The sequence below is a fragment of the Halorubrum tebenquichense DSM 14210 genome (assembly GCF_000337415.1).
Lineage (GTDB): Archaea > Halobacteriota > Halobacteria > Halobacteriales > Haloferacaceae > Halorubrum > Halorubrum tebenquichense.
On the sequence record NZ_AOJD01000002.1, the window covers coordinates 1 to 56,533 of the forward strand.

General features: G+C 68.5%; 50 protein-coding genes, 3 tRNA genes and 2 rRNA genes (1 of these 55 cut by a window edge). 26 read left to right on the plus strand and 29 right to left on the minus strand.

Going from position 1 to position 56,533, the window contains the following annotated elements; all coding sequences use genetic code 11:
• The 3 genes from C472_RS17615 to C472_RS00015 all read right to left on the minus strand — a co-directional run.
• A 23S ribosomal RNA gene (locus C472_RS17615) occupies positions 1-269 on the minus strand; the annotation flags it as partial.
• 368 nt (positions 270-637) lie between these two features.
• Positions 638-709, minus strand: a tRNA-Ala gene (locus C472_RS00010).
• 165 nt (positions 710-874) lie between these two features.
• Positions 875-2,344 (minus strand): 16S ribosomal RNA (locus tag C472_RS00015).
• Between the two features lie 763 nt (positions 2,345-3,107).
• On the opposite strand from C472_RS00015, the gene C472_RS00020 reads away from it, so the two are divergent.
• On the plus strand, positions 3,108-3,668 hold the full coding sequence (locus tag C472_RS00020; protein ID WP_004046033.1) for a TATA-box-binding protein: 561 nt from the start codon (positions 3,108-3,110) through the stop codon (positions 3,666-3,668).
• A 96-nt stretch (positions 3,669-3,764) separates the two neighbouring features.
• On the opposite strand, the gene C472_RS00025 is transcribed toward C472_RS00020, so the two are convergent.
• The 3 genes from C472_RS00025 to C472_RS00035 form a co-directional block, all read right to left on the minus strand.
• A complete protein-coding gene (locus C472_RS00025; RefSeq protein WP_004598511.1) occupies positions 3,765-4,970 on the minus strand; it encodes a Cdc6/Cdc18 family protein in 1,206 nt (401 codons plus the stop codon).
• An 807-nt stretch (positions 4,971-5,777) separates the two neighbouring features.
• Entirely contained in the window at positions 5,778-8,030 is a 2,253-nt protein-coding gene (locus C472_RS00030; protein WP_006627715.1) for an NADP-dependent malic enzyme, read from the minus strand.
• A gap of 75 nt (positions 8,031-8,105) precedes the next feature.
• The gene (locus C472_RS00035) at positions 8,106-9,287 is read right to left on the minus strand and encodes a DUF7544 domain-containing protein (protein WP_006627716.1); all 1,182 of its coding nucleotides are present in this window, start codon (positions 9,285-9,287) and stop codon (positions 8,106-8,108) included.
• Between the two features lie 127 nt (positions 9,288-9,414).
• Here C472_RS00035 and C472_RS00040 point away from each other — a divergent pair, with 127 nt between their 5' ends.
• A complete protein-coding gene (locus C472_RS00040) occupies positions 9,415-10,284 on the plus strand; it encodes a DUF7117 family protein (RefSeq protein ID WP_006627717.1) in 870 nt (289 codons plus the stop codon).
• A 39-nt stretch (positions 10,285-10,323) separates the two neighbouring features.
• Here C472_RS00040 and C472_RS00045 read toward each other — a convergent pair whose 3' ends face one another.
• The 11 genes from C472_RS00045 to C472_RS00095 form a co-directional block, all read right to left on the minus strand.
• The gene (locus tag C472_RS00045; protein ID WP_006627718.1) at positions 10,324-11,049 is read right to left on the minus strand and encodes a fumarylacetoacetate hydrolase family protein; all 726 of its coding nucleotides are present in this window, start codon (positions 11,047-11,049) and stop codon (positions 10,324-10,326) included.
• A 70-nt stretch (positions 11,050-11,119) separates the two neighbouring features.
• The gene (locus C472_RS00050; protein ID WP_006627719.1) at positions 11,120-11,605 is read right to left on the minus strand and encodes a hypothetical protein; all 486 of its coding nucleotides are present in this window, start codon (positions 11,603-11,605) and stop codon (positions 11,120-11,122) included.
• Positions 11,605-11,961, minus strand: a complete 357-nt coding sequence (locus C472_RS00055) for a hypothetical protein (RefSeq protein WP_006627720.1) — start codon at positions 11,959-11,961, stop codon at positions 11,605-11,607. Before C472_RS00055 ends, C472_RS00050 begins: the two co-directional genes overlap by 1 nt.
• Complete coding sequence (locus C472_RS00060; protein ID WP_006627721.1) at positions 11,958-12,239, minus strand: ubiquitin-like small modifier protein 1; 282 nt, start codon at positions 12,237-12,239, stop codon at positions 11,958-11,960. Before C472_RS00060 ends, C472_RS00055 begins: the two co-directional genes overlap by 4 nt.
• Before the next feature lie 94 nt (positions 12,240-12,333).
• A complete protein-coding gene (locus C472_RS00065) occupies positions 12,334-12,717 on the minus strand; it encodes a hypothetical protein (protein ID WP_006627722.1) in 384 nt (127 codons plus the stop codon).
• 67 nt (positions 12,718-12,784) lie between these two features.
• Positions 12,785-13,783, minus strand: a complete 999-nt coding sequence (locus C472_RS00070) for a phosphate signaling complex PhoU family protein (RefSeq protein WP_006627723.1) — start codon at positions 13,781-13,783, stop codon at positions 12,785-12,787.
• Positions 13,784-13,991: 208 nt separating this feature from the next.
• Positions 13,992-14,939 (minus strand): D-2-hydroxyacid dehydrogenase, encoded by a 948-nt coding sequence (locus C472_RS00075; RefSeq protein WP_006627724.1) that lies wholly within the window; start codon positions 14,937-14,939, stop codon positions 13,992-13,994.
• Between the two features lie 125 nt (positions 14,940-15,064).
• Entirely contained in the window at positions 15,065-16,945 is a 1,881-nt protein-coding gene (locus tag C472_RS00080) for a cation:proton antiporter domain-containing protein (protein ID WP_006627725.1), read from the minus strand.
• A 131-nt stretch (positions 16,946-17,076) separates the two neighbouring features.
• A complete protein-coding gene (locus C472_RS00085) occupies positions 17,077-18,282 on the minus strand; it encodes a cystathionine gamma-synthase (protein WP_006627726.1) in 1,206 nt (401 codons plus the stop codon).
• Positions 18,283-18,388: 106 nt separating this feature from the next.
• Positions 18,389-18,497: transfer RNA gene (locus C472_RS00090), tRNA-Glu, on the minus strand.
• 142 nt (positions 18,498-18,639) lie between these two features.
• Positions 18,640-19,206, minus strand: a complete 567-nt coding sequence (locus C472_RS00095) for a peptidylprolyl isomerase (RefSeq protein ID WP_006627727.1) — start codon at positions 19,204-19,206, stop codon at positions 18,640-18,642.
• A 115-nt stretch (positions 19,207-19,321) separates the two neighbouring features.
• Here C472_RS00095 and C472_RS00100 point away from each other — a divergent pair, with 115 nt between their 5' ends.
• The 3 genes from C472_RS00100 (at position 19,322) to C472_RS00110 (ending at position 21,072) form a co-directional block, all read left to right on the plus strand.
• Positions 19,322-19,522 (plus strand): XapX domain-containing protein, encoded by a 201-nt coding sequence (locus C472_RS00100; RefSeq protein ID WP_049906101.1) that lies wholly within the window; start codon positions 19,322-19,324, stop codon positions 19,520-19,522.
• Positions 19,523-19,612: 90 nt separating this feature from the next.
• Positions 19,613-20,107, plus strand: coding sequence for a universal stress protein (locus C472_RS00105; RefSeq protein ID WP_006627729.1), 495 nt, complete (start codon positions 19,613-19,615; stop codon positions 20,105-20,107).
• Positions 20,104-21,072, plus strand: a complete 969-nt coding sequence (locus C472_RS00110; protein WP_006627730.1) for a hypothetical protein — start codon at positions 20,104-20,106, stop codon at positions 21,070-21,072. The genes C472_RS00105 and C472_RS00110 overlap by 4 nt, the downstream gene beginning before the upstream one ends.
• Before the next feature lies 1 nt (position 21,073).
• Here C472_RS00110 and C472_RS00115 read toward each other — a convergent pair whose 3' ends face one another.
• Positions 21,074-21,607, minus strand: a complete 534-nt coding sequence (locus tag C472_RS00115; RefSeq protein WP_006627731.1) for an Rrf2 family transcriptional regulator — start codon at positions 21,605-21,607, stop codon at positions 21,074-21,076.
• A 406-nt stretch (positions 21,608-22,013) separates the two neighbouring features.
• Here C472_RS00115 and nadE point away from each other — a divergent pair, with 406 nt between their 5' ends.
• On the plus strand, positions 22,014-22,997 hold the full coding sequence (nadE, locus tag C472_RS00120; RefSeq protein ID WP_006627732.1) for an NAD(+) synthase: 984 nt from the start codon (positions 22,014-22,016) through the stop codon (positions 22,995-22,997).
• A 45-nt stretch (positions 22,998-23,042) separates the two neighbouring features.
• Here nadE and C472_RS00125 read toward each other — a convergent pair whose 3' ends face one another.
• On the minus strand, positions 23,043-24,506 hold the full coding sequence (locus tag C472_RS00125; RefSeq protein ID WP_006627733.1) for a M28 family metallopeptidase: 1,464 nt from the start codon (positions 24,504-24,506) through the stop codon (positions 23,043-23,045).
• A gap of 119 nt (positions 24,507-24,625) precedes the next feature.
• On the opposite strand from C472_RS00125, the gene C472_RS00130 reads away from it, so the two are divergent.
• Positions 24,626-24,696 (plus strand) — tRNA-Gly (locus C472_RS00130).
• A gap of 478 nt (positions 24,697-25,174) precedes the next feature.
• Here the strand turns inward: C472_RS00130 and C472_RS00135 are convergent.
• On the minus strand, positions 25,175-26,698 hold the full coding sequence (locus C472_RS00135) for a KaiC domain-containing protein (RefSeq protein ID WP_006627734.1): 1,524 nt from the start codon (positions 26,696-26,698) through the stop codon (positions 25,175-25,177).
• A gap of 273 nt (positions 26,699-26,971) precedes the next feature.
• Here C472_RS00135 and C472_RS00140 point away from each other — a divergent pair, with 273 nt between their 5' ends.
• The 3 genes from C472_RS00140 to C472_RS00150 are packed head-to-tail and all read left to right on the plus strand — an operon-like array spanning position 26,972 to position 29,099.
• A complete protein-coding gene (locus C472_RS00140; RefSeq protein WP_006627735.1) occupies positions 26,972-27,784 on the plus strand; it encodes an NAD(+)/NADH kinase in 813 nt (270 codons plus the stop codon).
• A gap of 46 nt (positions 27,785-27,830) precedes the next feature.
• Complete coding sequence (locus C472_RS00145; RefSeq protein ID WP_006627736.1) at positions 27,831-28,358, plus strand: hypothetical protein; 528 nt, start codon at positions 27,831-27,833, stop codon at positions 28,356-28,358.
• A 45-nt stretch (positions 28,359-28,403) separates the two neighbouring features.
• Positions 28,404-29,099: a VTT domain-containing protein gene (locus C472_RS00150; RefSeq protein ID WP_006627737.1), complete on the plus strand. Its 696-nt coding sequence runs from the start codon at positions 28,404-28,406 to the stop codon at positions 29,097-29,099.
• Between the two features lie 293 nt (positions 29,100-29,392).
• On the opposite strand, the gene C472_RS00155 is transcribed toward C472_RS00150, so the two are convergent.
• The 3 genes from C472_RS00155 to aspS form a co-directional block, all read right to left on the minus strand.
• On the minus strand, positions 29,393-30,121 hold the full coding sequence (locus C472_RS00155) for a DUF4382 domain-containing protein (protein ID WP_006627738.1): 729 nt from the start codon (positions 30,119-30,121) through the stop codon (positions 29,393-29,395).
• Between the two features lies 1 nt (position 30,122).
• The gene (locus tag C472_RS00160) at positions 30,123-30,425 is read right to left on the minus strand and encodes a hypothetical protein (protein WP_006627739.1); all 303 of its coding nucleotides are present in this window, start codon (positions 30,423-30,425) and stop codon (positions 30,123-30,125) included.
• Positions 30,426-30,700: 275 nt separating this feature from the next.
• Entirely contained in the window at positions 30,701-32,005 is a 1,305-nt protein-coding gene (aspS, locus tag C472_RS00165) for an aspartate--tRNA(Asn) ligase (protein WP_006627740.1), read from the minus strand.
• 562 nt (positions 32,006-32,567) lie between these two features.
• Here aspS and C472_RS00170 point away from each other — a divergent pair.
• The gene (locus C472_RS00170; RefSeq protein ID WP_006627741.1) at positions 32,568-32,900 is read left to right on the plus strand and encodes a hypothetical protein; all 333 of its coding nucleotides are present in this window, start codon (positions 32,568-32,570) and stop codon (positions 32,898-32,900) included.
• A gap of 41 nt (positions 32,901-32,941) precedes the next feature.
• On the opposite strand, the gene larC is transcribed toward C472_RS00170, so the two are convergent.
• On the minus strand, positions 32,942-34,348 hold the full coding sequence (gene larC, locus C472_RS00175; protein WP_006627742.1) for a nickel pincer cofactor biosynthesis protein LarC: 1,407 nt from the start codon (positions 34,346-34,348) through the stop codon (positions 32,942-32,944).
• Positions 34,349-34,505: 157 nt separating this feature from the next.
• On the opposite strand from larC, the gene C472_RS00180 reads away from it, so the two are divergent.
• The 5 genes from C472_RS00180 (at position 34,506) to C472_RS00200 (ending at position 39,084) form a co-directional block, all read left to right on the plus strand.
• Positions 34,506-35,189, plus strand: a complete 684-nt coding sequence (locus tag C472_RS00180) for a histidine kinase N-terminal 7TM domain-containing protein (protein ID WP_006627743.1) — start codon at positions 34,506-34,508, stop codon at positions 35,187-35,189.
• Positions 35,190-35,461: 272 nt separating this feature from the next.
• Entirely contained in the window at positions 35,462-37,684 is a 2,223-nt protein-coding gene (locus C472_RS00185; protein WP_006627744.1) for a CDC48 family AAA ATPase, read from the plus strand.
• A gap of 141 nt (positions 37,685-37,825) precedes the next feature.
• Entirely contained in the window at positions 37,826-38,101 is a 276-nt protein-coding gene (locus C472_RS00190) for a hypothetical protein (protein WP_006627745.1), read from the plus strand.
• A gap of 85 nt (positions 38,102-38,186) precedes the next feature.
• Complete coding sequence (locus C472_RS00195; protein WP_006627746.1) at positions 38,187-38,720, plus strand: DUF5815 family protein; 534 nt, start codon at positions 38,187-38,189, stop codon at positions 38,718-38,720.
• 139 nt (positions 38,721-38,859) lie between these two features.
• Positions 38,860-39,084, plus strand: a complete 225-nt coding sequence (locus C472_RS00200) for a hypothetical protein (protein WP_006627747.1) — start codon at positions 38,860-38,862, stop codon at positions 39,082-39,084.
• 56 nt (positions 39,085-39,140) lie between these two features.
• Here the strand turns inward: C472_RS00200 and C472_RS00205 are convergent, their stop codons facing one another.
• Positions 39,141-40,151 carry a hypothetical protein gene (locus C472_RS00205; protein ID WP_006627748.1) on the minus strand — a complete coding sequence of 337 codons (1,011 nt, stop codon included), beginning with the start codon at positions 40,149-40,151 and terminating at the stop codon, positions 39,141-39,143.
• 282 nt (positions 40,152-40,433) lie between these two features.
• Here C472_RS00205 and carB point away from each other — a divergent pair, with 282 nt between their 5' ends.
• The 3 genes from carB (at position 40,434) to C472_RS00220 (ending at position 46,538) form a co-directional block, all read left to right on the plus strand.
• Entirely contained in the window at positions 40,434-43,664 is a 3,231-nt protein-coding gene (gene carB / locus C472_RS00210; RefSeq protein ID WP_006627749.1) for a carbamoyl-phosphate synthase large subunit, read from the plus strand.
• Positions 43,665-43,882: 218 nt separating this feature from the next.
• Entirely contained in the window at positions 43,883-45,031 is a 1,149-nt protein-coding gene (locus tag C472_RS00215; RefSeq protein WP_006627750.1) for a signal peptidase I, read from the plus strand.
• Positions 45,032-45,473: 442 nt separating this feature from the next.
• Complete coding sequence (locus C472_RS00220; protein ID WP_006627751.1) at positions 45,474-46,538, plus strand: LamG domain-containing protein; 1,065 nt, start codon at positions 45,474-45,476, stop codon at positions 46,536-46,538.
• 242 nt (positions 46,539-46,780) lie between these two features.
• Here C472_RS00220 and C472_RS00225 read toward each other — a convergent pair whose 3' ends face one another.
• Positions 46,781-47,341 (minus strand): DUF7344 domain-containing protein, encoded by a 561-nt coding sequence (locus tag C472_RS00225; RefSeq protein ID WP_006627752.1) that lies wholly within the window; start codon positions 47,339-47,341, stop codon positions 46,781-46,783.
• Between the two features lie 203 nt (positions 47,342-47,544).
• Complete coding sequence (locus tag C472_RS16060; RefSeq protein WP_082238212.1) at positions 47,545-48,237, minus strand: hypothetical protein; 693 nt, start codon at positions 48,235-48,237, stop codon at positions 47,545-47,547.
• A gap of 176 nt (positions 48,238-48,413) precedes the next feature.
• On the opposite strand from C472_RS16060, the gene C472_RS00235 reads away from it, so the two are divergent.
• Together C472_RS00235 and C472_RS00240 are read left to right on the plus strand one after the other, a co-directional pair.
• A complete protein-coding gene (locus C472_RS00235; RefSeq protein ID WP_241432935.1) occupies positions 48,414-49,007 on the plus strand; it encodes a hypothetical protein in 594 nt (197 codons plus the stop codon).
• A gap of 93 nt (positions 49,008-49,100) precedes the next feature.
• Positions 49,101-50,270 (plus strand): hypothetical protein, encoded by a 1,170-nt coding sequence (locus tag C472_RS00240; protein WP_006627754.1) that lies wholly within the window; start codon positions 49,101-49,103, stop codon positions 50,268-50,270.
• A gap of 31 nt (positions 50,271-50,301) precedes the next feature.
• Here C472_RS00240 and C472_RS00245 read toward each other — a convergent pair whose 3' ends face one another.
• Entirely contained in the window at positions 50,302-50,895 is a 594-nt protein-coding gene (locus tag C472_RS00245) for a nitrous oxide reductase accessory protein NosL (RefSeq protein WP_006627755.1), read from the minus strand.
• 104 nt (positions 50,896-50,999) lie between these two features.
• Here C472_RS00245 and C472_RS00250 point away from each other — a divergent pair, with 104 nt between their 5' ends.
• From C472_RS00250 to C472_RS00260, 3 genes are read left to right on the plus strand one after another with little or no spacing between them, the layout of a single operon-like run.
• The gene (locus C472_RS00250; RefSeq protein WP_006627756.1) at positions 51,000-53,033 is read left to right on the plus strand and encodes a NosD domain-containing protein; all 2,034 of its coding nucleotides are present in this window, start codon (positions 51,000-51,002) and stop codon (positions 53,031-53,033) included.
• Positions 53,030-53,857 (plus strand): ABC transporter ATP-binding protein, encoded by an 828-nt coding sequence (locus C472_RS00255; protein WP_049906106.1) that lies wholly within the window; start codon positions 53,030-53,032, stop codon positions 53,855-53,857. The genes C472_RS00250 and C472_RS00255 overlap by 4 nt, the downstream gene beginning before the upstream one ends.
• The gene (locus C472_RS00260) at positions 53,854-54,717 is read left to right on the plus strand and encodes a hypothetical protein (RefSeq protein WP_006627758.1); all 864 of its coding nucleotides are present in this window, start codon (positions 53,854-53,856) and stop codon (positions 54,715-54,717) included. Before C472_RS00255 ends, C472_RS00260 begins: the two co-directional genes overlap by 4 nt.
• Before the next feature lie 17 nt (positions 54,718-54,734).
• Here the strand turns inward: C472_RS00260 and C472_RS00265 are convergent, their stop codons facing one another.
• Positions 54,735-55,088 (minus strand): DUF7471 family protein, encoded by a 354-nt coding sequence (locus C472_RS00265; RefSeq protein WP_006627759.1) that lies wholly within the window; start codon positions 55,086-55,088, stop codon positions 54,735-54,737.
• 112 nt (positions 55,089-55,200) lie between these two features.
• On the opposite strand from C472_RS00265, the gene C472_RS00270 reads away from it, so the two are divergent.
• Positions 55,201-55,713 carry a winged helix-turn-helix transcriptional regulator gene (locus tag C472_RS00270; RefSeq protein WP_006627760.1) on the plus strand — a complete coding sequence of 171 codons (513 nt, stop codon included), beginning with the start codon at positions 55,201-55,203 and terminating at the stop codon, positions 55,711-55,713.
• A 59-nt stretch (positions 55,714-55,772) separates the two neighbouring features.
• Positions 55,773-56,533: the 5' portion of a sulfite exporter TauE/SafE family protein gene (locus C472_RS00275; protein WP_006627761.1), read on the plus strand. The gene runs 94 nt beyond the window's last position; the window shows 761 of its 855 coding nt (coding positions 1-761); it begins with the start codon at positions 55,773-55,775; the stop codon falls past the right edge of the window.

The window sequence follows — 56,533 nt, forward strand, 5'->3', positions numbered from 1 at the left end:
CACATTGGTCCGAAGACCTTCGGTTTGGGCTGTGTCGCGTTTACTCGCGGTTACTGACGACATCGCGTTTGCGTTCTTTTCCTGCCCTTACTGAGATGTTTCAATTCAGGGCGTTCCCTATTGCGCGTGGCAATTGTTGAACGGATTCCGATTGGGAGATCTCATGTTCTTTCCCTCCATGCGGGTCCCATGAGCTTTTCGCAGCTTGGCACGTCCGTCGTCGGCTCTCGAGCCGAGCCATTCACCAGCTGGCACAGTAGCCAGTAGTGTGTCAGCCAACTCTCANGCTTTTCGCAGCTTGGCACGTCCGTCGTCGGCTCTCGAGCCGAGCCATTCACCAGCTGGCACAGTAGCCAGTAGTGTGTCAGCCAACTCTCAGAAGAGAGTGCTGACGGTGTCAGAAATACTCGTCAGAGTATTCCGACTGTATATGGTTCACTGACGTTCCACGAACTCGGATGAGTTCAGTGGACGTCTGGATCGCACGTATACACGGTTGTCATTGAATCGCCCCGGGGGTGACGGGGCGTTCGTCGAACCCTTCCCATCCGCGGTTTCCCGGGATGGTGCATCGGTCGTCGTGTTCAGTCCGAATCACGCCTCCCGTATAAGGGGACGGATTCGGTCCGAACGGACATGGACTCACTGGGATTCGAACCCAGGGCATCCTCCTTGCAAGGGAGGCACTCTACCGCTGAGCTATGAGCCCACCTTCCCTGTGGGGAAGGTTCTCGCGTGTTGTGTGGGCCGTGGTCGTTCTAAGGTGTCCAAGCCGGTGGGTGGGCGGACGTACACAGACCAGTGCGAATGAGTAGTGACCGTCTGAAGAGACGGTCGTAAGGTGAGCTCGCCCAGAGGGCGAGTCTCGGGTCGGTGGAGGTGATCCAGCCGCAGATTCCCCTACGGCTACCTTGTTACGACTTAAGCCCCCTTGCGAAGCCCAGATTCGACGCGCGTGGCGCGCCTCATCCGGACCTCACTCGGGTGCTTTGACGGGCGGTGTGTGCAAGGAGCAGGGACGTATTCACCGCGCGCTTGTGACACGCGATTACTACCGAATCCAGCTTCATGTGGGCGAGTTGCAGCCCACAATCCGAACTACGATCGAGTTTCTGAGATTACCGTCTCCTTTCGGAGTTGGAACCCTTTGTCTCGACCATTGTAGCCCGCGTGTTGCCCAGCACATTCGGGGCATACTGACCTACCGTTGCCCGTTCCTTCCTCCGTGTTAGCCACGGCGGTCTCCCTACTGTCCCCAGCTATCTCGCGATACTGCTGGCAAGTAAGGATGCGGGTCTCGCTCGTTGCCTGACTTAACAGGACGCCTCACGGTACGAGCTGACGGCGGCCATGCACCTCCTCTCTGAAGCTCGGATAAGGTCATCAACCTGATCGTCATTACTACAGTCGATGCTGGTGAGATGTCCGGCGTTGAGTCCAATTAAACCGCAGGCTCCTCCGGTTGTAGTGCTCCCCCGCCAATTCCTTTAAGTTTCATCCTTGCGGACGTACTTCCCAGGCGGTCTGCTTAGCGGCTTCCCTACGGCACAGCACCCACTCGTAGTGGGAGCCACACCTAGCAGACATTGTTTACGGCCAGGACTACCCGGGTATCTAATCCGGTTCGAGACCCTGGCTTTCGTCCCTCACTGTCGGATCCGTTCTCGCGACGTGCTTTCGCCATCGGCGGTCCGTCCAGGATTACGGGATTTCACTCCTACCCCGGACGTACCCGTCGCGCCTTCCGGTCCCAAGCCACGCAGTTTCTACCGGGCGCCCACCTGTTGGGCAGGTGGATTTCCCGATGGACTTGCGTGGCCAGCTACGGACGCTTTAGGCCCAATAAGATCGGCCATCACTTGGGCTGCCGGTATTACCGCGGCGGCTGGCACCGGTCTTGCCCAGCCCTTATTCTGACACCGCCTTAGGGTGTCGAAAAGCACAGGCGCTATGCCTGTGCACTTGGGATCCCCCTATCGCACTGTCGTGCAGTGTAAAGGTTTCGCGCCTGCTGCGCCCCGTAGGGCCCGGAATCTTGTCTCAGATTCCGTCTCTGGGTTCTCACTCTCATGACCCATACCGATTATTGGCACGGTGGGCCGTTACCCCACCGTCTACCTAATCGGCCGCAGCCACATCCTTCGGCGCCGGAGCGTTTGGCATACCACTCATTCCAGTGGTGGTATGGTATGCGCTATTAGCCTCAGTTTCCCGAGGGTATTGCGCTCCGAAGGGTAGTTTGGCCACGTGTTACTGAGCTATTCGCCACGAGTGTGAACTCGTACGACTAGCATGGCTAAATCGGATCCCAATAGCAATGGCCTCCGGCAGGATCAACCGGAATGAATATCCTTCGAGCCTGATTCCCGGCTCGAAGGGGGTGTTGGCGGGTGTCAATCTCGTTGGAGACGAGAGTTGACACACCATTGCATTGGTCTGTGTGGTGTCCGGGACCAGCCAGCGGCTTGGATGGCACCGAACGACCACGGCTCACATCAGATCGCCGCTTACGCCGGAGCGCAGGGGGCGCGATCCTCATCNGACCAGCCAGCGGCTTGGATGGCACCGAACGACCACGGCTCACATCAGATCGCCGCTTACGCCGGAGCGCAGGGGGCGCGATCCTCATCGGGTGAGTCGGACATGCCGACTCTGCGAAACCGGGCCGAGTTGAACGGCCCGAGTCCGCGGTGCGTTCTTCGCGTATTGACCGAACGGGCTTATACACTTAAGCACGTCGGAACGCTTTCGACCGGCCGCGTCTGCGGCCGGCCGGTGCCCCCACGTCGGGGGCTCCTCGCATTTCTTCAAATGCCCGGGTCGTATTTAACCCCGTCGAACCATCTGCGCCACGTCATGCGGTTTCATGGAACGATCAGCGAGATACCGATCGGTTGAGACGCCATAACACCGAGGTGAAACGAGGACGGTCGAAAGGTCGCGTGAACGAGGGTCACGGACACACTCATCCGTAAGTTGTCATGAGTTCTGAGGTGGAATTCGATCCGTCTCGTGCGCGTGTAATCGGACCACTACCGTTGCGAAGCCGGTCGGTTGTTTATACCACGGGCGTTTATAAGGGAGGGGACCACATATAAAAGCGAACGATGACGAACCCTGCAGACTCGATCGAGATTCAAAACGTTGTTGCATCGACGGGTATCGGCCAGGAGCTCGATTTGGAGGCGCTCGCGGAGGATCTCCCGGGCGCGGACTTCAACCCCGACAACTTCCCCGGACTCGTGTACCGGACCCAAGAGCCGAAGGCGGCCGCGCTTATCTTCCGTTCGGGCAAGATCGTCTGTACGGGCGCGAAGAGCATCGACGATGTCCACGAAGCGCTCGGAATCATCTTCGAGAAGCTCCGGGGTCTCCAGATCCCAGTTGAGGACGATCCGGAAATCACCGTGCAGAACATCGTGTCGAGCGCGGATCTCGGGCACAACCTCAACCTCAACGCCCTCGCGATCGGCCTCGGTCTCGAAGACGTGGAGTACGAGCCGGAGCAGTTCCCGGGACTCGTCTACCGGATGGACGAGCCCGAAGTGGTCATCCTCCTCTTCGGGAGCGGGAAGATCGTCATCACGGGTGGCAAGCGCACCGATGACGCTGAAGAGGCGGTCGAGGAGATTGTCGAGCGCATCGAAGGACTCGGCCTCCTCGGCTGACGCGGTCTCACATCGATCGGTTTGTTCGGACCCCGTGTTTCGGCGGAGGGTGACGGCGCACCGGGGAACTGACGCCGAGTGGCCGGTACGGCCGGATTACGCTTCCGCGTCGTCTTCGGTGAGAACCTCTTTCACGACACTCGGATCCTCCAACAGTTGGTGTTTCGTGTAGCTGCCCTCAGCGCTGCCGCCGCTGTGTTTCGACTGCTCGATGATGTCGAGGAACGCGTGTTCCTTCAGGAGGTCGCGGACGCGTCGGAGCGAGAGGCTGTCAGAACCCTCCTGTCGACAGATATTCTCGTATATCTCGTACACCCGGCTCGTTCGGAACCCGTCCTGTCGCCCGTTCGAGAGCGACAGCAGCGCGAGCGCCTGAAGGACGTACCGCGAATGAGGCGTGGACCCGCGGATGAGTTCTCGGAACCGATCGGTCTCCGCGCGTTCGCGCGCCTGCGTGACGAACTCCTCACGGACCGTGGGTTCGCCGTTCGCCTGAGCGATCTCGCCGGCGTACCGAAGGATGTCGATCGCTTTTCGGGCGTCACCGTGTTCGCGCGCGGCCAGCGCGGCGGCGCGGGGGATCGTCGACGGTTCGAGGACGTCGTCGTGGAACGCGTCCGCGCGCGCCTGCATGATCTCACGCAACTGGTTCGCGTCGTACGGCGGGAAGACGAACTCGCGCTCACAGAGGCTCGATTTGACGCGTTCGTCCATGCGGTCTTTGTACTGGATCTTGTTGCTGATCCCGACGACGCCGAGCTTACAGTCGGTGATCTTTCCGGCCTCGCCGGCGCGGGACAGCTGCATCAGGATGGCGTCGTCGTCGAGTTTGTCGATCTCGTCGAGGAGGATCAGGACGACGTCGTATCGCTGATCGAGGATCCGCCAGAGCCGCTTGTAGTACGTGGACGTCGAGAGTCCCTTGTCGGGAACGTTGATGCCGGTCTCCTCGGGATCGTTGACGCCTTCGGCGATCGTCTGAACCGCCTGCGTCTCGGTGGTGTCCTGCGCGCAGTCGACGTAAGCGAACGTCGCCGTGACGCCTTCCTCGCTGGCCGTCGAGACGAGTCGCTTCGAGACGTACTTCGCACACAGCGACTTTCCGGTACCCGTCTTCCCGTAGATGAGCACGTTGCTCGGGCTCTGTCCGAAGATCGCTGGGTTGACCGCCGTCGCCAGGTCGGCGATCTCGTCGTCTCGACCGACGATACGCCCCTCTCCCGGGAGGTGGCTGATCTCGAGGAGTTCCTTGTTCGCGAAGATGGGGTCCTCTCTCGTGAAGAGGTCGTCCGCTGCGTCCATGAGGGAGACACCGCGTTTCCGGTGAAATGCGTTCCGTTTCGTTACCGCGCGCGGAAGGGATCAGTGAGGTGATCGGCGTTCGAGACACACACCGTGTTTCCGGTGAAACGGGGGTTGGGTAGAGTCGGGTGGGGTAGAGTCGGGTGGGGTAGAGTCGGGTGGGGTAGAGTCGGGTGGGGTAGAGTCGGGTGGGGTAGAGTCGGGTGGGAGATCCTTACGGGGCTGACCGAACGCAGAGTAAGTCCCCGAGGGTGAGAGTCTCTGATCGCCACACCAACGGTCAGGAAACGGCAATCGGAGGGAAAGAATATCCCATCCAGAAACTCTAAAGACGAGGTTCTATGAAGATACGTAGCAGCACAGTAGATCGAAGCAGTAGCAACGCACAACCTATATCAGAGCGACGGCGACGGGCGGTCACCGACACACCACGTTTCACCGGAAATGAGGTGTTCGGCAGGGTCAACCAGTTCCGCCAGAGGGAGACCTCGTTTCCGGTGAAATACCGGACCGGCTCTCAGCGAACCGTAGCTGAATTCACTTGGCGAGCCGTACACCGGATTACGTAATAAAACCTGTTGTTCTATATAGAACATAATGAAGTTCTCAACGCCCCACCCACACCCATCCACACCCCTATTTCACCGGAAACACGGTGTGTCTCTCCGAGCAAGAACGGACGCCACTGTTCCGAGGACGAGCACTATTACGGTAACAAAAGGGACGCGGCTGCGAACGTGACGCGGACGGGAACGTGACGCGGACGCGACGGAGCTACGGACGCTGTCCGGCCCCGCGCGACGCAGTCTACTCTTGTGCGTCCACGACGGCCACGCTGGCGAGGTTGACGATGTCTTTCACCTCGTCGCCGCGCTGGAGAACGTGGACCGGCTCGTCCATGCCGACGAGCATCGGTCCGATGGCCTCGGCACCGCCGAGCCGCTGGAGCAGCTTGTACCCGATGTTCCCGGCTTCGAGGTTCGGGAACACGAGGACGTTCGCCGCGTCGTCGAGTTCGGAGAACTCGTAGGTCCCGTTGAGGATGTCGTCGACGACCGCGGTGTCGGCCTGCATCTCGCCGTCAACCGGGAAATTGACGCCGTCGTCCGACTGGAGGATGTTCACCGCGTCGCGCGGCTTCCGCGTCCCCTCGTTGTCGACGCTGCCGAAGTTGGAGTACGACAGCATCGCCGCGCGCGGTTCGACGTTAAACCGTCGCGCGAGGTCGGCGGTGTGGCGCGTCACCTCCGCCAGCGTTTCCGCGTCCGGATCTTGGTTGACCGTCGTGTCGGCACAGAAGATGACCCGATTCTTGAATGTCAGCATGTACACGCCCGCGACGGTGTCCGTGTCCTCGGCCGACCCGACGATCTGAAGCGGCGGTCGAAGCGCGGACGGGTAGTGGTGCGTGAGTCCGGTGAGCATCGCGTCGACGTCGCCGGTCTCGACCATGACGCTGCCGAGGTAGTTGGTGTCCCGCTTGACGAGGTCGTCCGCCTCGCGTTTCGTAATCCCCTTGCGCTTGCGGAGCTCGTACAGCCGCTCGCCGTACCCGGAGACGTCGCGGTCGTCGGGGTCGACGACCTCGGGACGGAACGAGAGGCCGAGTTCGGCCGCGGTCTGCGAGATGGTGTCGGCGTCACCGAGCAACACCGGCTCCGCGATCCCTTGCTCGGAGAGCTGATAGGCCGCGCGGATCATCTTCTCGTCGGTCCCCTCGGCGAGCGCGATCCGCTTCGGGTCGCTCTTCGCCTTGTTCAACACGACCCGCATCATCTCGCGGGACTTGCCCAGCCGGGCTTCGAGCCGCTCGCGGTACTTGTCTAAGTCGATCTCGGTCCGGGCCGACCCGGACTCCATCGCGGCCTCCGCGACGCGGGGTGCCAACTCGAACAGCACCCGCGGATCGAGCGGCTTCGGGATGACGTAGTCGGGACCGAACTGGAGCGGGTCGTCGCCGTACGCCTTCACGACCGCGTCCGGGACGTCCTTTCGCGCGAGGTCGGCGAGCGCCTCCGCGGCGGCCGCCTTCATCTCCTCGTTGATCTCCGTCGCGCGCACGTCGAGCGCGCCGCGGAACAAGAAGGGGAACCCGAGGACGTTGTTCACCATGTTCGGGTAGTCGGATCGGCCCGTCGCCATGATCACCGTGTCGTCGCGGGCGTCCTTCGCGTCCTCATAGGTGATCTCCGGGTCCGGGTTCGCCATCGCGAAGATGATCGGATCCGACGCCATCGAGCGGACCATCTCCTGCGAGACGATCCCGCCGACGGAGAGGCCGACGAACACGTCCGCGCCCTCCATGGCGTCCGCGAGGTCGCCGCCCTCGCCCTCGCTGGCGAACTGGCTCTTGTACTCGTTGACCTCGCCCGCCGCGACGCGCTCCTCGGTGATAATGCCCGAGGAGTCGCACATCGTGATGTTCTCTTTGCGAGCGCCCAGCGAGACGTAGAACCGGGCCGTCGCGATGGCGGACGCGCCGGCACCGGAGAAGACGATGTCCAGTTCGGAGAGTTCCTTGTCGGAGATGTCGACGGCGTTCATCAGCGCCGCGCCGGAGATGATCGCGGTGCCGTGCTGGTCGTCATGGAACACGGGCACGTCCATCTCCTCGCGGAGCCGCTCCTCGATCTTGAAACACTCCGGGGCCTTGATGTCCTCTAAGTTGATCCCGCCGAACGTCGGCTCCATCGCCTTCACCGCCTCGCAGAACGGGTCGACGGAGTCGATGTCGAGCTCAATGTCGAACACGTCGATGTCGGCGAAGCGCTTGAACAGCACGCCCTTGCCCTCCATGACGGGTTTCGACGCGGACGCGCCGATGTCCCCGAGCCCGAGGACGGCGGACCCGTTGGACACGACGGCCACGAGGTTCCCCTTCGCCGTGTACTCGAAGACCGACTCGGGGTCGGCCGCGATGTCGCGACACGGGGCCGCGACACCCGGCGAGTAGGCTAAAGAGAGGTCTCGCTGGGTGTTCGTGGGCTTCGTCGTCTCGATCTCGATCTTTCCGGGCGGCTCCTGCCGGTGGTACTCCCGCGCGTCGTCGTCCAGTCCCATGTCTCCCTCCATTCATGAACGGAGTAAAAATCTATCCATGGTGTCGAATATGTAATTCGACGTTCGACGATCCGATCAGCTCCCGACGCCCGGCTCTCGCTCGTCGCTCGTGACCGGTTCCGGGGCCGACGGAGACAACCCCAACGGGGCTGACTCCGGGTCGATACCGGCGAGCGTCGAGACCTCGTAGGTGATCAGATACGTCCGAGTCACCACTCGCACCGGAAGCACGAGGGCCGCGGTGGCGGCGACCGCACAGCCTAGCACCGCGACGAGCACGACGCCGCCCGCGGTCGTCCCGACGAGTGCCCCGAGTCCGCCGAGCGGGACCGCTGCGAGCACCAGCGCGACGAGGGCGACCGCGCCGACGACGCCGCCCGCGACAGCGACCGCGACGGCCTGAACGAACCCGACGCCGGCCCCGACGACCGCGTGGACCGCGAGGTAGACGACGACGTCAAGCGGCGATCCGCGGAGCGACGGCCATACCCGACGCCACGCGCCGAGAACGCCCGTCTCCCGGGCGACCATCGTCGGCGAGACGAACTCGAACGTGAGCCGACTCGCGAGAACGCAGACGGCGGCGAACACGGCACAGAACGCACCGAGTACGGCCGTCCCGGCGGTCGACAGGTCGAAGAGACCACCCGCCGGAACGCCGAGCAGGCGGGCCGCCTCGGGGTGGAGGGCGACGACGAACGCGACGGCGGGGACCGCGGCCGCGGTCGCGAGCGCCGCCGTGACCGCGAGGAGCCCCAGCGCCTGTCGGAACCGGGCGCGGAACGGCTGCCAGAGCGCGACCTCGTTCGTCGCGAGCGCGTCGTAGAAGACGAGCCGAAAGGCGACCGAACACGCGGCGAGAGCGACCGCGACCGCCAGCGCGCCGCCGGCGATTACGACCACCAGCGCATCGTCGAGGGCCGCGACGCGCTCGGCGACCCGGGCGACGACGCGCTCGGCGACCCGGGCGACGACGCGCTCGATTTCGGCCGACATCGGTCCCACACCTGCCTGTGTCGCCTCCGTCACGGTCGCGGCCGACTCGCCTCCGGTGGAGGAAAGCTCAGTCCACAAACCGACTCCGGCGGTCGAAACCCCGACGCCCGACGGACCGACCCGAAATGCGCCGGCCGTTCCGCCGGCCATGACGAGGACGAGGAACGCGAGCTTCGCCCACCGCACAGCGTCGAAGGGGAAGAGGAAGCGCCGCGTCGCGTCGACGGCGCGGTCGAGGGCGTCGACGGCGTGCCAGCTCATACCGGTCGTTCGACGAAGAGCGCCAAATAGGGTTCGACGACGAGCGTCGAATCGGCTGTCACCCGCGCCGCCGGGGACGACCTCCCGACCCGCAGCCGTTTAGGGGGGACGCGACGAATCAGTCTGTATGAAGGTCCGCGGCGAACGCGAGTGCCAGTCCTGCGGCACGCGGTGGTCGTACTACGAGACCGGCTCCGTCGCGTGTCCGAACTGTGGCGACCTGCGCAGCGTCGGCGTTGACGCCCGCACCGCACACACCGACGCGGCCGTCACGCTCGACCTCTCCGCACACCGAGAGCGGTTCGGGGACGCGCCGGAAACCCTCCCCCGATCGGGAGTGGACGACCTCCAGTCGGACCTCCGGGAGTACTGCCGGAAGCGCGGGTTCATCGACGGCGGACGGCTCACTCCCCTCGACGGGACCTACCTCGCGGCCCGCGAACTGCTGGAGGCCGTCGACTGCTTCGAGCGGCTCCGGGACCCGACCGACGCCGACCGCGAGTACCTCCTCCGGCTGCTCGCCGAGGCCGACGACGGCGAGCGACCGCCGGCCGACGAGGTCCCGACCGCGCTCCGGGAGGCGAGGGGGATGGCGTCTGTGCGCGCGGTCGAGGCGTACCGGAGCGACGCCCTCGATTTCCTCGACGAACTCGAGGCCGACACCGACGGAACCGGGGCTGACGACGCCGACGGAACCGGGGCTGACGACGCCGACGATGCTGACGAGGCCGAAGACGGTCCGACGGTCGCCGTCGAAGGAAAGCGACCAGAAACTAGGATCGGCCCGGCCCGCGACGCCTTCGAGCGCCTCCGCGACCGCGTCGCGCGAGTCGACGCGCTCGGGGGCGACGTGCCGCCCGCGACCGCGGACGCCCTCGTCGGGGGCGCTAACGCGCTCGGGGAGTACGTGCGGACCGGCGAGGACGAAGCGCTGGCGCGCGCTAACGATTACATTGGGGACGCGACTGGCGACGACCTCGATCCGACAGAAACGTGAGAAGGGGTAGTTGCTCTGCGCCCTGCGTCCGCGAACCGACTACTCCGCGTCCGGCGCGACGACCGGGTTCGAGAGGGTGCCGACCCCCTCGTAGGTGATCTCGACGCGCTCGCCGGGTTCGACGAGACCGGGGTTCGCGGGGCTGCCGAAGGCGATACAGTCGCCCGGTTCGAACGTGAACCGCTTCGAGAGGTACGAGACGATCTCGTGAGGACCGAACAGCATCAGCTCCGTGCTGGCGTCCTGCCGCGTCTCGCCGCCGACGGTGGTCTCGATATCGAGGTCCGTCGGGTCCACGTCGGTCTCGATCCACGGCCCGAGCGGTGCCGACCCGTCGAACGCCTTGCGCGCGGTCCGACCCTGCTGGTCGAGCGCGTCCACGTCGTTCATGACCGTGTAGCCGCGCACGACCTCCGGCACCTCCTCGGGCGCGAGGTCGCGGCAGCGCTCGTCGATCACCGCCACCAGTTCGCCGGCGTAGGTCAGTTCGTCGGTCCACTCGGGGTACCGGATCGCCTCGCCCTGTGCGAGCAGGCTCGTCGGCGGCTTGATGAAGAAGTCCGGCTCCTCGGGCCGCTCGTAGTCCATCTGATCGAGGGTCTCCGCGTAGTTCCGGCCGACGCAGTACAGCGCACTGGGGTCACAAGGGGGGAGCAGCCGCCCGTCGCGACCGACCTCATAGCGACCGTCCTCGGTGACGATTTCGCTGTCGACGTAGCGGCCGGCCACGGGACCGTCCGGGGTGAGCAGTCGAGCGAGTCGCATGCGGACACGTGCGTGCTACGACTTGAAAAGGACCGGTGACCGGCGGTGCGCGGCGACGACCAGCCCGAAATCACTCGCCGCCGTCGGCGTCGGTGGTGTCGTCGTCGCCGTCCTCGCCGTCGCGACCGGCTCCGATCACGACGCCGGACCGGATCTCCAAGGCGGTGTCGAACTCCTCTCGCCGGTCGTTCCCGGAGCCGATCCGCTCGACGGCCGCCTCGTGGGCCCGGGCCACGGCGTCGCGCTCGCGCTCGGTGAGTCCGAGCCGTTCGCCGACCGCCTCCCAGTGGTCGGGCTCAACCAGGAACGCCTCCCGCTCGGGCTCGGCCGCGATCCGCTCGTAGCGCCGACGGTACGCGTCGATCCGAGGGCCGAGATCGGCTTGAACCCGCGCGAGCAGTTCCGGAACGGCAGCGGCCGGCACGCTCGCGAGCGCGGCGGTCTTCACCAGCGCGGTCCCTTCGATCGGGTACGAGTCGGGGTCCGAGCCGGGGTCAGAACCCGAGCCGGTGGTCGCGTCGTCGTCGTCGTCGTCGTTGTCGTCGTCGTCGGACATCACCCGCCGGCGCGCATCGCTTTCTGCCGGTACTTGGGGAGGAGGTCGGCGAGCACGTCGGGGTCGCCGGCGAACTCGGCGGTCACCTCCGTGATCTCGATCGCGGCCGCGGCGGTCACCTTCTCGGCGCTGAGGGTCACGCGCCACCCGTCGCCGTCCACGCGGGTCGCCTCCGCGGGGTCGTCTGTCCCCACCAGCTCGCCGCCGAGGTTCCCGAGGTAGTGGGCCGCGAGCCGCCGCGAGATGCCACGGTACGCCACCGTCCGGCGTTCCCAACCCTCCTCGGCCGGGGGAAGGTCCGGCGCGCTCGCGTCGCCGTCGGCCCCCTCAACCGACGCGGACGCGTCGTCGCTCATGCGCCCCCCGCGACCGGCGGGAAGACCGAGAGCCGGTCGCCGTCCGCCATCGGCGTGTCGAGTCCGTCGAGGTGGAGAACCTCGCGGCCGTTCTTCAGGACGTTGATCTGCGGCGCGAGGTCGCCGTCGACGATCAGGCGACCAGCCATGCCATCGTACTCCGACTCCAGCTCCCGGAGCACGTCGCCGACCGTGGAGCCGTCGGCGAACTCCGCGTTCACCGTCTTCCCGCCGGCGGCCTCGCGAAACGTCGCGAAGAACCGCAGTTCGAGTTCCATATCAGTACGTCGTGGCGCGGCGGCTTAAAAGCGGCCGGCCGCGGAAGCGATCACGGGCCGAAACGGCCGGCCGCGGAAGCGGACGGCCGAGAGCTCACAGGTCCGAGAGCCGGATCCCGTCTTCGACCAGCCGGAAGTTGCGCTCGCGGTCGAGGTCGTCGGCGAGCCACTCGTGGTCGTACAGCTGGCCGATGAGTTCGAGGTAGAGGTTCCGCCACGCGATCGCGTAGATAGGCGACTGCCCCCACGCGCGCAGTTCCGGGACGAACTCGTGGTACGTGCTCGCCTGCGTCTCCATGCGCTCGACCGCGTCGGCGACGACCTCGGCGGCCTCGTCCGGGTCCGCCTCGTCGAGGGCGTCGTTCAGCCGCGACTGGATCCCCCTGATGGCGCGTCGCATGTCGCGTTCGGCGGTCCCTTCCTCTTCCGGGAGCGACTCGACGACGCCCTTCGGCACGCCGAGTTCGATTTCTGGCATGCGATCATCTCGGGGGAGCGCGCCCAAAAAACCCGTCCACCCGGAGGCTATCGCCTCCGGGATCGGTTCACGGCGTCGGCGCGGCCTTCTGGAGCGCGGTCTCGGCGATGTTGCCGCCGTAGTCGGCCGACCGGAGGACGGAGTCGACCACCAGCCCGAGCAGCTGCGCGCGCGTCGGGTCGAGTTCGCGGAGGAGTTCGTCGATGGCACGGACGCGCTCGTCGATCGCTCTGACGCCGGTCCGGGCCTCGTTCGCCCGGCGCGTCGCCGCCTCCGTGTCCTCGTCGAACAGCGCGTCCATCGCCGTGTCGATCACGTCGACGGCGTCGCCGTGGAGGTCGCTCACCGCCTCGACGACCTCGTCCGGGAGCGGTTCCTCGATGTTCAGCGTCAGGTGCGCGATCTTCGTCGCGTGGTCGCCGATCCGCTCCAACTGGCGGGCGCTGGAGTGGTAATCGAAACACTCCTCGCGCGGGAGCCCGAGCTCCTCGGCGGCCTTCGGCGTCCGCAGCGTGGCGCGGAAGATCCGCGAGACGACGAGCCACAGGCGGTCGAGGTCGTCGTCGCGACCGATCACGTCGCGCGCGAGGTCGTGGTCGCGCTCCGCGAGCGCGGTGATCGCGTCCTCCAGCATCGACAGGGAGATCAGCCGCATCCGCGTGACCGCGTTGTGGATCGAAAGCTCCGAGGAGTCGAGCAAGTCCTGAACGACGACGCGGTCGCGCGTCTCCTCTAACACCTCCAGCCCGACGAGGCTCTGGACCGCGTCGCGGATCGTCGAGCGCTGCTCGGTGCTGATCTCGGCCGCCTCGAGTTCGATGACGTCGAAGCCGCTGACGTACATCGTCGTCACCGCGCGGCGGAGCGCCTGCCCGGACAGGTCGGCGATGTCGAGCGTCCCCCGCGTCCGCTCCGCGTCCGAGCGCGGCGTGAGGAACAGCGAGTCGCCGTCCGGGTGGAACTCGATCTCCGTCCCGGCCTCGACATCGTTGTCCGTCGCCCACGTCTTCGGAATCGACACGGTGTACGTCGAGCCGCCGGTGACCTGGACCTTCCGCGTTTCCATACCCCACCCTCGGGAGCGAAACACCTTAATTTTGATCAAAATATATACCTCGATACTCGTCGGTTCTCCTCCGTCTCTTTCGGCCCTACAGACCTATTTTCCGAGAGGACCGAGTTCAAAAGGTGTGAAAAGCGCTCGAACGTTCCTCAATTATATAGATATATATATATATACCCGAAGCGTTCCGCGGGCCACCGAACCCACTCGCTTACACCACGCGGTTGCGCAGGTCGTCGCCGGCGTCCAGCCGGGCGACGTTGTCGGCGAGGATGTCGGCGACGCGCTCGTAGTACTCCGGGGTATGGCCAGCGTTGTGCGGCGTGATCGTCGCGTTCGACAGTCCCCAGAGCGGGTGGTCCTCGGGGAGCGGCTCCGGGTCGGTGACGTCGAGCGCCGCGCCGCGGATCCGGTTGTTCCGGAGCTCAGTCACCAGGGCGTCGGTGTCGACGACCGGGCCGCGGGCGATGTTGACCAAAACGGCGTCGGGCCGCATCGTCCGGAGCGCGTCGGCGTCGACCAACCCCCGCGTCGTCTCGGTGAGCGGGCAGGCCAGCACGACGTACTCCGCGTCGGTGACGGCCTCGTGGAACTCGTCGAAGCCGTACACCTCGTCGGTCGGCCCCCCCTTCTCGGGGGAGTAGCGGACGCCGACCGTCTCAACGTCGAACGACTCCAGCCGGTCGACGACCGCCTGCCCGATGGCCCCGAGTCCGACCACCGCGACCGTCGAGCCGTACACCTCCGTCGTCTCGTAGGTCCGCCACTCGCGGCGGGACTGCTGGCGGTACGCGCGGTGGAACTGCCGCGCGTGTGCGATCATCGACCCGACGACGTGCTCGGCGATGTTCGGCCCGTGGACGCCGGACGCGTTCGTCACGGCGACGCCGTGATCGGCGAGGGGGTCCCGGGGGAGATGCCCCGTGCCCGCGAACACGCAGGCGAACAGCTCCAGCTCCTCGGCGGCGGCGAGCAGATTCTCGTCGACGTTGAGACCGACCGCTACCCGCGCCGTCCGGATGAGCTCTCGCTCCTCCGTCGGGGTTCGCGCTCGCGCGACCTCGGCGTCCGGGAGCCGCTCGCGGATCGCGGCCGCCAGTTCGTCGGGTCCCAGTCCGTGGATCGTCTGTCGCAACACGAGTACGTCCGGATCGCTCATGCGCCGTCCGTCTCCTCGCTCGGTGAAAAGCGTGGTCGTCAGCGAGGGAGGAGTCCGCGATGCCGCTCCGCCGACCGACCGGAGGCCCCCGACCCGATTCGACCGTCCGCCGACGCCGCCGGGCGTCAGTCGGAACTGACCAGCGACATCCCCTTCCGAACGGCGTCTCGGCGTCCGAGGAGGGTGATCTGGTCTCCGCGCTGGATGACCGTGTCCGCGCTCGGCACCTCGACGGTCTTGTCGTCTCCCCTGCTGAGCACGGCGATCAGACAGGCGTCCGGGAGCATGGGCCCGGCCTCGCGGACCGTCTTCCCGACGAACGAGTCGCTCGTGACCTCGACCTGCTGGACGTCGCCGGACCGGCCGACGTCGGTCATCCAGTTGGCGAGGTCCGGCCGTTCGATCTGGTTGTCGAGCGCCCACGCGGCCGCCATCGCGCCGGAGATGGTCCGGACGCCGAGGTCTTCGAACGCGTCGACGTTGCCGGAGTTGTTGGCCTTCGCGAGGACGGTCTCCACGTCGAACTTCGTCTTCGAGAGCTGTGCGACGAGCAGGTTCGCGTCGTCGTCCCCGGTAGCGGCGACGACGGTCTTGGCGTTCGACGCCCCGCCCTCCCGCAGCACGTCGGTGTCCGTGCCGTCGCCGATGACGGTGGCGAAGCCGTCGTTTCGAAGCGATTCGACGGTCGCCTCATCGTTCTCGATGATGACGACGTTCTCCCCGCGGTCTTCGAGGCGTTCGGCGAGCGCGCGTCCAACCTGTCCGCCTCCGACGATGATGACTCTCATGGGTATCACGTTGAGGTACGTCGCGATGTGGCGCGCCAGTCCGCCCTGTACGAGGGCGGTGACGAAGATGACCAGGAACACCGTGCCGATGAGCAGGTCCGCCTGCTGCGCCAGGGCGGGGTCGTTGAGTTCGACGGCCGCGGCCCTGAGTTCGGTGGCGAAGAGCGTCGCGACCGACGCCGGAATGATCCCCCGCGGTCCGATGGCGCTGATGAACAGCCGCTCGGAGAGGGTGAACCGGTCGCCGATGGTCGAGACGAACACGAGCAGCGGCCGGATCACCAGCGCGACGGCGATCACGACGCCGACGCCCGCGAGCCCGACGTCGAATATCGCCTCGGGGGGCAACTGTGCGGCGAGCGCGATGAACACGAACGCCAGGACGAGCAGCGTGATGTCCCCCTTGAAGTCGGTGATCTCCTCCTGATAGGGAACGTCCAAGTTCCCGAGGACCAGCCCGGCGGTGGCGGCGGCCGCGACGCCGGCCTCACTCGCCAGTTGGTTCGCGCCGGCGTACGCGACGAGCGCGCCGGCGAGAACGAGCAGCCTCGCGTTCCGCGGTGCCGCGCCGCGCGAGAGGTCGACGTACTGGAGCAGGTAGTAGAGCACCCCGGCCACGAGGAGCCCGACGAGCAGTCCCTCACCGAGCCGGAGCGCGAACCCCTGAACCAGCCCCTCCGCCGCGACGGTCGGGTTCACGGCCTCGAAGAGGACGACGGCGGTGATCGCCGCCGTGACGTCGTTGACGATCCCCTCGGTCTCGAGGACGGCCGACACCCGGTCTCTGACCGGGACCACTTCGAGGATGGGCGAGATGACCGTCGGTCCGGTTGCGACGAGCAGGGCACCGATAACGAAGGAGAGTTCCCACGGGAGCCCCTCCAAGAGGCGGACGGAAATCGCCGTCCCGACGAGCGCGATGAGGGCACCGACGGTCACGAGGCGGACCGCCGCCCGCGGTGCCTTGCGAATGCGCTCGAACTCCAGGTGGAACGCCCCCTCGAAGACGATGATCGCCACCGCCAGGCCGACGATCGTCGGCAGCGAGTCGCCGAAGCTCTCGCTCGTGACGAGCCCCAGTCCCGGCCGGCCGATGACGACACCGACCAACAGGAAGAAGATGATGCTCGGGACCTGAAGGCGGGCGGCGAGGATCTGGGAGAGCACGCCGAGTCCGATGATCCCCGCGACCAGCGGTATCAGTAGCTCCTGTGCCACGGTGGATCGCTCGTGTCGTAACTCCGTGCGGCGGCCGATATAAACCAGTTGATGATCCCACACCGACAGGAATCCGCCCGAAGCCCCGCTTCAAGGGGGCGATTCGCCGCCGCTCCGGACCCGCCGGCCGGTTACGACAGCGCCGCGTCGAACGCCGCCCGAAGGTCCGCCTTCATGTCGTCGACGTGTTCGATTCCCACGGAGACGCGGACGAGGCCGTCGGTGAGGCCGGCGGCGAGCCGCTCCTCGCGCGGAATGGCTGCGTGGGTCATCGCGGCCGGCTGCTCGATGAGGCTCTCGACGCCGCCGAGCGACTCCGCGAGCGTGAACACCTCCGTCTCGCTGACGACCGTCGAGGCCTCTTCGAGGGTGCCGTCCAGTTCGAAGGATAGCATGCCGCCGAAGTCGTCCATCTGCTCGGCCGCAAGCTCGTGGTCCGGGTGCGACTCCAGTCCGGGGTAGTAGACGCGCTCGACCGCGTCGTGTCCCTCCAGCCACTCGGCGAGCGCCATCGCGTTCTCGCAGTGGCGGTCCATCCGGACGGGGAGCGTCTTCGTCCCGCGGAGGACGAGGAAGGCGTCGAACGGCCCCGGCGTCGCGCCGACGGAGTTCTGGTAGAAGCCGAGCCGCTCGTCGAGCTCCGCGTCGTCGACGATGAGGGCCCCGCCGATGGTGTCCGAGTGGCCGCCGAGGTACTTCGTCAGCGACTGGGAGACGATGTCCGCGCCGTGTTCGAGCGGGCGCTGGAGGTACGGCGTCGCGAAGGTGTTGTCGACCGCACAGAGCGCGTCCGCCTCGTGGGCGATGTCGGCGAGCGCGCCGATGTCGTTGACGTTCATCAGCGGGTTCGTCGGCGTCTCGACCCACACCAGCTCCGTCTCCTCGCGCATGGCCTCCCGGACCGCGTCGTGGTCCGTGGTGTCGACGAACGAGGTCTCGATGTCGTACTCGTCGTACACCTGCGTCAGGATCCGGTGGGTCCCGCCGTACACGTCGTCGCCGGCGACGACGTGGTCGCCCGCGGACAGCAGGTTCAGGACGGTGTTGATCGCGCCCATTCCCGAGGAGAAACAGCGGGCGTGGCTGCCCGACTCCAGCGAGGCGAGGTTCGCTTCGAGGTCGGTGCGCGTCGGGTTCCCCGTCCGGCTGTACTCGTAGCCGCGGTGCTCGCCCGGCCCGTCCTGCTCGTAGGTGGAGTTCGCGTGGATCGGGGTCATCAGCGCCCCCGTCTCCGGGTCCGGCTCCTGGCCGGCGTGGATCGCGCGGGTCTCGATGCGGCGGTCGTCGGCGCTGTCGCCGTCGTCGGATGGGTCGCTCTCGTCGGATGGGTCGCTCATAGACGAGCCACGTCGCCGAGGGAGGTGATTCTTCCCCTTCGGACCGTTCGGGGAACGGACGCGTCACCCGCCCGCGGAGACGCGTCGCTCGCCGTGTAAGAGTGGATGCTCGGTCAGGGATTTGAACCCTGGTCGTCGGCTGACTTCCGAACCGGCGCTGGCGCGCCGCGTCCGCCGAAAGGCCAACATGATTGGCCGGACTACACCAACCGAGCGCGAATTACGCTTACGCCGGGGACAATTTAACTCTTCTCAACTCCCCCTCGCGTGAGAGGGGGACACACGCGACAGCGATCTGAGAGAACGGCACACGCGACCGCGACGCGGTCGCCGTCGCGCGCGCCATGGTTCGCGGCGTTACTCGTCGACGTCGACGGTCTCGATCTCGACGGCCTCGCGCGGGTCGTCGTTGCGGCCGGTCGGCACGCCGCCGATCTCCTCGACGACGTCCATCCCGTCGATCACCTGTCCGAAGACGGCGTGTTTGCCGTCGAGGTGCGGGGTAGCGTCGAGCGTGATGAAGAACTGCGAGCCGTTCGTGTTCGGGCCGGAGTTCGCCATCGAGAGGACGCCGGGGCCGTCGTGGGTGAGGTCGTCGTGGAACTCGTCGTCGAACTCGTAGCCGGGACCGCCGCGGCCGTTCTCCATCGGGTCGCCGCCCTGGATCATGAAGTCGTCGATGACGCGGTGGAAGACGATGCCCTCGTACAGCGAGTCGCCGCGGACCTCGCCCGTCTTGGGATCTTCCCACGTGTTCGTGTCCGGGGCCGGCTCCGCGTCGGCTGCGGGGTCGTGGCGGGCCAGACCGAGGAAGTTCTCGACCGTCTTCGGCGCGCGGTCGGCGAACAGCTCGACGACGATGTCGCCGTGGTTGGTCTGGAGCGTCACCTGCGGATTGTCGGGATCGTGAACCTCTCGTGCCATGTCCGACGGGAGGGGCGCGCGTCGGAAAACCCTACCCATCCGCGTTACCCCCCGCGCGAGCGGCCCGCCGACCGCGAACACCGCCCTTATGAACGAACGACGCCGACGCGTCGACATGAGTTCGACTTCCGTCCTGACCGTCGCCGCCCTCCTCGTCGGGGTGACGGTCGGCGCGCTGTTCGCGTTCCTCCGCGTTCCGATCCCTGCGCCGCCGGAACTGCCGGGCGTGATGGCGATCGTCGGGATCTACCTCGGGTTCAAGCTCGTCGGCTACGCCGGCGTCGGCTTCGACCTGCTCGACGCCCTCGGGCTCTGACCGTCCCGCGAGCGTGTCGGCCGCTCGGTCGGCCGACGTCGACTCCTCCCGGCCGGTACCGTTTTCCCCCGGCCGGGAGCAGTAGCGCACATGTACGACGAGATCCTCCTGCCCGTCGCGCCCGGCGGCGAGGCGAACGACGCGATCGCACACGCGATCGGCCTCGCCGACCGCTACGACGCGACGGTCCACGTCGTCTCCGCCGCCGACACCGCGGCCGACACGCTCGCGGGGCCGCGGACCGGGGCGTTCTCCGATCGGCTCGCGGACGCGGCCGAAAAACGCGTGGAAGCGGTGACCGGCGAACTGGAGGCCGCCGGCGTTGAGACGGTCGGCAGCGTCGTCCGCGGCGAGCCGCTGGAAGTGATCGAGAACGCGATCGACGACGGCGCTGACATCGTCGTCATGCCGAGCCACACCCGGCGGGGGATCCGCCGGCTCCTCCTCGGGAGCGTGACGGAGAAGGTCATCCGCGTCGCGTCCGTGCCCGTGGTGACGGTTCCGATGGACGAGTCGGCTGCGGGGGCCGAGGCGGAAAACGAGGAAAAGGAAGACGACGCTGACGACGCGTCACGGGGCCGGTGACGAGCGACTCGTCTTCACGGGAGACCGTCACCCGCGCGTTCCGCGTCGCCTACGACGGCCGCGGGTACGCCGGATTTCAGCGCCAGCCGCACGCGCACACGGTCTCGGATGCGCTCCTCGCCGCGCTCGCCGAACACGGGATCGTCGAGCGCGGCGACGGGCCGACCCACGCCACGCCGCCCGGCTACGCCGCCGCCGGTCGGACCGACGCCGGGGTCTCGGCGGTGGCACAGACGGTCGCGTTCGAGGCACCGACGTGGCTCACGCCGCGCGCGTTCAACGGACACCTGCCGGGGGCGGTCCGCGTGTGGGCCGCCGCCGACGTCGGGGACGACTTCCACGCGACCCACGACGCGGTCCGGCGGACGTACCGGTATCACCTCTACGCGCCCCCCGCAGACGACGACAGCGACGAGGGCGGCGACGGCAACGGTGACGGGGGCGAGAGCGGGGGCGAAATCGGCTCCGACGCGGCGCGCCGAGACCCGGAACACGCGGTCGACGACGACCGGTTCCGCGACGCGCTCGCCCGGTTCGACGGCGAACACGACTTCCACAACCTGACGACCGACGAGACGGGGACGGTCCGCGACCTCGACGCGCGGGCGACCCGGGAGGGAGACATGCTCGCCGTCGAACTCGCGGCGGGCGGGTTCCCGCGGGCGCTCGTGCGCCGGGTCGTCGCGGCGGTCAGGGCGGTGAGCCGGGGGACGGCCGACCTCGCGTGGATCGACCGACTGCTCGCCGACGAGCCGGTCGCCGGCGGCCGGGGCGTCGGCCCGGCACCCCCCGAGCCGCTCGTGCTGTGGGACGTGGCGTATCCGGAGGCGGAGTTCGCGGTCGACCGCGAGGCCGCAGACAGCGCGCGCGTCGCCTTCGGCGAGCGACACCGCGACGCGCGCCACGCCGCGGCCGCGACCGGTGCCGTCCGCGAGCGGCTCGCCGCGGCCATCGAGGGCGAGTAACTCAGGCCGCGGAGCCGCCCGTCGGGGTCTCCATGCCGTCGACGCGGACCAGCAGGGTGTTGCCGTCGACGTTCGTCGCGTCCACCACGCCCGAGAGCCGCAGCCCGGTCGCGGGCGTCGGGCCGACGGTGACGTGGTCACCCGCGTCGAAGGGGCCGACCGGCCCGCGGATCACGAGCTCTGCGCGGCACAGTTCGGGGTTCGCGACGCTCGACAGGTCGATCTCCGCGACCGTGACGTCCTCGACGGGCGCACCCTCGCACTCGACGGGGGTCCTCGCGGCGTTCTCCAAGCGCTCGATCCCGAGGGCGTCGTACGCGCCGTCGGTCGGCACGTAGCCGCCGTCGGGCCCGGCGACCCCCTCGACGAGGCCGAGCGTTCGGAGGCTCCCCATCCGGTTGCGAACCGTCCCCGCGTTGCGGTCGATAGCCTCGGCGATCTCGCGTCCCTGTACCGGCGCGTCCCGCCCCTCGGAGAGGTTCACGAGCGCGGTGAGCACCCGGTTCTGACTGGAACTCAGCTCGATGTTTGACATGGGTACGACGAACGTGGTTCAGATAATAAATGTTCGTATATAACGACATTATATGCTTGAAAAAGATGTATTTCCGGCTTCAGATTTGAAATAGACAATATATAGGACGCTAATGTGGGCGAGCGTGAGAACGCTCTCTCGAACGAACCTATATTCCGATGGTACAGAAGTTGTGAGCAGAAATGAGTAACGTACGTACTTGGTATCTCGCTATTATCTGTGGATGACGGTGTAGTATTCTAATTCCTTATATTATCTACACCGCAGGTATTTACCGCGGCGAACGGAAGCCGCGGGCAACCAATGGCGACTCGGATCGACGAACGGAACGGAGTTGAGGGACAGAACGGAGTCGGCGGGCGGCTCGTTCGGACGGTGATACCCACGGGGCGGAAGGGGGAAGTCGATGGCTGACCGCGAGTCCGCGTTCGGTCCCGACGGCCCCGCCTCGTCGGAGCCCAGCGGCGGCGTCGCGGTCGACGACGGTCACGCCGCCGACCGCGACGGATCGCCCTTCCGGTCGCTGCTCTCGGATCGCGATCCGGTGAGGGAGCGCGACCGGATCCGGTCGTTCGTCGCGGAACGGGTCGACGCCGCGGGTGCCGACGGGGTGGTGGTGAACATGAGCGGCGGCCTCGACTCGACGGTGACGGCCGCGCTCGCCGTCGAGGCCCTCGGCTCCGACCGGGTGTACGGACTGATCCTCCCGTGTAACAAGATCGGCGCGCCGCACGCCCGCGACGCCGAGGCGCTCGCGGAGGCGCTGGGAATCGAGCACGACACCGTCCACCTCCAGCCGTTGTTCGCGCAGTTCGGCGCGGTCGTCCCCGACCGGTTCGCCCTCCACGACGAACCGGTCCGCTCCGGGAACGCCGTCGCGCGGCTCCGGATGGCCGTCGGGTACCTCGTCGCCAACGCGACGAACCGCCTCGTGTGCGGCACCGCCAACCGGAGCGAACTGCTCTCGGGCTACCTGACGAAACACGGCGACGGCGCGGCCGACCTGTTCCCGCTTGGCCACCTCTACAAGACGCACGTCCGGTCGCTCGCGGCCGAACTCGACGTCCCGGAGTTCGTCGTCGAGAAGCCTCCCTCGGCCGGGTTCCTGCCGGGACAGCGCGACGCGGACGATCTGGGCGCTCCCTACGAGGTGATCGACCCCGTCCTCCACCTCGGCGTCGACCGCGGGCTCGACCCGGACGCGGTCGTCAAACGGATCGCGGCGGCGGTCGCCGACGCCAACGTTACCGACGCCGAGGGCAGCGGCAGCGAGGGCGACGGCGAGTTCGCGCCCGTCGACCGCGAGGTCGTCACGGACCTGCTCGGTCGCCACCGCGCGACGGCGCACAAGCGGCTCCCGCCGCCGACACCGGACGCCGACGTCGAGTGACGGCGACTCGCCCCGCCGGGCCGGTTCGCTCGTCCCGCCCGGGGCTCAGTCCCAGTCGGCCGGCCAGAGGTCGGCGGCGCGCATCCCCGTCTCGAAGTCGGCCTCGCGGAACGCGGCGGCGAGCTCCGCTCGGTCGAGCCGCGGGAGGTCGCGCTCGTCGGCCGCGAACTCGGCGACGATCAGGGCGATCAGCATCGCGTGTTCGCGGACGTTCCGGTCGTCGACCTTATCGCGCGTGTCCGCGTGGGTGTGGCCCCACCCCCGGCCGCGGTCGCCCGAGTCGCTGTGTAGCTGGAGCGCCGGCACGCCGCGGCGCACGAACGGCCACTGGTCGGAGAAGGGGTGCGGCTGCGCGTCGACCTCGATCGGCTGGCGCGTCGCCGCCGACACCGCCTCGGCGACCGACGCGGTCGCCGTGGACGCGTGCGCGAGGGCGACGAGGTCGCGGAACCGCCCCGCGCCGTCGACGTTGACCACCCCCTTCACCCGGTCGCGGTCGACGCGCTCGGCGAGGTGTTCCGCGCCGAGCAGCCCGACCTCCTCCGCGCCGACGGCGACCACGTCGACGCCGAGCGGGAGGTCCGCGTCCGCCAGGATCCCGGCCGCGGTCGCGACCGTCGCGATCCCGCAGCCGTTGTCGAGCGCGCCCTCCGCGATGTCGTGGGCGTCGTAGTGGGCGAGCAGGAGGACGCGCTCGTCGGTGTCGGGCCCGGCGCGCCCGATCACGTTGCGGCTCTCGCCCGGCGTCGTCGACGCCTCGACGGAGAGCTCGGCCTGCGCGCCCGGTCCCGACCCCTCGGTCGCCCCGTCGCCAGCGCCGGCTCCGCCCGTTCCCCCGCCCCCGGCCGCGTACTCACGGAGCCACGCGCCGGTCTCCTTCGAGACGCCGACGGCGGCCGCCTCGGCCTCCTCCCCGAACGTGAGCGACCCGGTGGGGGGCAGCTGCCCGTCGACGTGGTTGACGAACACGAAGCCGACCGCACCCGAGTCGATCGCGTAGCCGAACTTCTCCATCCGGTGGACGAACCGGCCGCCCGAGGGCGTGGTCGTTGAGGCGACCGCGATCCGGCCCGCCACGTCGCGCTCGTCGATCTCCGCCGGGGTGCCGTAGCCGACGTCGACGAGCTCGCCGCTCGCGTCCCCGGCGGGCGAGTAGGGAAGCGCCAGCGCCTCGAACGAGCGCGTCGTCGGCTCGCCGTCCCGGCCAGAGACGGTCACGTCGAGCGACGCCGACCCGCGCTCCCACGCCGGGAGGTCGAACGGCTCCGTCCGCACGTCCGCGAGTCCCGCCCGCTCGAAGGCGTCAGCGACGAGTCCGGCGGCCCGCCGTTCGCCCTCGCTGCCGGCCATGCGGCTCCCGATCGCGGTGAGGTCGGTGAGGAAGGTCCACGGTTCGTCGTCGGTCCACGTCGCGCCGAGCGCCGGGGCGAGTTCGGCCGCTCGCTCACGCACGCGCTCGACCGCGGCCGCCCGGTCCGGTCGGGTCGCGTCCGCCGTGTCGTCGGTCATGGGCGTGACTCCGTCGGTGACGGTTTAAGCGTGTGGCTCGCGGCATCCGGGGACCGGCGCGTGAGCCGCGCCCGCCGAAACGCTACGTTAAAGTGAGGCGGTCGGGTACGTCAGTCTGCGCACCGTTGGTCCAGTGGTAGGACATTAGCTTCCCAAGCTAATAGCCCGGGTTCAATTCCCGGACGGTGCACTCGTTCCGTTCGTGCCCCGTCCGTTGTCCCGTTCGCTCTGCTCACGGGACTCCCGGACGGTGTATACCTGCGGCGAGCAACCCGCGAGCCGCAGGTGTGCCAGTGGAATCGAACGGAATCGGTGGGACACTTCCGAAGCCCCAGTCGGTTCCGGTCGATGGCCTCGCTGCGCTCCTCGTCACTCGCGGTGCCCGTTCCTGCGGTGCTTACCTCGGCCGTCTTCCCGGAACCGACTGCCCCTTCGAGTCCCACCCCACGCGGCGACCGCTCCTCATTCCTCCCCAGCCTCGTCAGTCGCCCTCGGCGTTGCTCCGGGCGACTGACTCCAGCGAGAATCGGAGATTCTCTGGCAGCGAGGGACACGGTCCCTCGGGCAACCGGGCTTCGCCCGGTGACAGCCGGCGCGCAGCGCAACGTCGCGGTCGCCGGGGGCGACCGTTCGCTGGCGCGCGCGCCACCGCACAGCCGCGGCCGCGCTCAGAAGATGTTCGCCTGATCGTACACGGAGATCCCGGTGTCGGTGATGTCGTACGGCTTCGTCTCGCGGGAGTGGTTCGCGTCGCGGATCTTCTGGATCTCGACCGCGAGGCGGGTTTCACGGAAGTCGGACCCGCGGACGTACTGGAGGACGAAGACGGCGTCCGTGAGGTACTCGACGATCCCGTGGCGAGAGGCGTACGGCGTCTCCTCGCTCGCCTCGGAGGTGAGAAGCGTCGTCACGCCCGCCTCCTTCAGCGAGCGCGTGAACCCGAACACCTCCGAGCGTCGCTTCGCGGGGTGGTCGTACATCATCTCTAAAAGCGAGACGGAGTCCAGCACCAGCCGGTCCGCGTCGAACTCGGCGATGAGCCGGACGAGGTCGTTGCGGATCGACGACAGCGAGTTCGCCATCTCGATGGGGTCGATGGCGACGACGGCGAGGCGGTCCGCGTCCGCGTGCTCGCGGAACGGCCACCCCTTCTCCTCGGCCGTGTCGTAGATCGACTCGCGGGTCTGTTCGAGCGTGATGTAGATCCCCTTGTTGCCCGCTTCGAGGGCGTGGTTCAGGAACTGGAGCGCGAACGTCGTCTTCCCGGTCCCGGCACCGCCGATGACCGACAGCAGCGACCGGCTCGGAACGCCGCCGAGGATCATGTCGTCGAGCCCCTCGATCCCGATGTCGGTCCGCTCGATCCCCGACTCGAACTCGTCGGGGTCGACGTCGAAGTCGGTCGCCTCCCCCGGAGCGGCTTCGCCCCCGCCGAGGTCGTCGAACCCGAAGTCGTCGCCGTCCCGGGCCGCGGACCCGCGGTAGCCGCCGAAGGGATCGCTCCCCGCGTCGCCGGCGGACCCCGCACCGCTCGCGCCGCCACCGCCGCCCGCACCGCTCGACCCGCCGCCGGACCTGCCGCCCCGGCTCCCGCCGAAGGGATCGTCGTCGCCGAACGGGTCCGTCCCGCCGCTTCCACCCGTCTCGCCGCTCGGACCACTCTCCGCGTCGGAGCCGGCGTCACCCCCGCCGCCGAAGGGATCCCCGTCGCCGAAGGAGTCGCCACCGCCGAAGGAACCGAACCCACCGTCGTCGGCGTCGGCGTCCACGTCCCCGAACGCCCCGGCGGGAACGCCGTCGCTCCCGGAGTCGTCGGCCGCGGGCCCGCCTGCGTCTCCCCCGAACGGGTCGTCGCCGGCTCCCCCGTCACCGCCGAACGGATCGTCGTCCGGCTCGCCGTCGCCCCCGAAGGACTCGTCGTCCTCACCGGTCTCGTCGTCCTCACCGGTCTCGTCGTCGGTCCCGATCCCGATCGCTCTCGCCGGGTCGTCGGGGAGGTTCTCGGCGTCGTCGACTCCGCCCTCGCCGACGCCCGTGTCGGATTCTGGGCCGGCCGACTCCGGCTTTTCCTCGTTCGGTTCCGACTCCCCGCCGTCGCCGTCGTCGGTCGCTTCGCCCTCCACCGGCGGCTCGTCGGACTCCTCGTCGGTCTCGCGCAGCGCGCGCTCGAACCAGTCGTCCTCCTCGCTCATCGTTTCCGCCGCCCGTGGGGGGTCGACATGGGCCGAGCAACGCGGCCGAGCGGCTTGAAACTTTCCGGCGAGGTTTCAGATTTCGAGAATCCCACAGGGCCGCCGCTCACAACGGCTGCCCCGCCTCGCCGATGTCCGCACGCTTTTACCCGGGGACGGGGATGGACCGTTCATGGAAGTGGGCATCGTGGCGCGAAAGGGCAGCGAGCGGGCGGCGTCGCTCGCGGCGACGCTCAGCTGTCTCTTATACACATCTCTGANGAAGTGGGCATCGTGGCGCGAAAGGGCAGCGAGCGGGCGGCGTCGCTCGCGGCGACGCTCAGAGACGTCGTCGTCGACGCGGGCGAGGCGGTCTGGCTCGACGAGGAGACCGCCGGGGCGCTCGACGCCGGCGACGACGCCCGCCCGGTCGACGCGTCCGGCGACTGCGACCTGGTCGTCGCCGTCGGCGGCGACGGGACGTTCCTGTTCGTCGCGCGCAACGCCGGCGACACGCCGATCGTCGGAGTGAACCTCGGGGAGGTCGGCTTCCTCAACGCGGTCCCCCCGAGCGACGCCGCCGCCGCGCTCCGCGCCGAGATCCGGTCGTTCCGCGACGGCGGGTTGGACGTCCGCGAGGCCCCGCGGCTCACCGCCAGCGCGGGCGACTGGACCTCGACGCCGGCCGCGAACGAGGTGGTCGTCCAGGGCGACCGCCGCGGCCCGGGCGGCGGGATCGAGTACGAGGTGCGGGTCGACGGGTCGCGGTACGCCGGCGGGCACGCCGACGGCGTCCTCGTCGCCACGCCGACGGGGTCGACCGCGTACAACCTCTCCGAGCGCGGGCCGCTGGTCCACCCCGATGTGGACGGGATCGTCGTCAACGAGATGATCGCCGAGGAGGGGATGCCACCGCTCGTGGTGGACACCGACGCGACCGTCACCGTCTCGGTCTCCGACGAGGGAGGCGCGACCGTCGTCAGCGACGGTCGCGACACCGCCTCTCTCGACGGTCCGGCCGAGGTGACCGTCGAGCGGACTGCGCCGCCGATACGGATCGCGGGTCCCCCCTCGGACTTCTTCGAGGCGCTCGGCAAACTGTCGTGACCCGGACGCGCAAGCTTCAACCCCCGCCCGGTCGGAGCCACCGTCGATGAACGTTCCGCTGGGGCTGACCCCGTTCGCCGGGCAGTCGCGGACCGAACACGCGCTCGTCCTCGTCGGGGGCGCGTCCGCCTGTCTGATCGGCTACGTCGGGGCGGCCGCGGCGTTCTTCGGGCTGGCGGCGCTGGGCCACGGGGAGCCGGCCGGTCCACAGCGGGTCGCCGGGGCGTTCGCCTCGCTGGCCTGCTGGGCCTTCTACGCGCTCGCGTTCGTCCGCGGCAAGGGCGGACCCGTGACCGACGTCGTCGCGTATCCCCTCGCGACGGTGACGGTGGTCCCCTTCGCGTTCCGCTGGATCGCTTTCGGCCCGGCGTGGGACGCGCTCGCCGACCGGGTCGGCTTCTTCCTCCTCCGGCCCGCGCTGTTCGTCGACGCCGCCGTCCACGTCCTCCCGGGGCTCGTCCTGTGCGCCGGGGTCCTGACCGCGTGGGCGAGCCTGCTGGGCGAGGAGGCCGTCGCGGCGTGGCAGCGCGAACACCTCTCGGAGCCGTTCCGGGCGGCGTTCGTCGAGGAGTGAGCGCGACCCACAAAGCGTTTACCGGACGCCCGCCGACGCGGGAGCGTGAATCGCCGGTCGACGGTCGGGCGGTACGCGGTCGCGGGCGTCGTCGTCGCCGCGCTGGCGGCGCTCGCGCTCGCGGCGTCCCCCGAGGCCGCGCTCTCGCGGCTCCGGTGGCTCGCGGACGACCCGGTCCGGTTCGGGGTCGCCGTCGTCGCGCTCGCCGCCGTCAGACCCCTCCTCGCGTGGCCGACGACCCTCCTCGCCGTCGCCGTCGGCTTCGGGTACGGCTGGGTTGGGGTCCCGCTCGCGCTCGCGGTCGTCGTCGCCACCTCCCTCCCGCCGTACGCGCTCGCCCGGGCGGGGCGGCTCCGGCTCCGTGATTCGACGGGGGACCGCGGAGAGTCCGGACTCGCCGACCGGTTCTGTCGCGCGGGCGAACGCTTCGCGGCGGAGTCGGGGAGCGTGCGCGCCGTGACCGGAACTCGCCTGCTGCCGCTCCCCTCCGACGCGGTGACGGTCGGGGCCGCGGCCGCCGGCGTCGGAACCCGGTCGTTCCTGGTCGGCACCGCGCTCGGCGAACTGCCGTGGGTCCTCTGCGGGGTCGCGGTCGGCGTCTCGCTCGACCGTCTCGCCGCGACCGGCGGGTCGCTCGTCGACCCGACCGCGATACTCGGGATGGCCGCGGTGGGGGCGCTGGTGCTCGCCGGGCCGCTCTACCGGACCCTCGTCGCCTCCGACGCGGCGGCCTCGGCCTGACGGGGTTCGACAAGCGGTCCGAGGAGGCGGCGTGCGGACTGCAGCGAGATGTCACTACGGGAAACGGAGCGGGAGAAAAGTGGATCGCCGCGAATCGCGAAGAACGGAGACCGCCCGAGCGTGTCGCGCGGGCGATCGTGCGGGTCGTGTGCCTCTGACCCTCGACGCGGGGACCGACCGCGACGCAGCGCGCACTCCCCCGGTCCCCGAACCCCGGGAACCGAAACCCAGCCCTGACCCCGAAGCCGCGGCGCGGCCGCGGCTCCAACGGGGGACCGGGGGAACGCGCCGCGTCAGGCGTCGGAGGTGTTGCCGTCGCCCGACTCGGAGTCGTCCGAGTCCTCCGAGTCCTCGGTCTCGCTGTACTCGACTTCGATCCCGCTCGGCACCGGGCGGAGGAGGTACCGACCGTTCCCCCGAAGCACCGGCGCGAAGTCCGCGGTGAACGTCGTCTGGGTGTTCTCCCGGATCTCGAACGCCTCGTTGAACTTCAGCGGCGCGTTGCCGGGGAGGTCGACGGTCGCCTCGCCGCCGTCGGTGAGCGTCCCGTCGGCCGCGGACACGTCGAGCTGGAGGTACGGGTACTCCCCGGTCTCCAGTTCGCGCTCGTCGATCAGCTGGGTCTCCCCGTTCTGGAGCTCGACGAGGTCGGCCTCCTGCGGCTCGTCGAACTCGAAGTACTCGCGACCGGCGGGAGCGTCCTCGCCGTCGTCGGTCTCGTTACCGCCGTCCGTCTCGTTGCCGTCTGCGTCGTCGCTCCCGTCGTCGGTCTCGTTCCCGCCGTCGTCGCTGCCCTCCGACTCCGGCTCGGCCCCCTCCGGCCCGAGCCAGAACCCCTCGACGGTGACGACGAGCGACTCGAAGTCGCCGATGTCGGCGGGCTGGTCGGTCACCCGCGTCGCGAGCGTGCCGGTCGCGCGACCGACGCAGCCGGCGAGTCCGACGGAGCCGAGCGCGGCGACGCCGGTCGCACGCAGGTACGTCCGCCGGTCGACGTCGAGGTCGGGCGTTCGGTCCGTCACGTTACGCCCCCTCCTCGTCCGCGTCGTCTCCGCCGGACGCGTCCCCGTCGGCGGAACCGTTGCCGGCGATGTCGCTCACCGTGTCACCGAGGTCGTCGACGCCGCCGGAGAGGAACTCGTTCACGCTACTCAGCAGGTCGCCGACGAAGTCCGGGACCTGGTCCGGGAGGTCGCTCGGCGGTCCCGCGTCGCCGGGCGCGTCGCCCGGACCGGGAGCCGCCGCGACGGCACCGGCGGCCGCGCCGGTCCCGATCAGTACCACCGCGGCGATGGCCGCTATCAGCGTGGTTCGGATGGCGTTCATTGCGATTCCCACTCGGACCCGGACCTACTTCAATGGCGCAAGCCGTTCAGCCGAATTACGCCCAATTTTACCCGGTTTAAGCGCCGGGAGACGGCTCAAGAGCCGCGATCGGTGAATCTCCCGGGAATCGGTACGATCCATTATAAAAGAACGAGCGAAGCGCCCGCGGCCCGCGGCGGGGTGCGGACCGCGTCAGAACGGCGATTCGTCGCGTGCGCGACCCGGCTCGTGGCTCGGTCCGACCGGGGTTCGACCCGACGGGCCGGTCGCCGCGGTCAGGGCTCCAGCCGGTTCGGGTCGCGCGGGAACATGATCGCCTCCTTGATGTTGTCGAGGTCGGCGACCTTCTGGACGAGGCGGTCGATGCCCAGCCCGTAGCCGCCGTGCGGGGGCGTCCCGTAGCTCAGCGCCTCGATGTAGAACTCGAAGTTCGCGGTCTCGACGCCCTCCTCCTCCATGACTTCGACCATGCGCTCGACGTCGTGTTCGCGCTGGCCGCCCGAGGAGAGCTCCTGACCCTTGTAGATGAGGTCGAACTTCCGCGAGGCGATGTCGTCCTCGGGGACGTCCTGCATGTAGTAGAACTTCTCGTCGGGGTAGCCGACGACGAAGAACGCCGGGTGGCCCTGCTCCTCGAAGTGTTCGCCCAGCAGCTTCTCGCCCTTCGTGTCGAGGTCGGTCGGGTCGTCCGGGAAGTGCCCGTACTCGGTTTCGAGGATGTCGAGCGCCTCGTCGAAGGTGATCCGCGGGAAGTCGTCCTCCGGCACGTCGAGGTCGACGTCGAGGAGGTCGAGCTCGCGCTCGGCGTTCTCGGCGACCTCGCGGAGCGCGTACCGAAGCGACTCCTCCTGCACGTCCATCACGTCGTCGTGGTCGTCGACGTACGCCAGTTCCACGTCGAACATCGCGATCTCGGAGACGTGGCGAGAGGTCGCGAAGTCCTCCGCGCGGAACGCGGTCCCCGTCTCGTAGACGGCCTCGTAGCCGGAGGCCATCAGCATCTGCTTGTACAGCTGCGGGCTCTGCGAGAGGAAGGCGTCCTGGTTGTAGTAGAGGATCGGGAACAGCTCCGCGCCGCCCTCCGCGCCGCCCTTCGAGATGAGCGGCGTCTTGATGTCGACGAACCCCTCGTCGTCGAACCACTCCTCCATCGCGGTGATGAGCTCGGAGCGGAGCGTGAACACCGCGAGCGTCTCCGGCTTCCGGAGGTCGAGCGCGCGGTTGTCGAGGCGGGTCGAGAGGTCGACCTCGATGTCCTTCGAGATCTCCAGCGGGAGCGGGGAGTCCGCCTCGTCGATGACCTCGTACTCCGTGGGCGCGATCTCGACGCCGCCGGGGGCCTGATCGCTCTCCAGCGGTTCGCCGGCGACGCGGACGACGTCCTCGGCTCCGACGTCCTGAACGGCCTCGAACAGCTCCGGCTCGCGCTCCTCTTTGAACACGATCTGGATGAGGCCCTCGCGGTCGCGCACGATGAGGAAGACCAGCCCACCGAGGTCGCGGATCTCGTGGACGTGGCCGGCGATGGCGACCTCGTCCGCGTCCGGTTCGACGTCCGACGTGTGAATGCGGTCGATCATGGAGACGGGTGTTACGGCAAACTGGTCGGGCGGTCGGCATAGGTTTGTCGTCTCGCCGTCGACGGAACCCGACGGCTGTGGCCGTCTCGAACGCGTTCTCGGCCAGGTCAGCTCGCGCGCACTACCCGTGCCATGCGCTGGCATGACCAACGTAATTTTAATAGGAAACCCGTTCAGGATGTGGTCAACGGCGCAGAACGCGCCGCCGGAGCCCCAAATGACCCGTTCCATCCGCTCGACGCTCGCTCGGTCCGCGAGCGTCGCGTTCCTCGGGTGGACGGGTATCGGCTACGGGACTCCGGACCCACGGTCCGTCCGCCCGACCGCGTGACGCGCGTCGGCTGGGGAGGTTTCCCCGCGGGACGGACCAGACCCCCGTTCTCTCCAGCCGTCGCTGTCCGTCACGCGCGTCGAGCCGCGACCGTGTCCCTCGCGGGCGTCGGCCGACGACTCCTCGTCGTCGCCCGGCGCTCGGGGACGCGGACCCGCGGAGGCGGCCGGTCACGGCGACCGGTCGCTCCGCGACGCCGTCCGCGCCGCGTTCGACTCGCGGCGAGGGAGTATGGCAGCAGCCGACCACACGCCGTCCGTCGAGGCGACGGTCTCCGTCCGCGTCTCCGAGGCGGCGGCCGGCGACCTCGTCGCCGGCGCGCGAGCACAGATCGAACGAATCGACGGCATCAGCGTCGAGGAGCTGGAGATCGCCGGGTTACAGCCCGGCCTGAACGATACCACCGTCGAGGCCGTCGCGACCCTCGCGGTCGACGAGGCGGCCCGCGTCGCGGACGCGGCCGTCGATCCCGAGGCGGTCGCCCCGGAACTGGTCGCCGACCGGCTCGCCGACGGGTTCGGCGTCGACCCCGAGCGCGTCGAGCGGGTCGACCCACCCGACTGACGGGGCGGTCGCGTCCGCCTCCGCCTCCTCGTCCCGTCCCGCTACTTGTCGCTTAGTCGTTCCCGAACGGCGTTCTCGGCCCGCCGGAGCACCTCGCGGACCGGGAGGCCGGTCGCCTCCGCGACCGCGGCCGCGTCGTCGTACTCCCCGCTGAGGTCGTACACGTCGCCCTCCGTCGTCGAGGCGACCTTCACGGCCACCTCGTGGGTCTCGCCGTGGACGCGGAGCGTCGCCGTCTCGAACTCGCGCTCGGCGATCCAGCGGTGGCTCGCACCGGACTGGCGCACCCCGAGCGTACCGGTCTCGCGGGCGAGGCGCTCGGCGACCGCCGCCGCGTCGTCCGGCTTACAGATCACCTTCACGAGGTGCCCGGGCCGCGACTTCTTCATCGTCGTCGGAACGATCGTCACGTCCCGCGCGCCGGCGCGAGAGAGGGTTTCCTGAAGCCCGCCGAGGACCTCGGGGGCGGCGTCGTCGAGGTTCGTCTCCAAGACGGCGACGTCGTCGTGGACGAGCGCCTCTTCGGCCTCACCGCTCGCTTCGTCCGCTTCCCCTCCGTCACCGACGAGCGCGCGGAGGGCGTTCGGGTGTCGATCGAAGTCGGCGTCGCCGGCCCCGTAGCCCGCCCGCTCGACCGAGACGTCCGGCACCGCGTCGACGCCCTCGGCGACCGCGCCGAGGATCGCCGCGCCGGTCGGCGTCAGCAGTTCGCGGTCGATCGGGCCGCCGACGATCCGGAAGTCGGCGCGGGTCGCGATCTCCGTCGTCGCGGGTGCCGGGACGGGGTAGGTCCCGTGGCTCATCTCCACGGTGCCGCCGCCGGCGGCGACCGGGGTCGTGACCACGCGCTCCGGGTCGAGGTCGGCGAGGAGCAGCGCCGCGCCGACCACGTCGGCGATCGCGTCGTCCGCGCCCACCTCGTGGAAGTGCGTCTCGTCGAGGTCGGTGCCGTGGACCGACGCCTCCGCGCGCCCGAGCAGTTCGAAGGCGTCGAGGGCGGTCGACTCGACCGCTTCGGGGAGGGCCATCGACTCGACGAGGTCGACTACCTCCGAGTAACTGCGGTGGACGCCGGCCCCTTCGGCGTGTGTGTGGTCGTCAGCGTGGTCGTGGGAGTGGTCGTGAGAGTGACCGTCGGCGTGGTCGTGGGAGTGGTCGTCAGCGTGGTCGTGCGAGTGACCGTCGGCGTGGTCGTGTAAATGCCCCTCAGCGTCCCCGGATCCGTCTCCTCGCTCATCGCGGACGCCGTCGCCGCCGCCGTCGTCGACGAGCACGTCGACGGCCGTCGCCCGGATCCCGCTTTTCGTCGTCTCCCCGATCTCGTACCGGACCGGAAGCCGATCGCTCACGGGGCGGAGGACGTCGGGGTCGGCACCCGCCGCGATCAGCGCGGCGCAGATCATGTCGCCGGCGGCACCGGTCCGGCCGTCGAAGACGAGGGTTCGCATGGCGTACCGCAGGCCAGCCGGGGACAAATACCCCCTGATCGGCGGGGCCCGAACGCGCCCCGATCGGGGGTTCGTCAGGCCGCCGTCGGTCGACGTTGTCGGTCGAAGTTGTCGGTCGGATGAAAACCCATAATACGGCAGGTTGACACCGGTGGGTATGTCTCCCTCCACGGCCGGAACGGCCGGGGCTGCCCTCGGGGCGCTCGCCGCGCTCGTCGCCATCGGTCCCGGCCTCCGGACCGCGATCGCACACCGCGAGAGCGACAACGGCCTCTCGTTCGGCGTCCTCGCTATCGGGGTCGCCATCTGGGGCGGGACGGCGGCGTTCCGCCCGTTCTCTCCGGAGCCGATGGCGCAGGCGTACTTCTACCTCCTCTCGCTGATCGGGGCGTCGGTGGCCGCACTGGGGTGGTTCCTGTTCGCCAGCACGGCCCACAGCACGCCGGCGACGCTCGGTCACCCCGCGGTGTACGCGGGCGTCGCGCTCGTCGTCGGCGCGGACGTCGGACTGGTCGTCACGACGCCGGTCCACGGGCTGTACTGGGGCGGCATGGCCGAGACCGCGACCGCCTTCGGCACTAACCCCGTCGTCCCCACGCCCGCCTACTGGGCGCACACGCTGCTCGTCGCGGGACTGTTCGCGGCGGGCGTGTGGCTGTTCGCGCGGGCGCAGGGCTCTCGTCGCGACCGGCGATACGCCCGGGCGTACGCGACCTGCGCCGCCGTCGTCGCCGTCGGCGTCGTCGCGAGCAACGTCGCGGTGCCCGGGTCGGGATCGGTGACGCCCGTCGTCGCGTCCGGGCTCCTCGTCGTCGGCGTCGTTCAGGCCCGTTCGTCGTGAGCGCACCGGTGGCGTGAGCACATCCGCGCCGTGGGCCCACCCCGTCGTGAGCCCGGCCGCCACCCCGCCTCACCGCCCCCCTGCGGGTCGTAAAACGAAACGGCGAAAACGCACAGTTACGACGGGGTTTTAAGAGCGGAATCCGTACCGTGCTATATGATCACACAGGTTGTCGCCGCCGCGCGGCAGTCGGGACGGACCGGCGGTCCCGACACGGGCAACAGGCTTATTCCCGGACCGGGACCAGATACGACCATCCCCCGCGAGGAACCATGAACGAAGTTCAACTCGAAGTGGCGAAGGCGTACCCGAACGACTCGGGGCGCGGTATCGCCCGACTCGACCCCGACACGCTGTTACACCTGAAGCTCTCGCCCGGCGACATCATCGAGATCGAGGGCGCGGAGACCACCGCCGCGAAGGTCTGGCGCGCGGACCGGCAGGACTGGAACACCGACACCGTCCGGGTGGACGGGTTCACCCGACAGAACGCCGACGTCGGCATCGGCGAGCGCGTGACGATCCGGAAGGCGGAGGCCGAGAAGGCCGACAAACTCGTCTTGGCCCCGCCCGAGGAGGCGTCGGTCCAGTTCGGCTCCGACGCGGCCGGCATGGTGAAACGCCAGATCCTCAAGCGACCGGTCGTCGAGCGCGACATCGTCCCCGTGATGTCCTCGACCAACCACCCGTTCATGCGGTCGCCCGGACAGGCGATCCCGCTGATCGCGGTCGAGACGGAGCCCGACGGCGTCTGTCTCATCACCGAGGACACGGAGGTGGAACTCCGCGAGGAGCCGATCTCCGGGTTCGAGAAGACGGGCGGCGGCATCACCTACGAGGACATCGGCGGCCTCCAGTCGGAGATCCAGCGCGTCCGCGAGATGGTCGAACTGCCGATGAAACACCCGCAGATCTTCTCGAAGCTCGGCATCGAGCCGCCGCAGGGCGTCCTGCTCCACGGTCCGCCGGGCACCGGGAAGACGCTGCTGGCGAAGGCGGTCGCCAACGAGACGTCGGCGTCGTTCTTCTCGATCGCCGGGCCAGAGATCATCTCGAAGTACTACGGCGAGTCCGAACAGCAGCTCAGGGAGATATTCGAGGACGCGAAAGAGGAGTCGCCCTCGATCATCTTCATCGACGAGCTGGACTCGATCGCGCCGAAGCGCGAGGACGTGACCGGCGAGGTCGAACGCCGGGTCGTCGCCCAGCTGCTGACGATGATGGACGGGCTGGAGACGCGCGGGCAGGTGATCGTCATCGGTGCGACGAACCGCGTCGACAGCGTCGACCCCGCGCTCCGCCGCCCCGGGCGGTTCGACCGCGAGATCGAGATCGGCGTCCCCGACGAGGTGGGCCGCAAGGAGATCCTCCAGATCCACACCCGCGGGATGCCGCTCTCGGACGACGTGAGCTTGGACCACCTCGCCGACGAGACGCACGGGTTCGTCGGTGCGGACATCGAGAGCCTCACGAAGGAGGCCGCGATGAAGGCGCTGCGCCGGTACCTCCCGGAGATCGACTTAGACGAGGAGGAGGTGCCGCCGAGCCTCATCGACCGGATGATCGTCAAGCGCGACGACTTCTCGGGCGCGTTGAACGAGGTGGAACCGTCGGCGATGCGCGAGGTGCTCGTCGAGCTCCCGAAGATCTCGTGGGACGACGTGGGCGGCCTCAGCGAGGCCCAACAGCAGGTCCAGGAGTCGGTCGAGTGGCCGCTCACCTCGCCGGAGAAGTTCGACCGGATGGGCGTCAACGCTCCGAAGGGAGTGTTGCTGTACGGCCCGCCGGGCACCGGGAAGACGCTGATGGCGAAGGCCGTCGCCAACGAGACGAACGCGAACTTCATCTCGGTCAGAGGCCCGCAGCTGCTCTCGAAGTGGGTCGGCGAGTCGGAGAAGGCGATCCGACAGACCTTCCGGAAGGCCCGGCAGGTCAGTCCGACGATCATCTTCTTCGACGAGCTCGACAGCCTCGCGCCCGCTCGCGGGCAGGAGGCCGGGAACAACGTCTCCGAGCGCGTCGTCAACCAGCTCCTCACCGAGCTGGACGGGCTGGAGGACATGGGCGACGTGATGGTCATCGGCGCGACCAACCGACCGGACATGATCGACCCCGCGCTGCTGCGCTCGGGGCGGTTCGACCGGCTCGTGATGATCGGCCAGCCCGACCAGGAGGGCCGCGAGCAGATCCTCGACATCCACACGCAGGACACCCCGCTCGCGCCCGACGTGAGCCTCCGCGAGGTGGCCGAGATCACCGACGGGTACGTCGGCTCCGACCTCGAAGGGATCGCCCGCGAGGCCGCAATCGAGGCGCTGCGCGACGACGACGACGCCGAGGAGGTGGAGATGAAGCACTTCCGCCGCGCGATGGAGTCGGTGCGGCCGACGATAACCGACGACATCCTCGCGTACTACGACGAGGTCAAAGAGCAGTTCAAGGGCGGCGGCGGCGAGTCGCTCCGCGACACCGGCGGCCGGATCGGGTTCCAGTAGGCCGCGCGTCGCTCGGGGGGCCGAGCCGTTTCGACCCCGGGTCAGCGTCCCGGTCCCGCGCTGGCTTCCCGCTCCCACGCTCTCGCGCCCTTCCGCGCTGCCGACCGTTTTTGCGTCCGGGCCCCCTACCGAGAGCCGACTATGTCAGACGATGTCACCGTCGACGTGGAGGTCGAAGTGGAGGTCGACCGCGACGAACTGGAGATCGAACGCGACGACGCCGAGACGATCGAGGCGACCTACGAGGCGAACGGGATCGAGATCGAGGTCGAGGCCGAGGTGGAAACGCACGGCGGCGGGGACGAACCGGATGACGGAGAGACTCACGGCGGCGGCGATGTGGGCGGTGATGCCGAGGGCGATAACGGTGACGACGGAGCGAGCGACGAGGAGGGCGGCCACGAGGACTTCGAGTAGCTGGGCAGTCCGAGAGCGGCTCCGTCGGCGGCGACGCAGCGACGCGTTCCGCGCCTTTTAACCCCGCGAGCGGCCAAGGGAAGGTATGTCTCAGCCCCGCGTCCCCGGCGGCGACGAGAACGCGTTGGAGCTGCCCTGCGGGGAGACGATCGCCGTCGGCGAACTGGACCTTGGGATGCGCGAGTACGACTGCGACTGCGGCGAGGCCCACGCGGTCGTGATGGACGTTCACCCCCCCGAGCGGTTCCTCCCGGACTTTCTGGTCGACGTCCTCCGCGAGGCGATCGAGACGACCAGCGAGGAGATGCCGGAGTTCGACACGCCGCACCTCCTCGGCGTCGTCTTAGAGGAGTTCCCGGAAGCCGTCGTCTCCCACGACGCCAGCGAGAACGCGGACGTCGGGTACGCGATGGCGTGGGTGGCCGACTTCGACTCCCGTCGTCTCCACGAAGTCGTCGTCGAACTCGTGGTCGAACTGATGGAACACGCCGTGAGCCACGCCGACGACGACGAGGCGCTATCGGCGTTCGAACAGGAGATGGTCGAGTTCGACGTGAGCGAGTTCGTCGAGCAGTACCGCGCGGAACGGGACCTCGAGGCCGAGGACCCGTACGCCTGAACGGCCCCGGTCGCTTCGTCCGGCGACCTCGGGAGACGGCTGAAACGGTCGAATACGACCGCCTCAGCGTTCGTGTCAGACAGCCGTCCGACTCCTGTCTCACTGAACCCTATATGTTCGGAGACCGTACGTAAGACACATGAGTGCCGGCGAATACGACCGGTACGAGCGAATTCGCGGCGTGCTCGCCGAGGCCGAGGAGCCGCTGACGGCTCGGGAGATCCTCGCGCTCGTCGAGGAGTGCGACGACTGCGAGGCGATCGACAGCCCGCACCGCGTCGCCACGGTGCTGGGCCGCCGGGCCGAGCGCGGCGAGATCGAGGTCATCGCGGGCCAGCCGTACCGCTACCGACTCGAAACCTGAGTCGGCCCGGCGTCCGGAACGGTTTCGCCGCGCCGAGGGGTGAGTGTGCGGTCGTTCTACGGCGAGACGATCAGGTGGAACCGACAGGGCCCGTCCCGGTAGGCGACGACGACGTTTCTGAAGTCGACTCGGTCGCCGTACTCCCCTATCGGCCGGAGGTCGCGGGCGACGCCGAGCGCGTCGAGCGCGTCGACGAGCGCGTCCGAGGGCGGATCCCCCTCTTCGTACCGGCGCGGCTCCTCGGCGAGCGCGTCGTCTAACACCCCGCGAGCGGCGTCCGAGAGCCCGGCGTCGCCCAAGTCGCGTTCGACGATCGCCGAGCGAGCGTACTCGGTGAACTCGCTCCGCCCCTCCGCGATCTCGCTGAGCGCGTACGTCCACTCGGGGACCTCGACCGTCCGCCGCTCCGCGACCGGCCGAAAGTACTCGCCCTCGTACTCGACGAACGCGAACGGCGGCGACGGGACGAGCGCGCTGGCTTCCGCGTCGAGTTCGTGGTGGTACTCGACGGTCTGTCGCTCGTCGAACTCGGGCTCGCCGAGGAAGCCGTCGTTGCCCGCGTACACGGCGTCGAGCGCGGCGTCGAGGATACGTTCGTCTTGCGCCGAGAGGTCGAACGGCGGCCTCGCGACCGTCGCGTCGTCGGGCGGCGTCTCGTCGGTCCGCTCGACCGCGAAGTGCCACCGCTCCAGTTCGAGGCGTCGCTCCTCGGCGATCCGGACCTCGTGGAAGGTCCCGTCGCGTTCGAGGAACGTCGGTCGCGGGCGGGTCTGGGTCCCCCACTCGTCGCGGCCGACGAGCGGCCACTGTCTGACGGTCACGCTCCCGGTCTCGAACAGCGCCGAGAGGTACGACTCCTTCGTCTCGGTCGCGAAGTCGACGCGAGTCACGGCGTCGACGGCGGTCGGGTCCGGCCACAGGTACGGTCGACCGATCGACGAGAGGTCCAGTTCGTCGCCGACGAGCGCGTACGAGTCGAGGCTGCCGGGGCTCAGACACCCGGCCGTCGCGACGGTCGCGCCGGCGGCACCGAGCAGGTGGAGGGCACGGCGGCGGGAACAGGGCATGTCCGCCTCGAAGTCACCGGCTTTCCGATAAATTCCTTATGGTGAACGGCTCAGACGGCCGATCGGACGCTGTGCGGACGAGCGAGTCCGGCGTCTACAACCCGGTCCGGGGCCTACAAGCGAGTTCGGCGTCGGCGGTCGCGGCCCCGACCGCCTTACCTCAGATCGTGCGGCACGAGGGCAAGTCCCGTGAGACGAATTCACTTGCGAAAATCGCAAACTCGTTACGAGATTCGCACTCTACCGCCGACCTTATTACGATGAGCGTATTCCGTCCGCGTAATGAGCGAGGACCGGACGATTCTACTCATCGGCAGCGGACCGATACAGATCGGACAGGCGGCCGAGTTCGACTACTCCGGGGCGCAGGCGTGTCGCGCCCTTCAGGAGGAGGGCGCTCGCGTCGTCCTGGTGAACTCGAATCCGGCGACGATCATGACCGACCCGGAGACGGCCGACCGAGTGTACATCGAGCCGATCACGCCCGAGGCCATCGCGGAGGTCGTCCGGATCGAGGAGCCGGACGGCGTCATCGCCGGACTCGGCGGCCAGACCGGACTCAACGTCACCGCCGAGCTGGCCGAGGAGGGGATCTTAGAGGAGCACGACGTTGACGTGATGGGAACGCCGCTGGACACCATCTACGCGACGGAGGACCGCGACCTGTTCCGGCAGCGGATGGAGGGCCTCGGGCAGCCGGTGCCGAAGTCGACTACCATCTCCTTGGACGAGGACGAGTCCGTCACCGACTTCGACGAGGCGGCGTTCCGCGAGCGCGTCCAGTCGGCCGTCGACGACGTGGGCGGGCTCCCCGTCATCGCGCGGACGACGTACACGCTCGGCGGCTCCGGCTCCGGCGTCGTCGACGAGTTCGAGGAACTGGTCGAGCGGGTCCGCAAGGGGCTCCGCCTCTCGCGGAACAGCGAGGTGCTCATCACCGAGTCTATCGCGGGCTGGGTCGAGCTTGAGTACGAGGTGATGCGGGACGCCGACGACTCCTGTATCATCATCTGTAACATGGAGAACATCGACCCGATGGGGATCCACACCGGCGAGTCGACGGTCGTCACGCCCTCGCAGGTGATCCCCGACGACGGCCACCAAGAGATGCGCGACGCGGCGCTCGAAGTCATCCGCGACCTGGGCATTCAGGGCGGCTGTAACATCCAGTTCGCGTGGCACGACGACGGCACGCCCGGCGGCGAGTACCGCGTCGTCGAGGTGAACCCCCGCGTCTCCCGCTCCTCCGCGCTCGCCTCGAAGGCGACCGGCTACCCGATCGCCCGCGTCACCGCGAAGGTCGCGCTGGGCAAGCGGCTCCACGAGATCGAAAACGAGATCACCGGCGAGACGACCGCCGCCTTCGAGCCGGCCATCGACTACGTGGTGACGAAGGTGCCGCGGTGGCCCATCGACAAGTTCGACGACGTGGACTTCGAGCTGGGCACGGCGATGAAGTCCACCGGCGAGGCGATGTCGATCGGCCGGACGTTCGAGGAGAGCATGGTGAAGGCGCTCCGCTCCTCGGAGTACGACCCCGCCGTCGACTTCGAGGAGGTCTCCGACGCGGAGCTGGAGTCGGAGTACCTCGAACGCCCCAGCCCGGACCGGCCGTACGCGATGTTCGAGGCGTTCGACCGCGGCTACGAGGTCGACGACGTGATCGACCTCACCGGCATCCACCGCTGGTACGTCGAGCGCTTCGAGAAGATCGCCGCCGGGACCGCCGCGGCCGCCGAGGGCGACTTCACCGAGGCGGCGATGGTGGGCCGCACCGACGCCGAGATCGCGGCGACCGCGACCGCCGGCGGCGTCGACGCCGACGTGGGGCAGGTCGAGAGCGCGGTGCCCGACCGCACCTACAAGCAGGTCGACACCTGCGCCGGCGAGTTCGAGGCGTCCACGCCCTACTACTACTCCGCGCGGCTGCCGGAGTTCCTCCGGGGGGCCGACACCGCCGGCGCGGCGGACGAGGTCCGCGTCGACCCCGACGTCGAGAGCGTCGTGGTCGTCGGCGGCGGCCCGATCCGCATCGGACAGGGCGTCGAGTTCGACTACTGCGCGGTCCACGCGGTCCGCGCGCTCCGCGAGCTCGGCATCGACGCGCACGTGATCAACAACAACCCCGAGACGGTCTCGACCGACTACGACACCTCCGACGGACTCTTCTTCGAGCCCATCTCGGCCGAGGAGGTCGCCGACGTGATCGAGACGACCGGCGCGGACGGCGTGATGGTCCAGTTCGGCGGGCAGACCTCAGTCAACGTGGGCGAACCGCTTCAGGCCGAGATCGAGCGCCGCGGACTGGACTGCGAGATTCTGGGAACCAGCGTCGAGGCGATGGACCTCGCGGAGGACCGCGACCGGTTCAACGTCCTGATGGACGAGCTCGGCGTCGCCCAGCCCGACGGCGGCACCGCCACGAGCGAGGCGGAGGCGCTCGAACTCGCCCACGACATCGGCTATCCCGTCTTGGTGCGCCCCTCGTACGTCCTTGGCGGGCGCGCGATGCGGGTCGTCGAGGACGACGCGGAGTTAGAGGAGTACATCGAGGAGGCGGTCCGGGTCTCGCCCGACAAGCCCATCCTCGTCGACCAGTTCCTCGACGACGCGGTCGAACTGGACGTCGACGCCGTCGCGGACGGCGAGGACGTCCTGCTCGGCGGCGTGATGGAACACGTCGAGAGCGCGGGCGTCCACTCGGGCGACTCCGCCTGTATGATCCCGCCGCGCTCGCTCGGCGACGAGACGCTCGGCCGCGTGCGCGAGGTGACGGAGGACATCGCCCGCGCGCTCGACACGGTCGGCCTGCTCAACGTCCAACTCGCGGTGACCGGCGTCGACGACCCCGACGCCGACAGCGAGGTGTACGTGTTGGAGGCGAACCCGCGCTCCTCGCGGACGGTCCCGTTCGTCTCGAAGGCGACGGGCGTCCCCATCGCCAAGCTGGCGGCGAAGGTGATGACCGACGACCTCACGCTCGCCGACCTTGACGTCGACGAGCAGATCCCGGAGCACCGCTCCGTGAAGGAGGTCGTCCTCCCGTTCGACCGCCTGCCGGGATCGGACCCGCGGCTCGGCCCGGAGATGAAGTCGACGGGCGAGGTGATGGGCACGGCCACCTCCTTCGGCAAGGCGTACGACAAGGCGCAGGACTCGACGGGCAAGCCGATCCCCGAGTCCGGCACCGCCGTCGTCGACCTCTCGGCGGAGGAGTTCCCCGACCCGGGCACCGAGGCGGGAGAGGCACTCGTCAGCGGCTACGCTGAGCACTTCGAACTGAGCGAGGCGACGGACCTGATCGAAGCGGCCAAGCGCGGCGACCTCGACCTGATCGTCTCGCGTCAGCGCGACCTGCTCGAAGTGGCGGTCGAAGAGGAGATCACCTACTTCTCGACGCACGCCTCCGCCAAGGCGGCGCTGGAGGCGCTCGATCACGCGGGCGACGACCTCGACGTGATGGCGGTCTCCGACCGCCCGAAGCGCGTCGCGGACTGGGGTGCTGGGGAGTAGCCGGCGCGACACTCGCGGCTCGGCCGGCGTCGGAGGCGGAGTCGACAAAGAGGCCCCGCAACCGAGCGACCGTTCCTGTCGCTCCATCCTCGCGGCCGCGTTACGCACCTGCGGCCTGTTGCTCCGACCGTGTTCGCGACCAACGCGGAGGCTGCGATCGGGCGGCGACGGGTCGAGATCTTCGGTGATTTAAGCCTCGATACCGAAGTGTGGAACACATGTCACGGGAGACGGCAAGGGACGCGTTCGCCGTCGTCTCCGTGCTCGTCGTTGTCGGCATCGTGGCCGGTCAACTCGCCGGGCAACCGGTCTTTCTCGGGTACGTCACCTCCGGCAGCATGGAGCCGACCCTGGAGGCCGGCGACGGGTTCGTCGCCGTGCCGGCGGCGGTGTCGGGACCCGTCGACGAGGGCGACGTCGTCGTCTTCGAGGCAATTGAGCTTCAGGGCGGCGGGCTCACGACTCACCGGGTCGTCGGTGAGACCGCCAGAGGCTACGTCACGAGGGGAGACAACAACCCGTTCCGGGATCAGGAGGGTGACGAGCCGGTGGTGACGGAGGACCGGATCGTCGCGACCGCGCTGCAACTGAACGGACAGGTGGTTCGGATCCCGGGACTCGGGAGCGGGATCGAGGCCGTTCGGAACGCGGCCGAAAACGCGGAAACCACCGCCGCAGAGTCGCTCGGGTTCGACGCCACGGTGGGATCGCGGGGGATCAGCGGTCTGTTCGTCTCGCTCGGGCTGGCGTTACTGCTGGTCGTGTTCGTCGACGACCTGCGGAGTAGCCGCCGGCGGAACCGCACACGTGACCGTTCGCGAGCGGACGGGGAGGTCGGCGGGCGTCGGATCGTGCTGGCGCTCGCGCTGTTGATACTCCTGCCCGCCAACGCCGCGATGATCGCGTCGACCGGAACACAGCAGGTGACGATCGACGAGGACGCGACGTCCGTGGAGACCGAGTCGGGTGAGATGGCGGAGGCCAACCTGATGGCCGAGAACGACGGCCTCATCGCGATGCTCGTCATCCTCGAGACGAGCCATCCGGAGGCGGATATCTCGCCGAACGAGTTGGCCGTTCCTCGCGGCGAATCGGCGACGGCGACGATGACGGTGACCGCCCCGGCTCCCGGAGAACAAACGGTGGTTTCGATGTCGGAGCACCGGTACTTCCTCGTGGCCCCGCCGTCGCTGATCGCCCGACTCCACTCGATCCATCCGCTCGCTTCTGTCGCGGCGTTCAATCTCTTGGGACTCGGAACTATCGCCACGATCGTCGGTGCGATCTTCGGATTCGGCAACAGGCGAGTTCGGGAACGTCGCCGCGACGTCTCGCTCGCTCGATGGATCAAGCGACTTATCCGGTAACGAACGGGTTCGCTCGACGCTATCCGGGCGACGGTCGAACGTCTCCGGTTCTGCCCTCTCCGTGCCTCATATCGGACGCAGTCTGTCGGTTTCAGGACGTCGCACAGACTGAACCCCCCGCCGCGGACCGCGGCCCTAACTCAGGAGCAATAGCTTATTATTCCGGCTAACTAACATCTAGGAGTGATGAGGTCCCGCGACGCGGAGGCTCGTCAGCCGCGTGATACGCAGCCGATACTCGGATCCGGCGCGTTCGAGTCGCAACGCCGTCGACGCGGCGTGCGTCCTCTCGCTCGCGGTTCGGCTCCGCTGGGCCGCGCCACCCACCCGCGCGGAACGTCACCAACTGGGGGGTCGTATGGGTCGTAAGTGGACTCGACGGAGTGCGATCGCTCTCATCGCGGGCGGTGCCGGACTGTCCGCGTGGAACTCCAACGGTTCCGTGGCGATCCGCAGCGATCGGGACGCCGATCTCAGTACGTCGGACGACTCGGAAGCGCTACTGGGCGTCTCCGGACCGGAGACCGTCGTCGGATACGCGGGTGAAAGGGTACGACTACGACGGATAACGAACCGGTCCGACGAGCCGATCGACGTGTCGATCGACGCGCCGGGTGCGCCGCTGAGAGACATCTCTGCCCCCGACGACATCGAACCCGAAGAGTCCGCGTGGATCACGGCGACCCTGGATTGCCCGGGAGAGAAAGAGGAAGTCGCCTTCACGATCCTTGCCGACGGCGAAACACACCGCTTCGAGGTCGACCGTGATGTCACCGTGGTCGACCCGCGTGTCTCCTACTGGAACCCCCGCTTGAGAGACGACGAAGCTACGATAGACGATTGGGACGACTGTAATCGACCGGAGAACGACGGGAGCCCGGTGTCTTTCGTGGGCTCTCGGTCACGAGATCGAGTGTTTGATTATCTCTACGAAAAGTGGAAAAAGCACGAAAGAGAGAAAAAAATCGAAGTCGGAAGCGACGACTCGCTGAATTTGGACGGTGAGTTCACGCTTTCCGTCTGGGTTCTTCCGGGCAACAGAGACGGTACCGGTGACGCTGCGGGCGGCGACTACGGTCTGGGGCGACTGTTCAGTAAGTGGGGTAGCGACCAAAGCGAGAAAAGCTATCAGCTCTTCATCGGGAGCGGTTTCGACGGATCCGAGCAGAACACCGTCTTCATCGAAGTCGGCCCCGATTCGCCGGTAAACACTGACAGTACGCTCGACGATGGGTGGAATCACGTCGCCTGGTGTCACGGATCGAACGACCGCGTGTACATCAACGGTGAAATGGTGTACGAGCCGACGTCGCCGCTGCCGGATCCGCAAGACACCCAGAGTCCCCTGCTGATCGGTAACGGGCCGGACGGGGACTACCAGTTCAGGGGTGCGCTGGACAACCCGCAGATTCACTCCATTGCGCTTTCGGGCGATCAGGTGAAGCGGTTGTACGAGACGAGTCAGGACGGAAGCGCGGGCACGCTCGTCCCGGAGCCCTCCCAGTAGCGCCGCACCTCACGGGTGGTGGTCTACGCCTCTCAGCGACCGTCGTCGAGCCGGCCAGCTCGTCGTTCGGCGGGGCGCACTGATCGACGGCCGGCACGACTGGACGCGTTCTCACGCCCACTCCGTGGTGTCGACATAAAATATAACATCTGAGTGACAGACGTGTTTTAGGTCGAAAATACCAGAACGATCACACAAAGCCACGTTTCACGAGTCCGGTCCGACCGTCAGACTCCGGCCGGTCAGACTCTTCGGTCCGGCGGTTCCTCACCGCGGCCGAGTTGCATCTCTCGGTTCTGGTACGTGTGATACGCGGCCGAACAGGTGAACAGCACCGCGATCACGACGCCCCACGCGAGGCCGGGCACCGACGCCGGAAACACGCCGACCCGGACGGCCGCGAGGAGTGCCAGCGAGAACGCGGACAGACCGAGGTAGTACTCGGCCCACGGGATCGAATCGCCGGGGACCACGTCCATGTACACGTCGAGTTCCTCCGCCTCGCTCGTCAGTTCGACTCGCCCCCTCTCCTCGGTGATGACGCCGGCGCGCTCCAGCCGCGGTAAGTGGTTCTGCTGTATGGAGGTGTAGACGAGGTGCCGCTCGTTCGAGGTGACCTCCGAGACCGGCTTCTCGTTTTCCCACGCCGCGACCTCTTCGGCGAGCGTCGAGAGATCGGCGGTCTCGTCGTCCCGCTTCAGTATATGAAGGGCGTACCGCCGTCGCGGATTGCTCAGCAGGTCGTGAATCTCGTCGCGAGAGAGCGGAGAGTCATCGTTCTCAGCCTGTGTTTTGAGACTCATCACTGTATCCAGAATCTCGAACACGGGTGCGTTCGATTTTAATCATGTAAACGCAGTGGCGGCATATTTATAAAATATATGATTTAAATGGGCTTAGGTGCCTGACATAAATAGAGATGAAATTCTTTGGAACTACCATCACCGGTTTTGAGACCGGTTATGACTGTCTCAATCTCTGGGGAGTAGCTAACCCGATATGGATTTTAGTTCGCGCTGCCGATGGTAATGTTAAGCGCTTCCGTAGCCTCGTCGTTGGTTCCAGTAGCTACGTCTGCATTGACCGTGTCACCGCTGGCTGGGGTTTCGAACGTGACATCCTGAGTTGACGGATCGGTGCCGTTGAGGTCGGTTAGAATCGAATCGTCGCTCTCGCGGAGAGTTCCGAACGTGACATCCGAATCGTTACTGCCCTCGGTATGTCCGAAAGCAAATAACTCGTCGAAATCAACTGTCGAATTCGCCGGAAGGCCCTCATTATCGCCATCGGACCCGAAGACGATTCTCACGTCATTAGCGACCAGACTCACGTAATTAATCTCTCCCTCTGTGTACTCTGTATTTAACCCGTTGTATCCGACATCGCTCTGTGGGAACAATGTGTTAACGTCTGAGATAGTACCACTTCGCGATTCAACACTAACAGCAGATGAGGTGATGTCAACAAGAACGTCGAGTCCAACGGTATCTGTTATTTCCGTTGCAATGTTGTCCTCCTCAGTGTCGCCTGCTCCCTCAATAACACCACTCCCAGAGTCGTAGACGTCTCCACCTAAGATATTCACTTCAACCGCGCGTTCCGCGGTCGTCGAACTGAACGCCCCCGACCCGAACGCGGCTCCCGTTCCGACGCCGGCCAGACCGATCGCACCTAACACGCTCCTGCGATTGAGCTTCATTGCTGTACTTCACCGTACACACGGCATCCACTTACTAATCCGGCGAGTTAGCCTCCTAAATGGATCACATAGCCGTTCGGGACGGGATTCAAGCACACCCAGAAGCGACCGAACCGGTCGGTCACCGGGGCTAAATTGGTTCAATAATATACCCGTACACCGCGTACGCGAACGTAATGCGACGACGAGCGTTATTGGCGGGTGTCGGTCTGTCGAGCGTCGGGGTCGGGGCCGCGTTCGGGTCGGGGGCGTTCACCACGGTCGAAGCCGATCGGAGCGTCGAACTCGGCGTGAAGAACGACGCGGACGCCCGGATCGGATTCGAGAAGAACGAAAACGGAGCGGGACAGATCATTGAAACGACCAGCGGAGAGAGTTCGGCGAGCGTCGTCAAGTTCGCGCAGGACGACCTCAACGAGCAGTCGAAAACGTCGTTCCTGAAGGCACTCACGGTCACAAACAACGGGACGGGGAGTTCCGCGCCCGACGTCGACCTCTACGTCGAAGACGGCGACTTGCTCGGTGGCGAGTGGGACAGCGATGACGATGGCGACGAGACGAAGGACGACATCCTCGATTTCCGGGAACACGACGGGTCGTCCATCGTCGGTACTGACAACAGTATCACGCTGAACGCGGGGGCAGACGGGGACGATCAGGGAGACAGCGTCAACGTCGACGTCGTCGTCGACCTCAGAAACGGTGGGGACAAAACTGCGCTTGAGGGCATCGAGAAGGTGACTTTCGTCGCGGAGGCCGTCGACAATTAGTCATCCTGACTCGACCGCTTCGGCGAACCGACTCGTGGCCGCCGATCCGCGACCCCAGGCAGGGGAGATCCCCCGCTAGTCCGACCCGAACGAATGAACCGTGCCACCGTCGTCGTCCTCGCCCTCGTCGTCCTCCTCAGCGGCGCGACCGCCACCGCGGCGGCGTTCACCGGCGGCGATGAGGTCGCGCCCGGCTCCGAGGTGTACCTCGACGCCGCCGACAGCGAGAACGGCGAGGAATACGTCCGGTTCGACGGGAACGACGAGGTACGGCTCGAGTTCGACGCGCTGCCACCCGGGAGTCAGACGCGCGTCGACGACCTGTTCGTCGTCGGGTTCGGCGGGTACGAGGACGGCGACAGCACCACGACGGTCCAACTGGAGAGCACCGACGATCGGATCACGGTCGAACGGATGGACACCGGAGAGTCCTTCGGCAGCGGGGAGGTCACTCTCAAGCCGGGAGAGTCGGTGACGTTCGGCGCGACCGTTTCGACCGACCAGCGCAGCTTCTCCGGAACGATAGAACTTCAGGTCGACACCCCCGACGAAGGGGGCGACTCCGGCGGTGGCGGTACCGGGGGTGGAGGTGGCGGTACCGGGGGTGGAGGTGGCGGTACCGGGGATGGAGGTGGCGGTACCGGCGGAGATGGCTCCGGCGGGAGCGCCGGAGCGGGCAGCGGCGGTGACGACGGAGGTAACGGCGGTGACGGGGGAGACCAGACCGAAGGCGATGGCGGCGGTGACGCCGGCGGCGAGACGGGGGACGGCGACGACAGCGACGAGCCCTCGGAGACCGATACCGGAACGGACGGCGGCGGGACGGGCGGAACGGACGACGGCGGGACGGGCGGAACGGACGACGGCGGGACGGGCGGAACGGACGGCACCGCCGACGAGGCCGCCGGGGCAGAGGAGACGGAGCCGATCGCCGAGCCGGCCGGCGGCCAGTTTGACCTCCTGCCCGTCGGGTGGTCCCTGTTCGCGGGCTTCCTCGCCGGGCTCTCGAACTACCTCGTCCAGACGCGAATCAGGGACGTGATACCGGCGTTAAAGACCGAACGGTCGGAGCGCAGGGCACGGCTCCGGAGCATCCTCGTACGCGAAGCGGCGGTCATGCTGGCCGTGATTGTGCTCACCGTGCTAGTGGCGGGTGCGCTCTCCAGCGCCGGGATTACCGGCGTCACGCAGTTGATCGCGACCTTGGGATTCTCGGCGATAGCCGGCGGGCTGTCCGGCGCGCGCGGGTTCCCGAGAATCTGAGTTCGCCGTACGCTCGGTCGGGTTGTCGCCCTTACAGCGCCTCCAGAGTCGCGCGGTCCACGTCGCTCGCGGGCATCGCCTCGCCGCCGTACTCCGCGACGAACTCGTCGACGTCCCCTTCGTCGCTGAACGGTATCAGGTCGGGTCCCATCGCACCGATCACCTCGCTGCGTGCGACGACGGTGAGGGCCGTTTCGCGACCGAACGCCTCGCTCTCGACGTGTGAGGAGAACATCGTGTCGCCACCCTCCTCGAACACCGCTTGATCGACCGCCGAGTAGTCGGTGAGGAACGTCGCGAGCGCGGTCCGCCCCTCGTCTTCGGCGTCGAAGCGGTACGTGTACGCACAGGTGGCGCTACAGAACTGCGCCGGGCGGCCCCCTTCCGGCTCGTCGTCCTCGAAGTGGACTTGTCCGACCGTTCCGGGATGGTCGGCGATGACCATCCCGCACTGGTCGCAGGCCCGGTCGTCGTCGATGGAGACCGGATCGGCCGCGTTCGACCCGTCCCCGGCGCAGCCGGCGACGGCGACCGCGCCGGCGGCCGCGACCCCGGCGAGCAGGCGTCGTCGCGGGACGGTTTCGGGGCGGACGGGCACGGGACTCGGCGGGTCGTCTTTCGTCATACTCGAAATTGGAACAACGGCCTTTTAGCACCTCTGGACGCGTTCAGCTGCCCGTTCGAGGAACGAACCAGACGGAATAAGTCGCCGTCGATCGAACTGTTCGCGTGGCAGTTTTCGACCCCGACTCCGCCCGGTCGCGTCGCGTCCGCCTCGCGGCCGCCGGCCTGATCGCAGTCGCCGCGGTCGCGACCGCCGGCGCGTTCGCCGCCGATCCGAGCGAGTCAGTCCCCGAGCCGGTGCGGTTCGACGACACCGTCGAACTCGGGCTCTCCTCGGAGACGGACGCGCTGATGGCCGGCGACGCGACCCTCCCCCGGGTCCAGGTGTTCTATTCGCAACTCCAGTACGTCGTCGGCTACAACGGGATCGGCCCGTTCGTCGAGAGCCGGCTGGACGGGCGGACCGAGCGGCAGTTCGGCTACCCGCTGGTCGCGTACGTAGAGACGTTCGACCACAGGAGCCCGGGCACGACTCAGTCCGGACTGTTCTCGGCCGGCGGGGCCGGCGGGTGGGTCCCGGTCTCGGCGGCTCGGTACGTCGTCGGGAGCGACGCCAGATCCCCGTCGGGCGACGTCGTCGTTCCGTTCCGGGAGCGCGAGGCCGCGGCGGCGTTCGCCGCCGACCACGGCGGCTCGGTCGTCGGCTGGGAGGCGGTCCGGACCCGGTCGTTCGACATCGACTCCGCGGCGACCGTCCGCTCGCTCGCGCCGGAGCGGTGGCGGGCGGCGGACGAGCGGCTCGCGGCGGCCGAGCGGCGCGCGGACCGCCCGGTGTCCGTCGTCGTCGGCGAGGACGCCCCGACCGTCGACGCCGCGGTCGCGGCCGCGCCGCCGAACACGACGGTCCGCGTCCCGCCCGGGACCTACGAGGAGACCGTGACCGTGAACCGGTCCGTGACGGTCGCGGGCGCGGGCTCCGGCGGGGGACGGAACGACGACGGTGTGACCCGCGTCGTCGGGAACGGGACCGGATCGGTGATCACCGTCCGCGCATCCGACGCCGCCCTCACGGGGTTGCGGGTCGCGGGCACCGGGAACGAGACTCGCGACCCGGAGGCGGCCCGCGAGTCCCGCGACCCCGAGGGCGAGGCGTGGGACACGAACATCCAGCTCGGATACGGTCACGGCGACGCCGGGATCAAGGCCGTCGGCGCGCCCGGGCTCGTCGTTGACGACGTCGCCGTCGACACGAACGCGAGCGGGCTCCTGCTGCGGGAGGGATCGCACGCGACCGCGAGCGGGCTCGTCGTCGACGGGACCGACGAGTGGCAGGAGGGGTTCATGGGCGTCACCGGGATGGAGTCGCGCGTGACCGTCACTGACAGCCGGTTTCAGGGCGGCCGCGACGGTATCTACCTCCACCGCGCGGACGGCTCGGTCGTGCGGAACTCGACGTTCGCGGACAACCGATACGGGACGCACCTCATGTACACCGGCGACGCGCTCGTCGCGGACAACGACTTCCGGGACGAGCTGTTCGCCGGGGTCACGGTGATGACGCGGCCGGCGGGCAACGCGATCGTCGGCAACGACGTCCGCAACTCGAGCGCGGGGATCCAGGCGTCGGGGACGCGGACGTACGTCGGTTACAACACGCTGGTCGGGAACGAACTCGGCTTCTCCACGAGTGCCCGCGGGTCGCTGTACGAGCACAACGTCGTCGTCGACAACGAACTCGGCGCGCGCGCGACGACCGTCGTTCCCTCGAGCCGCGTCGTCGCGAACGACTTCGTCGGCAACGACGACCACGCGACGGCGGGTGCCGGCGCGCTCCGCGTGTGGGCCGACGGCGACCGCGGGAACTACTGGGAGGGCGCGAACGCCGGCCCGTACGCCGACGGCGAGCGGGCGTACCGCCCCACGTCCCCGGTCGACGGCGCGCTCCACCGACACGCGAGCGCGGCCGCGGTCCGCGAGTCGCCGGCGGCGCGACTGCTCGACGCCCTCCGCGGAACCGTCCCCGGGGCCCGCTCCGGCAGCATCGTCGACCCGTCGCCCGCGGCGGAACCGCACCACCCCGAGCGGACCGACGCGGCCGCGCGGGCGAACGCCGGCGCTCGGGGAGCGATTCGGGCGGACTGGCGGTCCGCGAACGGGTCCGAGTGGGACGCCGTGGCGACGGCGGGGGGATCCGCGTGAGCGACCGCGCGCTCGCGACGCTCGACGGGGTCACGCGCGCATACGGCGGCGTCCCGGTCCTCGACGGCGTCTCGCTGTCCGTCGGAGCGGGCGTCACCGCCGTCGTCGGCCCCAACGGCTCCGGCAAGTCGACGCTGCTCGGCCTCCTCGCGGGCGCGGTCGAGCCCACCGCGGGAGCGGTCCGGTACGCGGAGGGGGGGCCGCGCTCCCGGTCCGAGAGGTGCGTCGGCTACCTCCCGCAGCGGGTTCCGTTCCGGGACGGGTTCACCGCCAGAGAGACGCTCGGGTTCTACGCGGCGCTCGTCGGCGGCGACCCGGGCGGGGCGCTGGCGGACGTCGGCCTCGGCGACGCGGCAGAAAAGCGCGTAGAGGAACTTTCCGGGGGAATGCGACGGCTGCTCGGAATCGCGCAGGCGACGCTCGGCGACCCGGCTGTCGTCGTCCTCGACGAGCCGACCAGCGGGCTCGACCCCGAGATGCGCGAGCGGGCCTTCCGGGCGGCGGCCCGCGCGGGCGACGACGCGGCCGTCGTCGTCAGTTCGCACGACCTCGACCTCGTCGACGCCCACGCGGACGCCGTCGTCGTCCTCCGGCGCGGCCGGGTCGCCGCGGTGGGGGCCCGGGACCGCCTCCTCGACGAACACGGGGTCGACGACGTCGCCGGGCTGTACCGCGCGGTCGCGGGGCGATCCGACGACCGCGCGCCGGCGGTCGCCGAGGGGGAGGGCGGGGGGTCGGGCGGCGAGGCGGATGACCGGGGGGAGGGCGAGGCGGGCGACCCGGACGACGGCTCCGTTCACGTTCCGGGGGTGTCGGACCGATGAGTTCCCCGTTCACCGGCGTCTGGGTCGTTTTCCGTCGGGAGCTGTCCACCGTGCGACGGACGCCCGGGTACGCCGTCCTCGCGGTCGGGCTGCTCGCGGTCCTCGGCGGACTCGTCGCGGTGGGCGGCGGCGGCGCGACCGGGTTCGTGCCCGCCGTCGTCGACCTGCTGTTGCCGGCCGAGGTGCTGGTCCCGCTGCTCGCGGTCGTGCTCGGGTACCGCGCGCTGTTCGCCGACGTCGCGAGCGGCGAGCTCGACGTGATCCGGACCTACCCCGTGAGCGCGGTCGGATACGTCCTCGGGGTGCTGCTGGCGCGGGTGGTCGCGCTCGTCGCGCTCGTCGGCGGGCCGTTCGCGCTCGTCGGGGCGTACGTGTGGCTCACGGCCGCCCCGGACACCGGGATCTTCGCGACGCACTCGGGCGTCGACTCGCCCGTGCTCTTCGTCCGCTTTATCGCGCTCGTCGTCCCGTTCGGCGCGGCGTACCTCTCGCTGTCGGCGGCGGTGTCGACGATCGCGACGAGCCGGCGGAGCGCGTTCGCGCTCGGCCTCCTCGCGCTGCTCGGCGGCGTCCTCGGCGGCGACCTCGCAGTCCTTCGGTCGCTGGCGGCCGGGGCGTCGCCGGGCGGGGTCGCCGAGTCGATCGCGCTCTCTCCCAACGGGGCGTTCAGGGGACTGGTCTTCGAGCACGTCATCGGCGTCGCCTTCGCGCCGGAGGGGGGATTCGTCGACACCGGTCGGGCGGTGGCCTCGCTCGTCGGCTGGAGCGTCCTCGGGATCGTCGCGGCGGTCGCGGCCGTCGCGTTCGGTCCCCGCGTCGGCGTCGCGATCGAGCGCCTCCGCGGGAGCGTGCGCCGGTAGTCCCCCGCGCCGCCCGGTCAGTCGGAGACGGTGTCGTCACCGATCGCTCCGGGCGCGTGGGCGTACACGGCGTAGAGGACGAGCGCGGCGATCAGGAAGTCCAGACCGTGCGCGATGAGGTGGTGGGCCGGCATCGGTACGACGCCGAGGACCGTGCCGGCACCCACGACCGACCGGGCGAGGAGCGCACCGACCGCGAGGGAGATCAGTCGGTACTGCGCCCGGCGGCGGCGGCGGTACGCGGCGAGGCTGACGGCGAAGAGGGTGGCCGTTCCGAGCCCGGCGACGATGACGATCGCCAAGATCGGGATCGACCCCTCGACCGACCATCCGGCGAGCGCCGGGAGCGACCCCGTGAACGACTGCGTCACACTCCCCTTTCGGGGCCGACGAACAAGAAGACGTGCCCCTCGAGGCGTTCCCAGCCGAGGGGAGTGCGCGCGCGACTTTTATTCCGCGGGAGGGAACGTCGAACAGCCACGAATGTCGGACACCAGATCCCGTATCCGACGCCACGTCCGCGACACCCCCGGCGTCCACTTCAACCGGATCGGCCGCGACCTCGACATCGCGACCGGACAGGCGCAGTACCACCTCCGCCGGCTCGTCCGCGACGGCGAGCTGGCGGTCGAGCGGATCGGCGGGCGCGCCCACTACTTCGATCCGACGGTGGACCAGTGGGACCGCCGGACCCTCGCGTTCCTCAGGCGTGAGACGGCCCGGGAGATCGTCGTCCGCCTCCACGCGGACGGCCCGACCCGACCGGGGGCGCTCGCGGACGAACTCGACCTCGCGAAGAGCACGGTGTCGTGGCACGTCTCGACGCTCGCCGACCACGGGATCGTCGAGAAGTCGCCGGACAGACCCATGACCGTCTCCCTGACCCGTCCCGACCGGACGGCCGCGCTCCTCGACGAGGTGTCGCCGTCGCTGCCCGACAGGCTCGTCGACCGCTTCGTCCGCACCGTTGACTCGCTCTTCGACGCCGAGGGCTGACGGCGTCCGTTCGCCGATCGTACCAGATCGGTTAGCGCCCTCCGGGCCGTTTCGCCGGTATGTACGCTGCCAGCGTCGGGACGCTCCGCTCGCTCCTCGCCACCGCCGACCCGGCGACCTGCGAGCCGAGCGGCTCCCTGTACGCGACCGACTCGCTGGGGCTCGGCGTCTTCTTCCTCGTCGGGCTGCTCGGCGGGGCCCACTGTCTCGGCATGTGCGGGCCGCTCGTCACCACCTACGCCGACCGGATGCGGTCCGCGGAGCCCGACGGACGCGGCGGGCGCGACGACCTCACCGTGCGGCAGGTCCGCCAGCACGCGCTGTTCAACCTCGGCCGAGCGACGAGCTACGCGGTCCTCGGGGGGCTCTTCGGCCTCGCGGGGAGCGTCGCGTTCGTCACCGGGCGAACGGTCACGACCCTCGCGGCCGACGTCCACGCGCTCACCGGGATCGCGGTCGGCGGGGTGATCGTCGCCATCGGCGTGCGCTACGCGCTCAGACTGGAGTTCGAGTCCGTCCCGATCCCGGGCTTCGAACGGGCGACGACGGCGGTGAGCGACCGGATCGTCGCCCGCGTCGACGCGTGGGTCGGCGACTGGCGCATCCTCGGACTGGGTGGGGCCCACGGGTTCCTTCCGTGTCCGCTCCTCTACCCCGCGTTCCTGTACGCGTTCGTTCAGGGGAGCGCGCTCGGCGGTGCCGTCGCGCTGGGCGTCCTCGGCCTCGGGACGGTGCCGGCGCTGCTGCTTTTCGGCACGGTCTTCCAGTCGATGCGACTCGAAACGCGGCTCCGTCTCCACCGCGTCCTCGGCGTCGCGTT

What these genes read in the sequence shown, in the direction of transcription:
- C472_RS00020 (WP_004046033.1), top strand. Translation starts at nt 3,108, where the DNA reads ATGACGAACCCTGCAGACTCGATCGAGATTCAAAACGTTGTTGCATCG.
- C472_RS00025 (WP_004598511.1), bottom strand. Translation starts at nt 4,970, where the DNA reads ATGGACGCAGCGGACGACCTCTTCACGAGAGAGGACCCCATCTTCGCG.
- C472_RS00030 (WP_006627715.1), bottom strand. Translation starts at nt 8,030, where the DNA reads ATGGGACTGGACGACGACGCGCGGGAGTACCACCGGCAGGAGCCGCCC.
- C472_RS00035 (WP_006627716.1), bottom strand. Translation starts at nt 9,287, where the DNA reads ATGAGCTGGCACGCCGTCGACGCCCTCGACCGCGCCGTCGACGCGACG.
- C472_RS00040 (WP_006627717.1), top strand. Translation starts at nt 9,415, where the DNA reads ATGAAGGTCCGCGGCGAACGCGAGTGCCAGTCCTGCGGCACGCGGTGG.
- C472_RS00045 (WP_006627718.1), bottom strand. Translation starts at nt 11,049, where the DNA reads ATGCGACTCGCTCGACTGCTCACCCCGGACGGTCCCGTGGCCGGCCGC.
- C472_RS00050 (WP_006627719.1), bottom strand. Translation starts at nt 11,605, where the DNA reads ATGTCCGACGACGACGACAACGACGACGACGACGACGACGCGACCACC.
- C472_RS00055 (WP_006627720.1), bottom strand. Translation starts at nt 11,961, where the DNA reads ATGAGCGACGACGCGTCCGCGTCGGTTGAGGGGGCCGACGGCGACGCG.
- C472_RS00060 (WP_006627721.1), bottom strand. Translation starts at nt 12,239, where the DNA reads ATGGAACTCGAACTGCGGTTCTTCGCGACGTTTCGCGAGGCCGCCGGC.
- C472_RS00065 (WP_006627722.1), bottom strand. Translation starts at nt 12,717, where the DNA reads ATGCCAGAAATCGAACTCGGCGTGCCGAAGGGCGTCGTCGAGTCGCTC.
- C472_RS00070 (WP_006627723.1), bottom strand. Translation starts at nt 13,783, where the DNA reads ATGGAAACGCGGAAGGTCCAGGTCACCGGCGGCTCGACGTACACCGTG.
- C472_RS00075 (WP_006627724.1), bottom strand. Translation starts at nt 14,939, where the DNA reads ATGAGCGATCCGGACGTACTCGTGTTGCGACAGACGATCCACGGACTG.
- C472_RS00085 (WP_006627726.1), bottom strand. Translation starts at nt 18,282, where the DNA reads ATGAGCGACCCATCCGACGAGAGCGACCCATCCGACGACGGCGACAGC.
- C472_RS00095 (WP_006627727.1), bottom strand. Translation starts at nt 19,206, where the DNA reads ATGGCACGAGAGGTTCACGATCCCGACAATCCGCAGGTGACGCTCCAG.
- C472_RS00100 (WP_049906101.1), top strand. Translation starts at nt 19,322, where the DNA reads ATGAGTTCGACTTCCGTCCTGACCGTCGCCGCCCTCCTCGTCGGGGTG.
- C472_RS00105 (WP_006627729.1), top strand. Translation starts at nt 19,613, where the DNA reads ATGTACGACGAGATCCTCCTGCCCGTCGCGCCCGGCGGCGAGGCGAAC.
- C472_RS00115 (WP_006627731.1), bottom strand. Translation starts at nt 21,607, where the DNA reads ATGTCAAACATCGAGCTGAGTTCCAGTCAGAACCGGGTGCTCACCGCG.
- nadE (WP_006627732.1), top strand. Translation starts at nt 22,014, where the DNA reads ATGGCTGACCGCGAGTCCGCGTTCGGTCCCGACGGCCCCGCCTCGTCG.
- C472_RS00125 (WP_006627733.1), bottom strand. Translation starts at nt 24,506, where the DNA reads ATGACCGACGACACGGCGGACGCGACCCGACCGGACCGGGCGGCCGCG.
- C472_RS00135 (WP_006627734.1), bottom strand. Translation starts at nt 26,698, where the DNA reads ATGAGCGAGGAGGACGACTGGTTCGAGCGCGCGCTGCGCGAGACCGAC.
- C472_RS00145 (WP_006627736.1), top strand. Translation starts at nt 27,831, where the DNA reads ATGAACGTTCCGCTGGGGCTGACCCCGTTCGCCGGGCAGTCGCGGACC.
- C472_RS00160 (WP_006627739.1), bottom strand. Translation starts at nt 30,425, where the DNA reads ATGAACGCCATCCGAACCACGCTGATAGCGGCCATCGCCGCGGTGGTA.
- aspS (WP_006627740.1), bottom strand. Translation starts at nt 32,005, where the DNA reads ATGATCGACCGCATTCACACGTCGGACGTCGAACCGGACGCGGACGAG.
- C472_RS00170 (WP_006627741.1), top strand. Translation starts at nt 32,568, where the DNA reads ATGGCAGCAGCCGACCACACGCCGTCCGTCGAGGCGACGGTCTCCGTC.
- larC (WP_006627742.1), bottom strand. Translation starts at nt 34,348, where the DNA reads ATGCGAACCCTCGTCTTCGACGGCCGGACCGGTGCCGCCGGCGACATG.
- C472_RS00180 (WP_006627743.1), top strand. Translation starts at nt 34,506, where the DNA reads ATGTCTCCCTCCACGGCCGGAACGGCCGGGGCTGCCCTCGGGGCGCTC.
- C472_RS00185 (WP_006627744.1), top strand. Translation starts at nt 35,462, where the DNA reads ATGAACGAAGTTCAACTCGAAGTGGCGAAGGCGTACCCGAACGACTCG.
- C472_RS00190 (WP_006627745.1), top strand. Translation starts at nt 37,826, where the DNA reads ATGTCAGACGATGTCACCGTCGACGTGGAGGTCGAAGTGGAGGTCGAC.
- C472_RS00195 (WP_006627746.1), top strand. Translation starts at nt 38,187, where the DNA reads ATGTCTCAGCCCCGCGTCCCCGGCGGCGACGAGAACGCGTTGGAGCTG.
- C472_RS00200 (WP_006627747.1), top strand. Translation starts at nt 38,860, where the DNA reads ATGAGTGCCGGCGAATACGACCGGTACGAGCGAATTCGCGGCGTGCTC.
- C472_RS00205 (WP_006627748.1), bottom strand. Translation starts at nt 40,151, where the DNA reads ATGCCCTGTTCCCGCCGCCGTGCCCTCCACCTGCTCGGTGCCGCCGGC.
- carB (WP_006627749.1), top strand. Translation starts at nt 40,434, where the DNA reads ATGAGCGAGGACCGGACGATTCTACTCATCGGCAGCGGACCGATACAG.
- C472_RS00215 (WP_006627750.1), top strand. Translation starts at nt 43,883, where the DNA reads ATGTCACGGGAGACGGCAAGGGACGCGTTCGCCGTCGTCTCCGTGCTC.
- C472_RS00225 (WP_006627752.1), bottom strand. Translation starts at nt 47,341, where the DNA reads ATGAGTCTCAAAACACAGGCTGAGAACGATGACTCTCCGCTCTCTCGC.
- C472_RS16060 (WP_082238212.1), bottom strand. Translation starts at nt 48,237, where the DNA reads ATGAAGCTCAATCGCAGGAGCGTGTTAGGTGCGATCGGTCTGGCCGGC.
- C472_RS00235 (WP_241432935.1), top strand. Translation starts at nt 48,414, where the DNA reads ATGCGACGACGAGCGTTATTGGCGGGTGTCGGTCTGTCGAGCGTCGGG.
- C472_RS00240 (WP_006627754.1), top strand. Translation starts at nt 49,101, where the DNA reads ATGAACCGTGCCACCGTCGTCGTCCTCGCCCTCGTCGTCCTCCTCAGC.
- C472_RS00245 (WP_006627755.1), bottom strand. Translation starts at nt 50,895, where the DNA reads ATGACGAAAGACGACCCGCCGAGTCCCGTGCCCGTCCGCCCCGAAACC.
- C472_RS00260 (WP_006627758.1), top strand. Translation starts at nt 53,854, where the DNA reads ATGAGTTCCCCGTTCACCGGCGTCTGGGTCGTTTTCCGTCGGGAGCTG.
- C472_RS00270 (WP_006627760.1), top strand. Translation starts at nt 55,201, where the DNA reads ATGTCGGACACCAGATCCCGTATCCGACGCCACGTCCGCGACACCCCC.